The sequence below is a fragment of the Arthrobacter sp. TmtSoilC79 genome (assembly GCF_059739405.1).
Genome location: NZ_AP046051.1, coordinates 1,470,803 through 1,527,361 on the forward strand (window position 1 = coordinate 1,470,803; position 56,559 = coordinate 1,527,361).

At 63.3% G+C, this 56,559-nt stretch carries 55 protein-coding genes and 1 tRNA gene (2 of these 56 only partly in view); 40 read left to right on the forward strand and 16 right to left on the reverse strand.

The window, feature by feature from the left end; translation table 11 throughout:
* The 6 genes in view from AC6JA3_RS06845 to tsaD are tightly spaced (at most 57 nt apart) and all read left to right on the forward strand, a layout consistent with a single transcriptional unit that may run on beyond the window.
* Window positions 1–152 carry the 3' end of a carbohydrate kinase family protein gene (locus tag AC6JA3_RS06845; protein ID WP_238324844.1) on the forward strand. The gene continues 943 nt to the left of window position 1, outside the view, so only the last 152 of its 1,095 coding nucleotides appear in the window; the start codon falls outside the window, past its left edge; its stop codon occupies window positions 150–152.
* A gap of 57 nt (window positions 153–209) precedes the next feature.
* Complete coding sequence (gene alr / locus AC6JA3_RS06850; protein WP_497920015.1) at window positions 210–1,481, forward strand: alanine racemase; 1,272 nt, start codon at window positions 210–212, stop codon at window positions 1,479–1,481.
* A complete protein-coding gene (tsaE, locus tag AC6JA3_RS06855; protein WP_497920016.1) occupies window positions 1,478–2,062 on the forward strand; it encodes a tRNA (adenosine(37)-N6)-threonylcarbamoyltransferase complex ATPase subunit type 1 TsaE in 585 nt (194 codons plus the stop codon). Before alr ends, tsaE begins: the two co-directional genes overlap by 4 nt.
* A complete protein-coding gene (tsaB, locus tag AC6JA3_RS06860; RefSeq protein WP_497920017.1) occupies window positions 2,062–2,733 on the forward strand; it encodes a tRNA (adenosine(37)-N6)-threonylcarbamoyltransferase complex dimerization subunit type 1 TsaB in 672 nt (223 codons plus the stop codon). Before tsaE ends, tsaB begins: the two co-directional genes overlap by 1 nt.
* Window positions 2,733–3,236, forward strand: a complete 504-nt coding sequence (rimI, locus tag AC6JA3_RS06865; protein ID WP_026539858.1) for a ribosomal protein S18-alanine N-acetyltransferase — start codon at window positions 2,733–2,735, stop codon at window positions 3,234–3,236. The genes tsaB and rimI overlap by 1 nt, the downstream gene beginning before the upstream one ends.
* Window positions 3,233–4,378 carry a tRNA (adenosine(37)-N6)-threonylcarbamoyltransferase complex transferase subunit TsaD gene (tsaD, locus tag AC6JA3_RS06870; protein WP_497920018.1) on the forward strand — a complete coding sequence of 382 codons (1,146 nt, stop codon included), beginning with the start codon at window positions 3,233–3,235 and terminating at the stop codon, window positions 4,376–4,378. The genes rimI and tsaD overlap by 4 nt, the downstream gene beginning before the upstream one ends.
* 49 nt (window positions 4,379–4,427) lie before the next feature.
* Here tsaD and AC6JA3_RS06875 read toward each other — a convergent pair whose 3' ends face one another.
* Window positions 4,428–5,579 (reverse strand): glutamate--cysteine ligase, encoded by a 1,152-nt coding sequence (locus AC6JA3_RS06875; protein ID WP_026539860.1) that lies wholly within the window; start codon window positions 5,577–5,579, stop codon window positions 4,428–4,430.
* A gap of 182 nt (window positions 5,580–5,761) precedes the next feature.
* Between AC6JA3_RS06875 and AC6JA3_RS06880 the strand changes: the two genes are divergently transcribed.
* Genes AC6JA3_RS06880 through AC6JA3_RS06890 form a run of 3 tightly spaced genes read left to right on the forward strand, consistent with a single transcriptional unit; the run spans window position 5,762 to window position 7,926 of the window.
* Window positions 5,762–6,910 (forward strand): GTP-binding protein, encoded by a 1,149-nt coding sequence (locus AC6JA3_RS06880; RefSeq protein ID WP_497920019.1) that lies wholly within the window; start codon window positions 5,762–5,764, stop codon window positions 6,908–6,910.
* Between the two features lie 29 nt (window positions 6,911–6,939).
* The gene (gene ykgO, locus AC6JA3_RS06885) at window positions 6,940–7,062 is read left to right on the forward strand and encodes a type B 50S ribosomal protein L36 (protein WP_011775528.1); all 123 of its coding nucleotides are present in this window, start codon (window positions 6,940–6,942) and stop codon (window positions 7,060–7,062) included.
* A gap of 51 nt (window positions 7,063–7,113) precedes the next feature.
* Window positions 7,114–7,926, forward strand: coding sequence for a shikimate 5-dehydrogenase (locus AC6JA3_RS06890; protein ID WP_497920020.1), 813 nt, complete (start codon window positions 7,114–7,116; stop codon window positions 7,924–7,926).
* A gap of 4 nt (window positions 7,927–7,930) precedes the next feature.
* On the opposite strand, the gene AC6JA3_RS06895 is transcribed toward AC6JA3_RS06890, so the two are convergent.
* On the reverse strand, window positions 7,931–9,160 hold the full coding sequence (locus AC6JA3_RS06895) for a THUMP-like domain-containing protein (protein WP_497920021.1): 1,230 nt from the start codon (window positions 9,158–9,160) through the stop codon (window positions 7,931–7,933).
* Window positions 9,161–9,227: 67 nt separating this feature from the next.
* On the opposite strand from AC6JA3_RS06895, the gene AC6JA3_RS06900 reads away from it, so the two are divergent.
* The 5 genes from AC6JA3_RS06900 (at window position 9,228) to AC6JA3_RS06920 (ending at window position 14,922) form a co-directional block, all read left to right on the forward strand.
* Entirely contained in the window at window positions 9,228–9,590 is a 363-nt protein-coding gene (locus tag AC6JA3_RS06900; RefSeq protein ID WP_026539864.1) for a hypothetical protein, read from the forward strand.
* A 191-nt stretch (window positions 9,591–9,781) separates the two neighbouring features.
* Window positions 9,782–10,078 (forward strand): co-chaperone GroES, encoded by a 297-nt coding sequence (gene groES, locus AC6JA3_RS06905; protein ID WP_011775524.1) that lies wholly within the window; start codon window positions 9,782–9,784, stop codon window positions 10,076–10,078.
* A gap of 86 nt (window positions 10,079–10,164) precedes the next feature.
* The gene (gene groL, locus AC6JA3_RS06910) at window positions 10,165–11,778 is read left to right on the forward strand and encodes a chaperonin GroEL (protein ID WP_026539865.1); all 1,614 of its coding nucleotides are present in this window, start codon (window positions 10,165–10,167) and stop codon (window positions 11,776–11,778) included.
* A gap of 175 nt (window positions 11,779–11,953) precedes the next feature.
* Window positions 11,954–13,588, forward strand: coding sequence for a LuxR C-terminal-related transcriptional regulator (locus tag AC6JA3_RS06915; protein ID WP_497920022.1), 1,635 nt, complete (start codon window positions 11,954–11,956; stop codon window positions 13,586–13,588).
* 173 nt (window positions 13,589–13,761) lie between these two features.
* Window positions 13,762–14,922, forward strand: a complete 1,161-nt coding sequence (locus tag AC6JA3_RS06920) for a flavin-containing monooxygenase (RefSeq protein ID WP_497920023.1) — start codon at window positions 13,762–13,764, stop codon at window positions 14,920–14,922.
* Here AC6JA3_RS06920 and AC6JA3_RS06925 read toward each other — a convergent pair.
* Window positions 14,835–15,812: a DUF389 domain-containing protein gene (locus tag AC6JA3_RS06925; RefSeq protein ID WP_347783042.1), complete on the reverse strand. Its 978-nt coding sequence runs from the start codon at window positions 15,810–15,812 to the stop codon at window positions 14,835–14,837. The two genes, AC6JA3_RS06920 and AC6JA3_RS06925, sit on opposite strands and share 88 nt — an antisense overlap.
* Before the next feature lie 238 nt (window positions 15,813–16,050).
* On the opposite strand from AC6JA3_RS06925, the gene AC6JA3_RS06930 reads away from it, so the two are divergent.
* The 4 genes from AC6JA3_RS06930 (at window position 16,051) to AC6JA3_RS06945 (ending at window position 23,882) form a co-directional block, all read left to right on the forward strand.
* A complete protein-coding gene (locus AC6JA3_RS06930; protein ID WP_497920625.1) occupies window positions 16,051–18,108 on the forward strand; it encodes an acyltransferase family protein in 2,058 nt (685 codons plus the stop codon).
* Window positions 18,105–20,183, forward strand: coding sequence for an acyltransferase family protein (locus AC6JA3_RS06935; RefSeq protein WP_497920024.1), 2,079 nt, complete (start codon window positions 18,105–18,107; stop codon window positions 20,181–20,183). Before AC6JA3_RS06930 ends, AC6JA3_RS06935 begins: the two co-directional genes overlap by 4 nt.
* Window positions 20,184–20,383: 200 nt before the next feature.
* Window positions 20,384–21,895 carry an IMP dehydrogenase gene (guaB, locus tag AC6JA3_RS06940; protein ID WP_026539869.1) on the forward strand — a complete coding sequence of 504 codons (1,512 nt, stop codon included), beginning with the start codon at window positions 20,384–20,386 and terminating at the stop codon, window positions 21,893–21,895.
* Between the two features lie 88 nt (window positions 21,896–21,983).
* A complete protein-coding gene (locus tag AC6JA3_RS06945; protein ID WP_497920025.1) occupies window positions 21,984–23,882 on the forward strand; it encodes an ABC transporter ATP-binding protein in 1,899 nt (632 codons plus the stop codon).
* Here the strand turns inward: AC6JA3_RS06945 and AC6JA3_RS06950 are convergent.
* The gene (locus AC6JA3_RS06950) at window positions 23,879–24,529 is read right to left on the reverse strand and encodes a hypothetical protein (RefSeq protein ID WP_497920026.1); all 651 of its coding nucleotides are present in this window, start codon (window positions 24,527–24,529) and stop codon (window positions 23,879–23,881) included. The two genes, AC6JA3_RS06945 and AC6JA3_RS06950, sit on opposite strands and share 4 nt — an antisense overlap.
* Before the next feature lie 182 nt (window positions 24,530–24,711).
* On the opposite strand from AC6JA3_RS06950, the gene AC6JA3_RS06955 reads away from it, so the two are divergent.
* From AC6JA3_RS06955 to AC6JA3_RS06985, 7 genes are all read left to right on the forward strand, one after another.
* Window positions 24,712–25,848, forward strand: a complete 1,137-nt coding sequence (locus tag AC6JA3_RS06955) for a GuaB3 family IMP dehydrogenase-related protein (RefSeq protein ID WP_497920027.1) — start codon at window positions 24,712–24,714, stop codon at window positions 25,846–25,848.
* Window positions 25,849–26,015: 167 nt separating this feature from the next.
* Complete coding sequence (locus AC6JA3_RS06960) at window positions 26,016–27,770, forward strand: glycerol-3-phosphate dehydrogenase/oxidase (RefSeq protein ID WP_091549996.1); 1,755 nt, start codon at window positions 26,016–26,018, stop codon at window positions 27,768–27,770.
* A gap of 48 nt (window positions 27,771–27,818) precedes the next feature.
* Entirely contained in the window at window positions 27,819–28,307 is a 489-nt protein-coding gene (locus AC6JA3_RS06965; RefSeq protein WP_026539873.1) for a PTS sugar transporter subunit IIA, read from the forward strand.
* A gap of 65 nt (window positions 28,308–28,372) precedes the next feature.
* A complete protein-coding gene (locus AC6JA3_RS06970; protein ID WP_497920028.1) occupies window positions 28,373–29,287 on the forward strand; it encodes an SURF1 family protein in 915 nt (304 codons plus the stop codon).
* Window positions 29,284–29,784, forward strand: coding sequence for a DUF3817 domain-containing protein (locus tag AC6JA3_RS06975; protein ID WP_017200326.1), 501 nt, complete (start codon window positions 29,284–29,286; stop codon window positions 29,782–29,784). The genes AC6JA3_RS06970 and AC6JA3_RS06975 overlap by 4 nt, the downstream gene beginning before the upstream one ends.
* A gap of 119 nt (window positions 29,785–29,903) precedes the next feature.
* Entirely contained in the window at window positions 29,904–31,493 is a 1,590-nt protein-coding gene (gene guaA / locus AC6JA3_RS06980; RefSeq protein WP_026539875.1) for a glutamine-hydrolyzing GMP synthase, read from the forward strand.
* Between the two features lie 165 nt (window positions 31,494–31,658).
* The gene (locus tag AC6JA3_RS06985) at window positions 31,659–35,822 is read left to right on the forward strand and encodes an AAA family ATPase (protein ID WP_497920626.1); all 4,164 of its coding nucleotides are present in this window, start codon (window positions 31,659–31,661) and stop codon (window positions 35,820–35,822) included.
* Window positions 35,823–35,848: 26 nt separating this feature from the next.
* Here the strand turns inward: AC6JA3_RS06985 and cpaB are convergent, their stop codons facing one another.
* From cpaB to AC6JA3_RS07000, 3 genes are all read right to left on the reverse strand, one after another.
* On the reverse strand, window positions 35,849–36,655 hold the full coding sequence (gene cpaB / locus AC6JA3_RS06990) for a Flp pilus assembly protein CpaB (protein ID WP_091549999.1): 807 nt from the start codon (window positions 36,653–36,655) through the stop codon (window positions 35,849–35,851).
* Window positions 36,656–36,724: 69 nt separating this feature from the next.
* Window positions 36,725–36,997, reverse strand: a complete 273-nt coding sequence (locus tag AC6JA3_RS06995; protein WP_026546253.1) for an FmdB family zinc ribbon protein — start codon at window positions 36,995–36,997, stop codon at window positions 36,725–36,727.
* A 154-nt stretch (window positions 36,998–37,151) separates the two neighbouring features.
* On the reverse strand, window positions 37,152–37,802 hold the full coding sequence (locus tag AC6JA3_RS07000) for a 5-formyltetrahydrofolate cyclo-ligase (RefSeq protein ID WP_497920029.1): 651 nt from the start codon (window positions 37,800–37,802) through the stop codon (window positions 37,152–37,154).
* 98 nt (window positions 37,803–37,900) lie between these two features.
* Between AC6JA3_RS07000 and galU the strand changes: the two genes are divergently transcribed.
* From galU to AC6JA3_RS07030, 6 genes are all read left to right on the forward strand, one after another.
* On the forward strand, window positions 37,901–38,836 hold the full coding sequence (gene galU / locus AC6JA3_RS07005) for a UTP--glucose-1-phosphate uridylyltransferase GalU (RefSeq protein ID WP_175493325.1): 936 nt from the start codon (window positions 37,901–37,903) through the stop codon (window positions 38,834–38,836).
* 7 nt (window positions 38,837–38,843) lie between these two features.
* Window positions 38,844–39,455, forward strand: a complete 612-nt coding sequence (locus AC6JA3_RS07010; RefSeq protein WP_026539881.1) for a GNAT family N-acetyltransferase — start codon at window positions 38,844–38,846, stop codon at window positions 39,453–39,455.
* A gap of 145 nt (window positions 39,456–39,600) precedes the next feature.
* Window positions 39,601–40,485, forward strand: coding sequence for a hypothetical protein (locus AC6JA3_RS07015; RefSeq protein ID WP_035760470.1), 885 nt, complete (start codon window positions 39,601–39,603; stop codon window positions 40,483–40,485).
* Between the two features lie 6 nt (window positions 40,486–40,491).
* Window positions 40,492–41,292, forward strand: coding sequence for an SDR family oxidoreductase (locus tag AC6JA3_RS07020; protein ID WP_026539883.1), 801 nt, complete (start codon window positions 40,492–40,494; stop codon window positions 41,290–41,292).
* Window positions 41,293–41,329: 37 nt separating this feature from the next.
* Window positions 41,330–41,402: transfer RNA gene (locus AC6JA3_RS07025), tRNA-Ala, on the forward strand.
* A 367-nt stretch (window positions 41,403–41,769) separates the two neighbouring features.
* Complete coding sequence (locus tag AC6JA3_RS07030) at window positions 41,770–42,339, forward strand: helix-turn-helix domain-containing protein (protein ID WP_497920030.1); 570 nt, start codon at window positions 41,770–41,772, stop codon at window positions 42,337–42,339.
* A 295-nt stretch (window positions 42,340–42,634) separates the two neighbouring features.
* On the opposite strand, the gene AC6JA3_RS07035 is transcribed toward AC6JA3_RS07030, so the two are convergent.
* Entirely contained in the window at window positions 42,635–42,799 is a 165-nt protein-coding gene (locus AC6JA3_RS07035) for a hypothetical protein (RefSeq protein ID WP_347783050.1), read from the reverse strand.
* Between the two features lie 90 nt (window positions 42,800–42,889).
* On the opposite strand from AC6JA3_RS07035, the gene AC6JA3_RS07040 reads away from it, so the two are divergent.
* The 6 genes from AC6JA3_RS07040 (at window position 42,890) to AC6JA3_RS07065 (ending at window position 47,160) form a co-directional block, all read left to right on the forward strand.
* A complete protein-coding gene (locus AC6JA3_RS07040) occupies window positions 42,890–43,432 on the forward strand; it encodes a PadR family transcriptional regulator (RefSeq protein WP_026539886.1) in 543 nt (180 codons plus the stop codon).
* Between the two features lie 4 nt (window positions 43,433–43,436).
* On the forward strand, window positions 43,437–45,149 hold the full coding sequence (locus AC6JA3_RS07045) for an ABC1 kinase family protein (RefSeq protein ID WP_497920031.1): 1,713 nt from the start codon (window positions 43,437–43,439) through the stop codon (window positions 45,147–45,149).
* Between the two features lie 103 nt (window positions 45,150–45,252).
* Complete coding sequence (locus AC6JA3_RS07050) at window positions 45,253–45,777, forward strand: universal stress protein (RefSeq protein WP_347783052.1); 525 nt, start codon at window positions 45,253–45,255, stop codon at window positions 45,775–45,777.
* Entirely contained in the window at window positions 45,764–46,207 is a 444-nt protein-coding gene (locus AC6JA3_RS07055; RefSeq protein ID WP_043431852.1) for a fluoride efflux transporter FluC, read from the forward strand. The genes AC6JA3_RS07050 and AC6JA3_RS07055 overlap by 14 nt, the downstream gene beginning before the upstream one ends.
* A complete protein-coding gene (gene crcB / locus AC6JA3_RS07060) occupies window positions 46,204–46,575 on the forward strand; it encodes a fluoride efflux transporter CrcB (protein ID WP_026546243.1) in 372 nt (123 codons plus the stop codon). Before AC6JA3_RS07055 ends, crcB begins: the two co-directional genes overlap by 4 nt.
* Before the next feature lie 54 nt (window positions 46,576–46,629).
* Complete coding sequence (locus AC6JA3_RS07065) at window positions 46,630–47,160, forward strand: ferritin (RefSeq protein WP_026539891.1); 531 nt, start codon at window positions 46,630–46,632, stop codon at window positions 47,158–47,160.
* Window positions 47,161–47,198: 38 nt separating this feature from the next.
* On the opposite strand, the gene zapE is transcribed toward AC6JA3_RS07065, so the two are convergent.
* The 4 genes from zapE to AC6JA3_RS07085 are packed head-to-tail and all read right to left on the reverse strand — an operon-like array spanning window position 47,199 to window position 50,370.
* Window positions 47,199–48,407, reverse strand: a complete 1,209-nt coding sequence (zapE, locus tag AC6JA3_RS07070; RefSeq protein ID WP_497920032.1) for a cell division protein ZapE — start codon at window positions 48,405–48,407, stop codon at window positions 47,199–47,201.
* Window positions 48,404–49,399: a magnesium/cobalt transporter CorA gene (gene corA, locus AC6JA3_RS07075; protein WP_347783055.1), complete on the reverse strand. Its 996-nt coding sequence runs from the start codon at window positions 49,397–49,399 to the stop codon at window positions 48,404–48,406. The genes zapE and corA overlap by 4 nt, the downstream gene beginning before the upstream one ends.
* A 10-nt stretch (window positions 49,400–49,409) precedes the next feature.
* On the reverse strand, window positions 49,410–49,835 hold the full coding sequence (locus AC6JA3_RS07080) for a DUF1761 domain-containing protein (RefSeq protein WP_497920033.1): 426 nt from the start codon (window positions 49,833–49,835) through the stop codon (window positions 49,410–49,412).
* 10 nt (window positions 49,836–49,845) lie between these two features.
* Window positions 49,846–50,370, reverse strand: a complete 525-nt coding sequence (locus tag AC6JA3_RS07085; RefSeq protein ID WP_497920627.1) for an Lrp/AsnC family transcriptional regulator — start codon at window positions 50,368–50,370, stop codon at window positions 49,846–49,848.
* Between the two features lie 172 nt (window positions 50,371–50,542).
* On the opposite strand from AC6JA3_RS07085, the gene AC6JA3_RS07090 reads away from it, so the two are divergent.
* Window positions 50,543–51,778, forward strand: a complete 1,236-nt coding sequence (locus AC6JA3_RS07090) for an MFS transporter (protein WP_497920034.1) — start codon at window positions 50,543–50,545, stop codon at window positions 51,776–51,778.
* A 22-nt stretch (window positions 51,779–51,800) separates the two neighbouring features.
* On the opposite strand, the gene AC6JA3_RS07095 is transcribed toward AC6JA3_RS07090, so the two are convergent.
* The 3 genes from AC6JA3_RS07095 to AC6JA3_RS07105 are packed head-to-tail and all read right to left on the reverse strand — an operon-like array spanning window position 51,801 to window position 54,274.
* Window positions 51,801–52,307, reverse strand: coding sequence for an Lrp/AsnC family transcriptional regulator (locus AC6JA3_RS07095; protein WP_026539896.1), 507 nt, complete (start codon window positions 52,305–52,307; stop codon window positions 51,801–51,803).
* A gap of 46 nt (window positions 52,308–52,353) precedes the next feature.
* A complete protein-coding gene (locus tag AC6JA3_RS07100; RefSeq protein WP_497920035.1) occupies window positions 52,354–53,013 on the reverse strand; it encodes a TMEM175 family protein in 660 nt (219 codons plus the stop codon).
* A gap of 31 nt (window positions 53,014–53,044) precedes the next feature.
* Window positions 53,045–54,274: an MFS transporter gene (locus tag AC6JA3_RS07105; RefSeq protein WP_347783061.1), complete on the reverse strand. Its 1,230-nt coding sequence runs from the start codon at window positions 54,272–54,274 to the stop codon at window positions 53,045–53,047.
* Window positions 54,275–54,398: 124 nt separating this feature from the next.
* Here AC6JA3_RS07105 and AC6JA3_RS07110 point away from each other — a divergent pair, with 124 nt between their 5' ends.
* On the forward strand, window positions 54,399–55,373 hold the full coding sequence (locus AC6JA3_RS07110) for a LysR family transcriptional regulator (protein ID WP_026539899.1): 975 nt from the start codon (window positions 54,399–54,401) through the stop codon (window positions 55,371–55,373).
* Here AC6JA3_RS07110 and AC6JA3_RS07115 read toward each other — a convergent pair.
* The gene (locus tag AC6JA3_RS07115) at window positions 55,348–56,379 is read right to left on the reverse strand and encodes a nitronate monooxygenase (protein WP_497920036.1); all 1,032 of its coding nucleotides are present in this window, start codon (window positions 56,377–56,379) and stop codon (window positions 55,348–55,350) included. The genes AC6JA3_RS07110 and AC6JA3_RS07115 overlap by 26 nt on opposite strands.
* A gap of 41 nt (window positions 56,380–56,420) precedes the next feature.
* On the opposite strand from AC6JA3_RS07115, the gene AC6JA3_RS07120 reads away from it, so the two are divergent.
* Window positions 56,421–56,559, forward strand: partial view of an N-acetylglucosamine kinase gene (locus AC6JA3_RS07120; RefSeq protein ID WP_497920037.1) — the 5' end (the start) only. Its footprint extends 797 nt past the window's final position; 139 of the gene's 936 nt are visible here — the first part of the coding sequence; its start codon is at window positions 56,421–56,423; its stop codon lies beyond the right edge, outside the window.

Here is a 56,559-nt window from a genome sequence, read left to right on the forward strand (position 1 = left end):
ACTGGTGGCAGCGGGCCAACGCGCGGAAGGAACGCCAGTCCAGCCAGTGGCTGCGGCGGTTCGCGTTCCTTGAACCGATCGTGAAGGACATCCCGGCCGAAGCCCAGCGCCGGGCCAGGGCAACGATCGCACATTTGTCGGACGCACAGTAGCGGGCCGGGAAGGCACGCAGTTAACCCGAATTCACCGGCCCTACTAGAATCTCTAGGGTGACTTACGAAGCAGCTGCAGATATCGGTATCGGGTCGAAAGCCTCCATAGCAAAGTCGGCGGTGCTGGAACGCTCCGCCGTGATCGACCTCGAAGCCGTGCGGCACAACGTTCGCCAGTTCGTCGCCATCGCATCTCCCGCTTCGGTCATGGCTGTGGTGAAGGCTGACGCGTATGGCCACGGAGCCGTCCAAGTGGCCCGCGCAGCGCTCGACGCCGGGGCCGCCTGGTTGGGCGTCGCGCACATTTCCGAGGCGCTCGCCTTGCGCGCCGCCGGGGTCGATGCTCCTTTGCTGGCCTGGCTGCACACCCGGGAGAGCAACTTCCAAGCGGCAGTCGCCGCCGGCATCGACGTCGGAATTTCCGGCTGGGAGCTGGACGCCGTAGTGGCGGCAGCGCGTGAACAGGAACGGCCTGCGAGGGTCCATTTGAAAGTGGACACTGGGCTGGGCCGTAACGGATGCACCATTGCCGACTGGGACCAGTTGGTGGGCCAGGCCATGGAATACCAGGACCAAGGCCTGCTGCGCGTGGTGGGTATCTTCTCGCACCTCGCAGTGGCTGATGAGCCGCACCGTCCCGAAACCGATGAGCAACTGGCCGTCTTCCGCGAGGCGATAGCCATGGCCGAGGATGCAGGGGTGGACACGGAAGTACGGCATATCGCCAACACTCCGGCCACACTGTCCCGCCCGGACTCACACTTCGATCTGGTCCGTGTTGGCCTCGGCATTTACGGACTTTCGCCTTTTGAGGGCGCTACCTCCGCGGAACTTGGCCTGCACCCGGCCATGACGGTCCGCACGCTGCTCTCCAACTGCAAGAAGGTGCCGGCAGGCCAGGGTGTCTCCTATGGCCTGAACTACCGCACCAGCGGGGAAAGCACGCTGGGCCTGGTCCCGCTGGGGTACGCCGACGGAGTTCCGCGCGTTGGCACCGGCGGTCCTGTCCGCATCAATGGCGTCAACTACCCTGTGGTGGGCAGGATTGCCATGGACCAGATGGTGGTTGACCTCGGAGCGCTGACGCCGGAAGAGGCAGCAGGCTTCAAGGGTGCCGAGGCCGTCATGCTTGGCGACGGTGCAGACGGCGGACCCACGGCTGACGATTGGGCTGCGGCCGCGGGAACCAACAACTATGAAATCGTCACCCGCATCAGCCCCCGGGTCCCGCGCAGCTACGTCAACGAATTGCCGCCCCCGGCCGAGGTCCACAAGGACGCCAACCAAACCAACGCTGCCAACCAAGCCACAGAGACGGCAGCGCTGTGAGCGAACCGCAGTGGGAGCGCACCCTGACGGTCACGACGGCGGAGCAGACGCACGCCCTCGCGGCAGCCTTGGGTGAGGTACTCGAGGCCGGGGACCTCCTGGTCCTGACCGGCGAGCTGGGTGCAGGCAAGACCACGTTCACCCAAGGACTGGGCGAAGGCCTGGGCGTACGTGCGGGCATCATTTCCCCCACGTTTGTGCTGGTACGCATCCACCCCAACCTTGCTGACGGACCGCGGCCCGGTGGTCCGGACCTGGTCCACGTCGATGCGTACCGGCTGGAATCCTCGGCCGAAATCGACGACATCGATCTGGAGAACACCATGGACACGGCCGTCACTGTGGTGGAGTGGGGCCGGGACAGGGTGGAGCACCTCTCGGACAGCCGCCTGGAGATTGACCTGCACCGATCTGTTGGTGGGGAGAGCCAGGCAACAACAAACCCACCAGGCGGCGACGTCCTGGACTTCGATACCGATGACGACGACGAACCCCGCACCCTTGTCTTCCGTGGATACGGACCCCGCTGGGCCGAGGCTCCGCGAGTCCTTGAAACCGCGTCACAGGAGAGGAGCAACTGATGCTGATCCTGGCCATTGATACCTCAGCGGTTGCAAGTGCTGCCCTGATTTCCGACGACGCCATGGAGGGCGTGGTGGATTCCTTCGCTACGGAGGACACCCGCAGCCATGCCGAAGTCCTGGCTCCCGGCATTGAAAAGCTCCTGACCGGAGCGGGCGTCACGGGCGCCGATATCGACGCGATCGTCACCGGCGTAGGTCCTGGCCCCTTTACGGGATTGCGCTCGGGAATCGCCACTGCCAGAACCTTGGCTTTCGTCTGGAACAAGCCGTTGCATGGCGTGATGAGCCTTGACGCGATTGCCTTGGAGGTGGCGGAATCCACCGCTGCAGCTGCTGAGTTCCTGGTGGCCACAGATGCCAGGCGCAAGGAGGTCTACTGGGCGCGATACACGCTGGCCGACGGCCAGCTGCCGGTGCTTGTTGACGGACCGCACGTGGGATTTGCCGCCGACCTTCCGGACCTGCCGGTTTTTGGTGCCGGAGCAGGCTTGTATGCCGATGTCCTGAAGGCCAACGAGGACTTCTCCACAGCCCAGCCTCACGCAGCCTCACTGGGCCAGTTCGCCTTGGCAAAGCTCGCGGCCGGTGAACCGTTGCTGGACTCCACCCCGCTCTACTTGCGGGAATCCGATGCCCAGGTGCCCGGGCCCCGGAAGCGTGCGCTCTGATGGGACGGATAGTCTCACCCAAGCTTGAGCTTGCGGGAGTTTCCCTCCGGGACATGACAGAGGCCGATATCCCGGTAGTGGAGTCCTTGGAACGCCGGCTGTTCCCTGTGGATGCCTGGCCCCTGCAGATGTTCTTCGACGAACTCGCGCAGCCCGAAACCCGCCGTTATGTAGTTGCCGAGGTCGCGGGGGAGATCGTGGCTTACGCCGGATTGATGTGCATCGAACCGATCGCGGACGTCCAGACGATCGCCGTCGTGCCAGAATTCGAAGGAAAGGGCATTGGCTCCGCTGTCCTGACCGAACTCATCACCGAAGCGCGGCGCCGGCGTGCCGCTGATGTGCTGTTGGAGGTTCGGGCGGACAACCCCCGAGCCCAGCAGTTGTACCTGCGCTTCGGTTTCGAGCAGATCCATGTCCGTCCCCGCTACTACCGGGACGGCACCGATGCCCTGATCATGCGGCTTGAACTGAACAAACCCCACGAAGGAGCAACAGCGTGAGCGGCGCTAATCCGGAACTGCCCAAGCAGCCATTGGTGCTCGGCATCGAGTCCTCGTGCGATGAGACCGGCGTCGGGATCGTGCGGGGCACCACGCTGCTGACCAACACCGTGTCCTCATCCATGGAAGAGCATGTTCGCTTTGGCGGGGTCATCCCCGAGATCGCCTCCCGCGCCCACCTGGACGCCTTTGTGCCCACGTTGCAGGAATCGCTGCAGGAAGCCGGCGTCACCCTGGACGAGATTGATGCCATTGCCGTCACCTCGGGTCCGGGCCTTGCCGGTGCGTTGATGGTGGGTGTCTGCGCCGCCAAGGCGCTGGCCGTTGCCACCGGCAAGCCGCTGTATGCCATCAACCACTTGGTGGCGCATGTTGGTGTGGGGCTCCTTGATCGCAAGTCGGCGCAGGATGGCAAGCACGACGCCGGTGCTGCCGCCGGCCTGGGTGCCGGGAGGTTGCCGGAGAACCTCGGGGCACTGCTGGTATCGGGTGGGCACACGGAAATCCTGCGCATTCGGAGCATCACTGACGACGTGGAGCTGTTGGGTTCAACCATCGATGATGCCGCAGGGGAGGCCTATGACAAGGTGGCCCGCATCCTCGGCCTCGGGTACCCGGGTGGACCGGCCATCGACAAGCTGGCACGCCAGGGCAATCCCAAAGCCATCCGTTTCCCGCGGGGCCTCTCGCAGCCGAAGTACATGGGCACTGTAGGGGAGAAGGGCCCGCACCGCTACGACTGGTCCTTCAGTGGCTTGAAGACCGCCGTGGCCCGGTGCGTTGAACAGTTCGAGGCCCGGGGCGAGGAAGTGCCCGTGGCAGACATTGCTGCGGCTTTCCAGGAAGCCGTGGTGGACGTCATCAGTTCCAAGGCCGTCCTGGCGTGCAAGGAACATGGCATCACTGATGTCCTGCTTGGTGGTGGAGTGGCAGCGAACTCCCGGCTAAGGGAACTGACCGGGCAGCGCTGTGCTTCAGCCGGGATCACCCTCCACGTCCCGCCGTTGGACCTGTGCACGGACAACGGCGCTATGGTGGCTGCCCTTGGGGCCCAGCTGATCATGGCCGGTGTTGGCCCGAGTGGAATCGGCTTTGCCCCGGATTCCTCCCTGCCGGTAACTACGGTGTCAGTGCCCGCCTAGGTACCGCTCCCTCGCAGGGACGGCACCGGCGGCCGCGTGATCCGGATAATTACGCGTCCGGGCCCTTGCGCATCTGCTGTACCAGGTCCATGACCACGGCCTGCAGGTCTCCGTTGTGTTCAGCAGCGACGCGGCGCTGGCGCTGGTAGCTGGCTCCGCGTTCGATGATCTTCAGGACGTCGGCGAGCTCTTCGGAACACCCGAGCTTTGCTGCCACCGGTTCCAGCCGGGCCACCGTTTCCGCGAGATGTTCGGTGACCAACTGCTCGTTGCCCTGGGCGTCAAGGATGATGATGGCCTCCATGCCGTACCGTGCGGCACGCCATTTGTTCTCCTGGACATGCCATGGCGGCATGGTGGGAATGCTGCCGCCTGCGTCCAGGGTTGAGGAGAATTCGTCCACCAGGCACTGGGTCAGCGCGGCAATGGCGCCCACTTCTTCCAGCGTTGCCAAGCCGTCGCAGATGCGCATTTCGATGGTGCCCAGGTTGGAGACGGGCCGGATATCCCAGCGGATCTCGGACGTGGAGTCGATCACTCCCGTGGTGAACATGTCCTGGACGTAGGATTCGTACGCCTCCCAGGTTTCGAACTGGAAGGGCAGCCCGGCGGTAGGGAGCTGCTGGAACATGAGGGCGCGCTGTGAGGCATACCCGGTTTCTTCCCCGGCCCAGTACGGGCTGGAGGCGGACAACGCCTGGAAATGCGGGAAGTAGTTGACCAGTCCGTCAAGGATGGGGAGGACTTTGTCCCTGTGGTCGATGCCAACATGGACGTGGACGCCGTAAATGACCATTTGCCGGCCCCACCATTGGGTCCGTTCGATCAGTTTGGCGTAACGCTCCTTGTCCGTGACGGGTTGGAGCAGCGGCGGGCTGAAGGGGTGGCTTCCGGCGCAAAAGACTTCGACGCCCATGGGATCCGTGACTTCGCGGACCGCGGCGAGGGACCTGCCAAGGTCTTCCTTTGCGTCCTTGACGGTCTCGCAGATGCCGGTGACCAGTTCCACGGTATTGAGGAGAAGCTCGCGCTTGATATGGGGGTGTTCGTCGTCCTCATTGAGGTCCGGGTGGTTGGCGGCGACGCCCTTCAGGACATCGTTGGCTACCGATACAAGTTCTCCGGTGCGTGCATTGACGAGCGCCAACTCCCATTCCACACCCAGTGTCGATTGCCTGGATGGCGCAAAATCAATCTGCACGTAGTCCCCTCAGTCCTTCAGTCCCCGCATTGGTTTGTCACAGCCGGGCACGATTCCCCGCTGTGGGGCCGCCAGCGGTCGGATCAAGTCTAATGCAGCGTGAACCCCCGGGATATCGGCGTGAACCAGCCCAAAATTCTCTACTATTTGCTAATGAGAAAAATTAGCAATACACTCGACCCATGCACCTCACAGTCGTCAGTTCCCTGGACAGCCAATGCCGTGAGGCCGCCACCACCCGGCTTGGCCGGACCCACCAGAACTCCGTGGTGGTCCTCCACGATCTCCTGGACGGTTCCCTTGTCCTCCGACGCGTCTATCGGGACGGACGCCTCTTCGAACGCGAAACCACGGTGCTGGAGCACGGTTGCCTCAGCTGCACCGTCCGGCTTGATGTTGTTCCGACGGCGGAACGGCTCGCCGCGTGCGGCTTCGACCACGTGGTCCTTGGCCTGCCCCCGGGAGTTGCCGCGGGGATGGCCGTCGCAGAGCTGCACCGTGGCCTCAGCCGGCCGGCCGTGATCGACAACGCGGTGCTCGCCATTGATGCGGCGGACCTGGATGACCACATCTGGGATCGCCACACGCTCTACGAATCCGGCTTCACGTCCATGCCCCAGGACGAGCGCACCAGCGGCGAATTCCTGATCGGTGAGTTCGGCCAAGTCGATACCGTAATGGTCTTCCCGGGACTCGGAGCGGTGCTGACGGGAGATCAGCGTGAAGGATCAGGCCCTTGGCGTATTGGTCTTGAACTGCTGGGCCAGTTGGCACCCCACGCCAACGTCGTAGGGCCGGCCGGGGAATTCCGGCCGGGATGCTTTGACCATGCCGAAGCAGCGGCACGCAACCGGCCCGGCGTCGTGCGTGTGCCGTTGGACGAAACGCCGGGGCCCTTCCGGACCGTGCTTCACAAAACCGTCCGCCCCCTGCACCCGGGGCGCTTCCGGGAGGCACTGCCGCAACTGGCGATCGGAACCCACTGGCTGCGTGGCCGCCTGTGGATCGCGTCCGCACCCACGCGGCGCATCGCCGTCCAAGGCATAGGACCCAGGGTCTGGCTGGAAAGTACCGGAAACTGGCTGGCCGATTCTGTTGATGCGGCCCGTGGCACGGAATCCGCCAAGGAAACCGGCGACGTCGACGCCTTCCTGGACTGGCACCCCCACCACGGTGACCGCGGCACCGTGCTGGCCATCACCGGACGCTCCGACGACATCGACCCGGCGGAAATCCGCGGGCTTCTGGACGGATGCCAACTGACGGAAGCCGAAATGGAGCTGGACTCCGGGGTCTGGGAGGACCCCCTGGAACTCAGCGACGCCCTCTGAACCAAACACCCAACAGAAGGAGAAACACCATGAAGGTCAGGAACTCACTGCGTGCCCTCAAGAAGATCCCGGGCGCACAGATTGTGCGCAGGCGGGGACGTACATTCGTCATCAACAAAAACAACCCGCGGATGAAGGCGCGTCAGGGCTAACCCGGCCGCTGGATCAACGCGGGAGCGTGAAGGCCGTTGTTTAATGGGGGAATGCCAATCCTGAACAAAGACATGTCCCTGTGCATTTCGCTGGCGGCCCGGCCCAGCAACATCGGGACCAGGTTCCATAACTATCTCTACGATCTGCTCGGCCTGAACTTTGTCTACAAGGCATTCGCCCCGGCGGACATCACGCTCGCAGTGGCTGGCATCCGCGGCCTCCCCATCCGGGGTGCCGCGGTGTCCATGCCCTACAAGGAAGCCGTCATCCCCCTGGTTGACGTGATGGACCCATCAGCCAAAGCGATTGATTCGGTGAACACCATCGTCAACAACGACGGCGTCCTCACCGCCTACAACACCGACTACATCGCTATAGCCCGGCTCCTGAAGGACCATCAGGTCCCCAACAGCCACACCGTGCTGCTCCGCGGTGCCGGGGGCATGGCCAAGGCCGTCGCCGCCGCCCTCAGGGACGCCGGGTTTACTGCAGTGACCATCGTGGCGCGCAACGAAACCAGTGGTCGCGCGCTCGCGGACCTTTACGGATTCGGCTGGCAGGACGACGTCAACGGCTCAACAGCGGATCTCATCATCAACGTCACCCCGCTGGGCATGGCTGGTGCGGACGAAATGGCCCAGGCCTTCGACGACGCCACCATTGCCGCAGCGCAGGTGGTGTTCGACGTCGTGGCACTGCCCTCGGAAACGCCGCTCATCACCGCAGCACGGAACTCCGGCAAGAAGGTCATCACCGGAGCCGAGGTCATTGCCATCCAGGCTGAAGAACAGTTTGTGCTTTACACGGGTGTACGTCCCAGCGCCGGGCAGGTCCGCGAGGCCTCGGAGTTCTCGCGACGCTGACGGCTCAGGCTTTTACCGGGTCCACCACGACAACCACTTTGTCCTCGCCGATCCTGGTGAGGACGAGCGTGGCTGTTTTCGCAGCCATGCCTTTAGTGGGCTTGGCGGGGAGCAGTTGCTTTCGCAGCTCTTCGGGAGTCACGGCCGTGCCGCGCTTCTTGATGTCCAGCACGGTGATGCCATTGGTCTTCACCCAGGCTTTGAGGGCCTTGACGTTGTAGGGCATCACTTCAAGGACCTTATAGGCGCGGGCAAAAGGAGTGTCGTGCAGTTCCGGCGCGCAGATGTAGGCAATGTGTTCATCCAGCAGGTGCCCGCCCAGGCGTTCGGCGACGTCGGCCACCAACCCTGCGCGGATCACCGCACCATCAGGTTCGTAGAGGAAGCCCTCAACGGGCCCGACGCCGGCTGCCGGGCCGCCGTCGAACTCCTCGCCGCTGGTGATTTCAGCGGCGCCCTGGCTGCCGATGACCAGTGCCGCCCGACGCACGCCGGGGCGGGCCACGGCATTGAACCACAAAGTCACTTCGGTGACGTCGCCGCCTACTGAAACCCACTGGGCCTCACAGCCGGAGGGAACGGACTCATGGGGGATGCCGGGCCCCATTTTGACGCCGATGGCGCGTCCGGTAGTTGCCAGCTTTTCAACGAAGGACAACGGGGGAGAGAAAGCCTCAGGGTCCCAGATGCGTTTTGTTCCCGAGGTTGAGGTGGTCCGGCGGGCAGGGTCCAGCCACACGCCGTCGATCCCGTCCAGCTCTACGGACGTCGCATCCGAGTGCACCACGGTGGCGTGCGGGAAAGGCATGAGGTTGATGGTGGCGCAGGCAGCCGTGGTTTCATCCATTTCAACGGCGGTGACAGCAATGTCCATGGATGCCATGGCCATTGAATCAGCGCCGAGCCCACAACCGAGGTCTGCAACGTGGGAGATCCCGGCTTTCACGAAACGTTCGGCGTGCCGGGCGGCCACGTTCAACCGCGTTGCCTGCTCCAAGCCGGCCTGGGTGAACAGCATCTGCCGGGCAAACTCTCCGAACTTTGCCTCTGCCCGGGTGCGCAGCCGGGATTGCGTGAGGACTGCGGCCACCAATTCGGGGGAGTGGCCGGCCTTGCGGAGGTCGGCGTTGACACTGAAGGCATCAGCCTCGCGGTAGGGCCCCAACGAGGCCAGGAGTTCCCATCCTTCAGTAGTCAGCAAGGGTGCGATCTGTTCCTGCGGTGCGTGGGGCATGCCATCAAGCCTAACGGCGCGGCACTTGGGAACGTGACGGACGAATCAGCCGGATAGGGTTGTTTGCATGGAAGATACCGCAGCCCCGCAGCCCTCCACCGTGATGAAGTTCGCGCGACCCGCCCTGATAGCGGGGGTCGTGATTGCCGTGGTCTGCGTCGGCCTGCTGATCATCATCTTTGCGCTGGATTCCTTCAACGCGGCCACCTATTCGGTGGCGGGGAAGAGCGTCAATGATGCCACGGACGAGGCCCGGGGCATCCGCGAGCTTTACAGTGGCGCCCGTACCGGCGGGATTATCACCCTGGTGATTTCCGGCGTCGTTGCTGTTGCGGCCGGAGTGTTCCTGTACCTGAACCGCGGCAATACGCCGCTGGATGAGGATGACGACGGCCAGAACTACGATTTGGACGACCTCACAGGCCGGTGACCGACGTTCACCCATGACGAAATGCTGGCACTCACCTTGACCGAGTGCTAACGCTTACATAGAGTCTTGTTAGCACTCTCCCCCGGAGGGTGCTAATCACGCCAAGCGTCTTCCGGCACCGCGACGACGGTTGTACGCTCCGGCACCCTAGTTCTTAGTCCATGAATCAGCTCATGAAAAGGAGAGTCCGAGTGTCGGTCTCGATTAAGCCTCTTGAGGATCGTATTGTTGTTCGCCCGCTCGAAGCAGAGCAGACCACGGCTTCCGGCCTGGTCATTCCGGACTCCGCACAGGAGAAGCCGCAGGAAGGCGAAGTTGTTGCAATCGGCCCCGGCCGCTTCGATGACAACGGCAACCGCGTACCGGTTGACGTAGCTGTTGGCGACGTCGTCATCTACTCCAAGTACGGTGGAACCGAAGTCAAGACCGGCGGCAACGAGTACCTCGTTCTGTCCGCCCGCGACGTCCTTGCGATCGTCGTAAAGTAACTTCCCGGAGCCCCGCGCCGCCGTCACGTTGGAAATCACTTCCGACCGCCGGCGGTGCGGGTTTTCTGTCTTGAAAGGACACAACCATGGCAAAGCAGCTTGCTTTTAACGATGCTGCCCGCCGGTCTCTTGAGGCCGGTATCGACAAGCTCGCCAACACTGTCAAGGTGACGCTTGGCCCGCGCGGCCGCAACGTCGTGCTGGACAAGAAGTGGGGCGCTCCCACGATCACCAATGACGGCGTGACCATCGCCCGCGAAGTCGAACTTGATGACCCCTACGAGAACCTTGGCGCACAGCTGGCCAAGGAAGTAGCCACCAAGACCAACGACGTCGCAGGCGACGGCACCACCACGGCCACCGTGCTGGCACAGGCCCTGGTCAAGGAAGGCCTGCGCAACGTTGCTGCCGGCGCCGCTCCGGGCGAGATCAAGCGCGGCATCGAGGTTTCCGTTGAAGCCGTCGCAGCCCGCCTCCTGGAGAACGCCCGCGAAGTCGAAGGCACCCAGGTTGCCAGCGTCGCAGCCATCTCCGCGCAGAGCGACGAAGTCGGCGAGCTCCTCGCCGAAGCGTTCGGCAAGGTTGGCAAGGACGGTGTCATCACCATTGAAGAGTCCTCCACCACGCAGACCGAACTGGTACTGACCGAGGGCATGCAGTTCGACAAGGGCTACCTGTCCCCGTACTTCGTCACCGACGCAGAGCGCCAGGAAGCCGTCCTCGAGGACGCCCTCATCCTGATCAACCAGGGCAAGATCTCCTCGCTGCAGGACTTCCTGCCACTGCTGGAGAAGGCCCTGCAGGCCAACAAGCCGCTCTTCATCATTGCCGAAGACATCGAAGGCGAAGCCCTCTCCACACTGATCGTCAACCGCATCCGCGGCACGCTCAACGTTGTTGCCGTCAAGGCTCCGGGCTTCGGCGACCGCCGCAAGGCCATGCTCCAGGACATCGCCACGCTCACGGGCGCACAGGTTGTTTCCCCGGACCTCGGCCTGACCTTGGACTCCGTTGGCCTGGAGGTACTCGGTACCGCACGCCGCATCACGGTCACCAAGGACAACACCACAATCGTTGACGGCGCCGGCTCGGCCCAGGACGTGGCTGACCGTGTTGCCCAGCTTCGTGCCGAACTCACCCGGACGGACTCCGACTGGGACAAGGAAAAGCTGCAGGAACGCCTGGCCAAGCTTGCCGGCGGCATCGGTGTCATCAAGGTCGGCGCAGCCACTGAGGTTGAGCTGAAGGAAAAGAAGCACCGCATCGAGGACGCCGTTTCCTCAACGCGTGCAGCCCTTGAAGAAGGCATCGTTTCCGGTGGCGGTTCCGCTCTCATCCACGCCCTCAAGGCATTGGACGAGTCCCCGGCCGTCAAGGCACTGGAGGGTGACGCAGCAGCAGCTGTGGGCATCGTCCGCCGCGCCCTGGTCCAGCCCCTGCGCTGGATCGCCCAGAACGCCGGCTTCGACGGCTTCGTTGTTGTTGCCAAGGTCTCCGAGCTGGAAGCCAACCACGGTTTCAACGCCAAGTCCGGCGAGTACGAGGACCTGATCGCCGCCGGCGTGATCGACCCCGTCAAGGTCACCCGCTCCGCACTCCGCAACGCCGCCTCCATCGCTGCCCTGGTTCTCACCACCGAGACCCTGGTTGCCGAGAAGCCGGCTGAGGAAGAAGACGCACACGCAGGCCACAGCCACTAACAGCCTGTTTTACTGAAGCCCCGGTCACGTTTGTGGCCGGGGCTTCGTGCGTTTCCGCCGGCAGCACCCCTCCCGCCTGGTGAGACTATTGTGGGCGTTCGACGGCGGCGGTAACCTGACGCTACCAAGGCGGCTCGGGCATCTACCGGGCAGCCACCACCCGCAGGGGCGGGCCATGACAGCTCCGGACACAAACTTGGACCTGGGGCGCTCCGCATTCCGTGAGCGCCGCTGGAGCGATGCACTCGATTGCCTGGCCCGCGCCGATTCCGAGGCCGGCCTCCCGCCCCAGGACATCGAGCTGGCGGCTTCGGTGGCCATGCTGCTTGGCTTGAACGCCCAGAGCATCGAATACCTGGCAAGAGCCCACGACGAATTCCTGACAACGGGCGACACCGACAGCGCTGCCCGCTGTGCTGCCTGGCTGGTCATGTTCCTCATGGACATGGGTGAACAAGCACGTGGCAACGGCTGGTTGTCCCGTGCCCGGCACCTGCTGGACGGCATGGCCGGACCATGCGCGGCGGAAGGGTACCTCCTCATCCCTGCCGCGCTGGCGTCGCTTCGTGCCGGCAACCCCCAGACCGGCCATGAGCTGTTCAGCAGGGCCCTGAATCTGGGCCAATCCTTCCATGACAACGACCTCCAGGCGCTCGGGCGGCTCGGAGTGGGTACCTCATGCGTTTCCCTTGGACAGGTGGAGGAAGGACTGCTGCTCCTGGACGAAGTGATGGTTTCGGTCACCTCAGGGGAGGTCTCTCCCATCCCTTCGGGCATTATCTACTGCGCGGTCCTGGGCAGCTGCCGACTCTCGCATGATGTCCGGCGTGCCCACGAATGGACTTCGGCGTTGGAACGTTGGTGCGGGGAACGCCCGGACATGGTGATGTTCAGCGGACAATGCCAGGCCTACCGGGCTGAGCTGCTCATCTTGCATGGCGCATGGGACGAGGCGCTTTCTGTGGCGCGTTCGGCCGAAGGCAGGGTCAGGAAGGGCGACCCCGATGCGACGTTCGGGGCCTGGTACCAGCAAGCCGAAGTCCTGCGCCTCAGAGGATTCTGGGATGAAGCGGCCAAAGCATATGCCACGGCGGCGGGGACTGGCTTTGAGCCGGTACCGGGAATCGCGTACCTGCAGTTGGCGCAGCACAAGGAATCCCAAGCCCAAACCACTATGCGGCGGGCCTTGGCCGGCGCGGACACGGTCAATCGCCGCCGTTTGCTCCCCGCCGCGGTGGACATTGAACTGGCACTGGGGGACGTGGGTGCGGCCAGGGCCCTGGCGGACGAATTATCCGAGCCACTGCATGACGAAAGCCGGCCGTTGGAATTGGCGCTGGCTTCCCACGCGGGCGCGCAAGTATCCCTGGCCGAGGGCGACCCCACAGCTGCCCTCCGTCAGTCAAGGAGTGCTTGGCGGATCTGGTACAGCCTTGAGGCCCCCTACCAATCAGCCCGATGCCGGGTGCTTGCCGGCCGTGCCTGCGCCATGCTGGGCGACCCCGACTCGGCGGCCATGGAGTTCGAAGCGGCAAAAACCGAGTTCGCGGATCTGGGAGCAACACCGGCGTTGGCGGAAGTCCTGGAACTGGCCGGCGAAAAACCCAGAGGACAGTCCTCACTGACGGGCAGGGAGATGGAAGTCCTGCGCCTGGTGGCCGCTGGACACTCGAACCGCGCCATCGCCCGGGAGCTGTACCTCAGCGAAAAGACCGTAGCCCGGCACATGGGCAACATTCTTTCCAAGCTTTCCGTGCCATCCAGGGCAGCTGCCACCAGCTATGCCTTTGAACACGGCTTGATCCACTGATCCCTCTCTCATTTCCCCTGCCGATGTGCCGGACGCTCTATCACCTAATGCGCAGAATTACCCATGTCGTTGGGAAGCCAATGGGCCATTCTGCCGACGCGGAGGGAGGCGCTGGGATCGTAGCTTGGCTGTATCAGGACCCCCAAGATCCAAGAACGGAAGGAAGACCAGCCATGGACTCGCAGCAGCAACCAGACCAGACGAACACAGTCCAGCAGCACACCGACTTGGACACCGTGATCGTGGGCGGTGGCCAGGCCGGACTCGCACTCGCGTACTGGTTGGCCAGGGAAGGCCGGAACTTCCTCATAGTGGATCAGAACCCACGGCCAGGAGATGCCTGGCGTCAGCGCTGGGACTCCCTGAAGCTGTTCACACCCGCCAAATATGACGGGCTTCCGGGCTGGCCCTTCCCCGGAGACCGCCTTGCTTTCCCCACAAAAGACCAACTGGCCGATTACCTGGAGGACTATGTCCGCCGCTTTGACCTTCCTTTCGTGGCCGGCGTTCACGTGGAGGAAATCAGGGCTGAGGGTGGAGGTTTCGTTGTCCGGGCGGCCGAGCATACGTGGCGCTCGCACAATGTGGTGATTGCCACCGGCGGACACCGTCTGCCTCAACGGCCTGCGTTCGCAGGAGAGCTGGATCCCGGGGTTCTCCAATTCCATTCACAGGACTACAAGAACCCCGGGCAACTGCGGGACGGAACTGTGCTGGTGGTGGGTCTTGGGAATTCCGGCGCGGAGATCGCCCTGGACGTTGCCGGTTCGCACCACACGGTGCTGGCCGGAAGGCCCAGCGGCGAGATGCCTGTGAAGCACGGCCGCGCAGCAGCCCGTTTTGCCCTGCCGGTGGTCAGGTTCATTGGCGTCCACGTCCTGACGCTCAACACGCCGATCGGGCGAAAGGCTGCCCCGGGGTTCAAGTCCATGGCTGCACCGCTGATCCGGACCAAGACCAAGGATCTGCTGGCCGCCGGGGTTGTGTTGGGCCCGAGGTTGGCAGGGATTTCTGATGGTGTCCCGGTTCTGGATGACGGGACCCGGTTGGAGGCCGCGAACGTCATCTGGTGCACCGGCTATCACGAGGATTACTCATGGGTGAAGCTGCCGGTCTTCGACGATCGTGGCGAGCCATTGCAGACAAGGGGAGCGGCCCACGAGGTTCCCGGCGTCTATTTCATCGGCCAGGAGTTCCTGTTCGCGGCAGCCTCGGCAACGCTGCCTGGAGTATGCCGGGACGCCCGTTACCTGGCCCGCCGATTGGCTATGGAACGTCGTCCGGAGCGGGACGGCCGCCGGGGCAGTGAAACCCGCTTGCCGATGAGCCGGTAGAAAAGCAACACGGCAGCGGCCGCTGAGACGATGCCCACCAGGTTGAGGACCAGTTGCATGGCAGAGCCGGCCGCCTGGCTGTATTCGCCCAGGACCAAGGCCACGGCAACGTACCCTGCGGCGGGCACAGTGGTGACAGAGATGAAGACGCCCACCAGGGCCGAGGACCTGTGGCTGATCATGGACAACATGCCTGCTGCTCCCGCCAATGCGGCCACGATCAGTGAGTACGGACCTGGATGGTAGATGAATTCCACCGCCGAACCTTGCTCCAGTGTGTTGTCCGGGAACAACCCAAGAGGCACGGAGACCCATGCTGCCAAAGCAGCGACCAGCATGGCCAGGGGAAAACCCACGGCCAGGGCAAGCAGTGAGCCGCGTACCAATCGCCACTTCCGCTCCACCAGCCCCACAGCCAACGCGGCGAGGGGCCCGAACTCAGGACCCACCACCATGGCGCCCACAATTGCGATGGTTGAATCGGTCACAATGCCGATGGCTGCCAGCTGGGTCGCAATCACCAGGAACGCCAGGAAACTCCATGTCAGTTTGGAGTCCTCCCCCGTCTGCGTGGACACTTCGTCCCAGATAACGGAGTCGGCCGATTCACCGGGAGCCTCTTCCTCGGCGTGGTCGGCCCGCTCGGACAGAACGAGGTCCGGTGAGGAGATGGAGATCGACCCGAAGTCGGGCACTTTGAGGGCGTGCAGCCGTTCTATCAGTTCTTCCGCGGATTCCCGGGCAATTTGGACAGTCAGCACATCGCCGGGAGGGATCACCGAGGCGCCCTTGAAGACGGCTACCTCCGCAGTTCCGGTCTGGCCGGAGCAGCATTGAAGGACGGCATCGGCCAACTCCTCCGGCACGCAGATGCGCATCTGTACGATCATGGGGTTCCTTCCGTCGACCCGGCTCCAGCGTAGTTGCGTCCGGTTCCCTTTCCAGCCATTCAGGCACAGGCCACGCACACGCCACGCACAGGATGGAAAGGGAAAATGCAGAGCGGGATCGGTCCTGATTGACCTATGAAGACCGGTCCCGGGAAGGGTCCCGACTGGGTTGGGGCCGCCAACCCGCGTATGATTGATGCTTTGTGCCACAGCTTTTGAGGAACTGCCTAACGTGACTATGCCAACGCTCCCAGCACCTGCCCGCGCCGGCAGGCGGCCTTCCGGACCCGTTGCAAAGTCGAAATTCCGCCCTGAGATCCAAGGTCTGAGGTCGCTCGCCGTCCTGATGGTTGTCAGTTACCACATCTGGATCGGCCGGGTTTCCGGAGGCGTGGATGTCTTCCTCCTGATCTCTGCCTTCCTCATGACGCTGCAGTTCACCGGCCGTTTTAAACAGGGCCGCCCCATGGACCTTGTGCGGCACTGGCTGCACCTGTTCCGGCGGCTGCTTCCCGCCGTCGTGGTGGTACTCCTTGCTACGCTGGCGGCGACGTTCGCCTTCCTTCCGCCCACACGCTGGGTGGAGGTGGTCCACCAGGCGTGGGCATCGCTCTTCTATTTCGAGAACTGGCTCCTTCAGGGCCTGGCCGTCAACTACTACGCAACCGACCACAGCCTGGCCAGCCCGCTGCAGCACTTCTGGTCCCTTTCCATCCAGGGCCAGGTGTTCATTCTGTGGCCTGTCATTTTTGCCACCGTCGCAGTTCTTTGCCGCCGGTTCAGCCTCAGGTACAGGGCCACGCTCGCCTACGTTTTTGCGGTCATCTTTGCTCTTTCCTTGACGTACTCCGTCATCTTCACGGCCACCAACCAGGCAGTGGCGTACTTCGATACCTTTGCGCGCCTCTGGGAGTTCGCCCTGGGCACGTTGCTGGCGCTGGTTCTCCCGGGTTTGAACTTCGCCAAGCCAGTGCGCGTGGTCATGGGATGGGTTGGCGTCGCGGCCATGCTCAGCTGCGGTGTCCTGCTTCAGGTGCAGACGGCATTTCCCGGATTCGTTGCGTTGTGGCCTACGCTGGCCGCGGTTGCCGTGATTGCTGCGGGCCAGAGCGGGAGCCGTTTGGGCGTGGACAGGATCCTCAGTTCAAAGTTCCTGGTCCGGCTCGGTGACAATTCCTACGCCCTGTACCTGTGGCACTGGCCCATCCTGGTGATCGCCCTGGCCTGGAGTGGCAAGGACCATGCCGGCTGGCTCTCGGGAACAGTGATCATTGCTTTGTCCCTGGTCCTGGCGTTCCTGACCACCAAGTACGTGGAGAAGCCGTTCCGGGAATGGAAATGGCCTGAGGTCAAGCGCCGCCGTTCGGTCATCGCGATTGCAGCGTGCCTGGCCGTGGCGTGCGCACCACTGCTGGGATTCCAATACAAGCAGGACCTGGACCTCAAAGCCGCCCAGGCGCAGGCATTCAATGACAACCCCGGCGCCCACGCGCTGGTTCCCGGTTACGTGGACCTGGTCAGCGATGGCGCCAAGACACTGCCTACCGCTGAGCAGCTTCCGGAAGACTGGGCAACGTTGTCCGGCCCGTGCGAGGGCGATGCCAAGCCCGGGGACAAGCAATTGCAGGACAAGTGCCAGCAGAACGATGTGGGGGAGGACGCTGACCGGGAGATCCTGGTGTTGGGCGACTCCCATTCCCAGCAGTGGCTTGCTGCACTTGCTCCGCTGGCGGAGGCGGAGCACTGGAAGGTGACTGCGCTGTTGCTGGGCGGATGCCACTTCATGCCGGAGAACCCGGACGCCGACGCCGGTTGCAATGACTTCAATGTTGCCGCTTTCCGGTACGCGGCGGAAAAGTCTCCGGACACAGTTTTCATGGTGGGAACCATGGCGTCCCCGTCCTCGCCGGATGAGCAGTTGATCTACGGCTTTGACCAGACCGTGACCAACTTCAACGATTTGGGCATTGAGGTGGTGGCCATCCGCGACAACCCCCGTTACGACTACAACGTCACCGAGTGTGCCTTGTCCAAGGGCGTGGACAGTGCCGACTGCAAGTCCGACCAGCCAGAGGTCCTTGCCGCTGAAAGCCCCTTCGCGGCAGTGCAGGGAACATTCGGCAACGCGGCCTTCCTGGACATGTCCGACCTCCTCTGCGACGGCATCACTTGCCCCAGCGTGGTGGGAAACGTGTTCGTGTATCTGGACGACAACCACCTGTCCAGGACATACGTCACCAGCATGGCTGAAATGTTTGAGGAAAGGTGGTTTGCCGCTACGGGGTGGCAGCGATGATGGACACGCCAACAGCGGCGGCACCCGCCGGGAAGAAACGCACGACGCCGAAACCCGGCTTCCGTCCGGAAGTCCAGGGCCTGCGCGCCCTGGCTGTGGTGATGGTGGCGGCCTACCATATCTGGCTTGGCAGGGTTTCCGGCGGAGTGGATGTTTTCCTGCTCATCTCGGCTTTCCTGCTGACACTGTCCTTCACCCGCAAACTCGAGAACGGGAAGCCATTGAGGCTCCTGCAGCATTGGCTGCACGTCTTCAAGCGGCTGCTGCCCGCCGTCGTCGTGGTTTTGTTGGGAGTCCTGACCGCCACGTGGGCCTTCATTCCGCAAAGCCGCTGGTCGGATGTCCTTGCCGAGGCGTGGGCTTCGCTGCTGTACCGGCAGAACTGGCAGCTGGCTGACACAGCCGTTGACTACTACGCACAGGACCATTCAGGGGCGAGTCCGCTCCAGCACTTCTGGTCCCTGTCCGTCCAAGGACAGGTCTTTATCCTGTGGCCGCTGGTCTTCGCCGGTGTTGCGTTGCTGCAGCCGCAGCTGGCCAAGCTATTCCCCGCCCGGAAGGCCGTTGCCCATAGAACCCTCCTCTTTTGGGTGTTCGGGGTCATCTTCGCTGCGTCCCTGGTGTTCTCGATCGAGGAAACCACCAACAACCAGGCGGTAGCGTACTTTGATACCCGTGCCCGCCTGTGGGAATTCGCCCTTGGTTCGATGCTTGCCCTTGCTCTTCCCTACCTCAAGCCCGGACGACGACTCCGCGTTTTCCTTGGCTGGGCAGGAATCACAGCGATGCTGGCCTGCGGACTGGTCCTTACCGTTGACCGTTCATTCCCTGGTTTCATTGCGCTTTGGCCTACCCTGGCAGCAGCAGCGGTGATCATTGCCGGACAGAGCGGGAGCCGTTTCGGCGTGGACCGGATCCTCAGCTCACGTCCGCTGGTTGTGGTGGGGGACAACTCCTATGCCCTTTACCTGTGGCACTGGCCGGTCCTGGTGTTCTTCCTCCTTGTTTCCGGCACCACGTCGCCGAACCTCCTTCAGGGGTTGGGGATCATGGCCGCGTCCATGGTGCTCGCCCTCGCGACCACCAAGTACGTCGAAGTTCCCCTGCGCCGCTGGGAGTGGCCTGACGTCCGGTCCTGGCGTGCCGCCGTCGTCATTGCCGCCTGCGGTGCGTTGCTGGCGCTGCCCGTCACCGCCTGGCAGGGGGCCATCGCCTCCGAAAGTGCCGCGATCGCCGGCCAGCCCAAGGAACTGACCCCAGGCGCGGCCGCGCTGTCTCCGGAGTTCGTCGGCGAACCCACCCAGGAGGCGATGATCATCCCGGCGCCGGCTGCGATGAAGGACGAATGGGCTGACATTGACGGGCTGTGCACGGGGGACAACGTCCCCTCGGATCCCTTGCTGGAGGGATGCCTGCAAAACGACGAACCCGAGGAAGTTACCAAGGAGATCGTGGTGCTTGGCGACTCGCACGCCCAGCAGTACATGGCTGCGCTGGGGCCGATCGCCAAACAGCACGGATGGGAAGTAGTGACGCTGTTGAAGGGCAGTTGCCGCTTTGGCGCGGAATCTCCCGAACGGACCGCCGAATGCAACGAGTTCAACAAGGCGAGTGCTGCCTACGTCATGGAACACCGGCCCGATGCTGTGTTCACTGTGGCCTCGCTGACCCATGCCACGGCACCTTTCGAGACTGAAGTCCCTGGCTACCTCGAAGGGATCCAACCCTTCACCGATGCCGGAATTGACGTTGTGGGCGTCCGCGACAACCCCCGGTTCAGCATCAACATGCCCGAGTGCGTGCAGAAGAAGGGCCCGGATTCCCCTGACTGCAATGCCCCGCTTGAGGAGTCCCTGGCCGCGTCCTCGCCCCTGGACGACTACGTGGGCAAAGTGGACCGGCTCTTCCTGATGGATATGAGCGACTTCATCTGCGAGCAAGGCACCTGCCCGGCAGTGGTGGGCAATGTCTACGTCTACAAAGATGACAACCATCTGACCAAAACCTACGTGCAAAGCATGATCCCCATGTTCGAGCAGCGGCTCCTGGCTGCCACGGGGTGGTCCGGCGGCTAAGTCCAGTGCCGTTGCTCACACTGGGCCTTCGCGGAATATGGCGATCGGCGCGAAGGTTCTAGTATTTATCCAATACCTTCTGCACACGCAATTTCCGCACAGGTACCTTATGCACAGGCCAGTCCCGTAATGACGGGCTGGTCATCAGTTGCAACCCCTACCAGTTAAGCCCCCGGAACCCAGGTAAGAGGCGCACACTCATGACCCAGCCCGAACACGATCCCTTTGGCTTTGTTGGCCTGACGTACGACGACGTCCTGTTGCTCCCGGGCCACACCGACGTCATCCCGTCCGACGCCGACACCTCCTCCCGGATCTCCAAGCGAATTTCCGTCCAGACGCCGCTGTTGTCCGCAGCGATGGACACGGTGACCGAGTCCCGCATGGCCATCGCCATGGCCCGCCAGGGCGGTTTGGGCGTGGTTCACCGCAACCTGTCCATCGATGACCAGGCCGAGCACGTGGACCGCGTCAAGCGCAGCGAATCGGGGATGATCACCAACCCGCTGACCATCGGACCGCAGGCCACGTTGCAGGAATTGGATGAACTCTGCTCCCGCTACCGTGTTTCGGGCCTCCCCGTGGTGGACACCGACGGGCGCCTGCTGGGCATCGTGACCAACCGCGACACCCGCTTCATTCCGGAATCGGAATTCCCGCTCCGCAGCGTCAGCGACGCCATGACCAAGATGCCCCTCATCACCGGGCACGTGGGCATCAGCCGTGAGGAAGCCTCGCACAAGCTCGCCACCAACAAGATCGAAAAGCTCCCCCTGGTTGACGAGCAGGGCCGCCTGAAGGGCCTCATCACCACCAAGGACTTCACCAAGGCAGAGCAGTATCCGCTGGCCACCAAGGACGACGAAGGCCGCCTCCGCGTGGGCGCAGCAATCGGCTTCTTCGGCGACGGCTGGGAGCGCGCCATGAAGCTGATCGACGCCGGCGTGGATGCGCTGTTCGTTGACACGGCCAACGGCCACTCACAAGGCGTGCTGGACATGATCCGCCGGCTGAAGTCCGATCCGATTGCTGCCCACGTGGACATCATCGGCGGACAGGCCGCCACCCGTGAGGGTGCCCAGGCACTTATCGACGCCGGTGCCGACGGCATCAAGGTGGGCGTGGGCCCGGGCTCCATCTGCACCACCCGCGTGGTGGCCGGAGTCGGTGTCCCGCAGATCACCGCGATCTACGAGTCCGCCAAGGCTGCGATCCCTGCCGGCGTTCCGCTGATCGCCGACGGCGGCCTCCAGTACTCGGGCGACATCGGCAAGGCGCTGGTTGCCGGCGCCGATACCGTCATGCTCGGATCCCTCCTGGCCGGCTGTGAAGAGTCCCCGGGCGAGCTCATCTTCGTCAACGGCAAGCAGTTCAAGAGCTACCGCGGCATGGGCTCCCTGGGCGCCATGCAGTCCCGCGGCAAGAACACGTCCTACTCCAAGGACCGCTACTTCCAGGCCGACGTCTCCGGTGACGACAAGCTCATCCCGGAGGGCATCGAAGGCCGTGTGGCTTTCCGGGGCCCGTTGGCTTCGGTGGCTTACCAGCTGGTGGGCGGACTCCGCCAGACCATGTTCTACACCGGTGCCCCCACCATTCCCGAGCTCAAGGCCCGCGGCAAGTTCGTCCGCATCACCCCGGCCGGCCTGAAGGAATCGCACCCGCACGACATCCAAATGACGGTGGAAGCCCCCAACTACGGCTCCCGCTAAACAGATACTGTTCCCCGCGGAATTTCCGCGGGGAACAGTTGTTTAACCCAGAAGCATCAATGTCGGCGCACGGGAATAGGCTGGGCACATGTCAGAGAAGCCCGCGCAACCGCGGCACCCGGAGTCACTTCGGGTGACCCCTGTCCAACCCGGCAAGCCGCCGCCGCGCAAGCTGGCGTTGCGGCCGTACGCACGCGCTGTTGGGCAGGTCCTGAAGGTGAGCTTCAAAGCCTCACCGGTGGCGGTCATCATGAAAGTCCTCGGTTCGGTCATTTCGGCCACCCTGCCGCTGGTGACCACCTACTTCGCCGCATTGACCACTACCGCCTTGGCGGCCGGTTACGCGGGGGATCCCGACGCCGGTCCGCAGGCAATCCTGTACGTCATCATCACCGCTGCGCTGGGGTTGTTCTGGGGTGCCTTCAGCAGCGTGGACCGCTACATCCAGCAGCTCATGAGCTTCAAAGTCGGCGCGATCGTGGGCGACATGATGTACCAGCGATTCCTGGCCCTTGAATTCTGGCGCTATGACGACAAAGAGACGGTGGACCTCTACGACCGTGCCAAGCGGTTCTCCGACTCCTATGCCCGCGTCCTGGACCGGATAGCGGCCATCTTCACCCAGCTCGTCTCGGTGATCCTCGCCATCGGTGCGTTGTTGTTGGTGAGCTGGTGGATCGCCGTGATCGTCCTGGTCGCGATCGTTCCCAGCGTCTACCTCCAGTTCAAGCTCTCCCGTGAACAGATCGCCCACTGGAACACCCAGGTTGATTCCCGGCGCCAACGGCGGATGATCGAGCAGAACCTCCTGCGACCCCAGCACATCGCCGAGATGCGGCTGTACGGCATCGTTGGATATCTGATGGACCTTCGCTCCCGGTTGAGGGACGCCGATGAGCGCAGGCGCCTGGACTTCCAAAAACGGTACATTCCCAAACAGCTCGCGGCCGATGCCCTCCAGTATGGTGCCGAGGTGGTGTCGCTGATCTGGGTGGTCGGGCAGATTATCGCCAGGGCCCAGCCCGTTGGCCAGTTCCTTTATGTCCAACAGATCGTCAGCCGCGCACTGTCCACGGCCAACAACCTGGTGTCCTCGCTCAGCTCCATTGACGAAGATCTGGCCAACCTCAAGGACTACGAGTTGTTCATGGCCTTGCCGGTACCCAGCGGGCACGAACCACCGCTTGCATCCTCGCCCTCCATCGTGGAAATGCGGGACATCCGGTTCAGTTACACGGGCAGTGAGATCGAGGTCATCAAGGGCATTTCGATGACCATCAGGGCGGGCCAGCACATCGCAATCGTGGGGGAGAACGGCGCCGGCAAGTCCACGCTGATCCGGATCCTGGCCGGTTTGTACAAGCCTGATTCCGGACAGGTCCTGTTGGACGGCAAGGACCTGGCCGGGATTGATGTGACCAGTTGGCACCGGCACCTGGCGGTCCTGAGCCAGGAATTCCTGAAGTACGAATTCGCCACCGCGGCCGAAAACATCTACCTGGGGGACGTGGACCTGCCCCGCGACGACCTTCGTATCCGCAGGGCCGCTTCAGACGCCGAGGCCATGGAGTTCATCAACAAACTGCCCAATGGACTGGAGAACCACGTCAGCAACTGGATGGAGGATCCGCGCGGGCGCAAGGGAAGTGGGCTCTCAGGCGGGCAATGGCAGCGGCTGGCGATGGCCCGTAACTTCTATCGTGACGCCTCGTTCATGGTGATGGATGAGCCCACCTCTGCCATTGATGCCCTGGCCGAACACCGGATCTTCACAAGGCTTTTTGCTGACCGCAGCAGCACCATCATCGCCATCAGCCACCGCCTCGCCACCATTGAAAAGGCGGACATCGTCTACATGCTCGAAGACGGGCGCATCGCCGAGCAGGGCACCCATAAGGAACTGGTTGCGCTTCGTGGCCGGTACTTCCGGATGTTCGAATCCCAGCTATCAGTGGATGAGACCAGCCGGACGGCTCCTGAGACCTAAAGAGGTCCGTATCCTGCATCGCCGTAAGGATCACGCCACGTAGCGAGGTCCTGTTCCAGCAGCGCCCGGAAATGGGGATCGGCTGCAGCTTTGCGGCGAAGCGACTCCCTCGAACGGCCCGCGATGGTGGCCGGGACGATGATTGCCGCCACAAGGAGGCACACCATGAACGTAATAACCGCAGCCAGCGTCAGCAACGCGGCAGGATCCTGCCAAGTGGACGGTTTGGCCGTGAAGGCGAACAGGCCGATGAAAACGACCAGGACGAACCCTGCGAATGACAACGCGCCACGCAAGTTCCCGGGCCCACGATTGACGATCAACCGGCCAGTTCGCGGCAACCGGTCGCGCACCCGTGCGTAGAAGACGGAGCAGAGTACGCTGATTGCCGCTCCGGGGAGGCCGAAGGAAGGAACCGGCACCAGCGTGCCCAGCCGGATGGCGAGGATGACGCCCAGGAGGATGAGGACTGCCCCCATGCCAATGCCGGCGGCCCAGGCGCCCATGTAGGAACCTCTCGCATCAGCGATCTCCCGAAGCCGGGAGCGCGCACCGGCAGGCGTTATCGCGGCGAGTTCGGTCGATAGCCAATAGTCCAGGGGCAGGGCGGCGTGGGGGAGAGGCGCTGGGCCTGTCTGGTAGCTCACGCGGGATACTGCTCCCGGGCTGCGCGGAGTTTTCCGGTCAGCAATCCCGGTGGCTCAATGCCGGCTCGGTAGAATCCAGGCGTCATGGGTCCCCCTTCAATGATGTGCTTGGCACACTTTATGAAGTTTTTACTTTATTTGCCGAATCGGGGTTCCGGGAGGGGTCCAGTAAAGTAAGAGCCGTGACTTATGAGATAGAGATTGGCCGAGGCAAGCGTGGGCGTCGTGCCTACTCCCTGGATGACATCGCAATCGTCCCGAACCGCCGTACGCGTGACCCGAAGGACGTCTCTGTCTCCTGGCAGATCGACGCCTACAAGTTTGACACCCCAGTGATCGCTGCTCCCATGGACTCCGTGATGTCCCCGGACACGGCAATCGCTTTCGGCCGCCTCGGCGGCCTTGGCGTCCTGGACCTGGAAGGCCTTTGGACCCGATACGAGGACCCGCAGAAGGTGCTCGACGAGATCGCCGGCCTTGCCGACGAAACCAGCAGCCCCGCCGTTACCCGCCGCATGCAGGACCTTTACAAGGCACCCGTCCAGCCGGAACTCATCAGTTCCCGCCTGGCCGAAATCCGTGCCGCCGGCGTCACTGTAGCCGGCTCCCTGACCCCGCAGCGCACCCAGGAACACTACAAGACCGTGGTGGCTGCCGGCGTCGACATCTTCGTTATCCGTGGAACCACGGTTTCAGCTGAGCATGTCTCGAAGAATCACGAACCCCTGAACCTCAAGCAGTTCATCTACGAACTCGACGTCCCCGTGATCGTTGGCGGTGCGGCCGGCTACACCCCGGCGCTGCACCTCATGCGCACCGGCGCGGCCGGAGTCCTGGTGGGCTTCGGCGGCGGCGCTACCACCACCACCCGCCGGGCCCTGGGCATCCATTCGCCCATGGCATCCGCCATCTCCGACGTCGCTGCGGCCCGCCGCGACTACATGGACGAGTCCGGCGGCCGTTACGTCCACGTCATTGCCGACGGCGGCATGGGAAGCTCCGGTGACATCGTCAAGGCCATCGCCATGGGGGCCGACGCCGTCATGCTCGGCAGTGCCCTTGCACGTGCGGAAGAAGCACCCGGCCGCGGCTGGCACTGGGGTCCGGAAGCCCACCACCTCGAATCCCCCCGCGGTGACCGCGTCAACGTCGGAACCGTCGGTCCGTTGGAAGAGGTCCTGTTCGGCCCCGGCCACCACACCGATGGCACGTCCAACCTGATCGGTGCGCTGCGGCGTTCCATGGCAACCACCGGCTACTCGGACCTCAAGGAGTTCCAGAGGGTCGACGTCGTTGTCTCGCCTTACGAGGGCAACTGATAACCAAGCGCTGAAAGCCCCTGTTGACTGCCGATTCCGGTCGGAGCCAACAGGGGCTTTCTTGGTTGTCCGGGATTCTGCCTTCCTGGCCGGCATTGCCCTGCCCAAGGCGGCGGGCAGCAAGTAGGGTAGGGGATTACCAGCTGTTGCGTTTGAGGAGGGGTCCGATGAGCAATGCCGCAGGCGGTCCACAGGCGGGTTCTCCGGGAGCGCTGAGCCCGGAATCCCGTGCCGCATCGATCGAAGTCCTGAAATCCACTGCCGAGGCCGGCAAGGAGCTGGACATCCTCATCGTTGGTGGGGGCGTGGTGGGAGCCGGGGCTGCCCTGGATGCCGTGACGCGTGGGCTTACCGTGGGTATCGTGGAGGCCAGGGACTGGGCGTCGGGTACTTCCTCCCGGTCTTCCAAGCTCATCCACGGAGGCCTCCGATACCTTGAAATGCTTGATTTCGGCCTGGTCCAGGAAGCCCTCCAGGAAAGGGGACTGCTGATTCAGCAGATCGCACCCCACCTGGTGCGCCCAGTGCCCTTCCTATACCCGCTGACGAGAAGGTTCTGGGAGCGTCCCTACGTCGGTGCGGGCATCATGCTTTACGACACCCTGGGGCTGACCTCCGGGCACAGCCGCGGCGTTCCCATGCACAAGCACCTCTTCAAGCGCGGAACCCTGCGCGCTGCCCCCAGTTTGAAGGACGACGCGTTCGTGGGTTCCATCCGCTATTACGACGCACAGGTGGACGATGCCCGCCTGGTAGTGAACGTGGTCCGGACCGCGGCCCACTACGGAGCCCATGCCGCCAACCGGCTGCGCGTGGTGGACTTCCTTCGCGAGGGCGAACGCGTAGTGGGAGCCAGGCTCGAGAACCAGGAAGACGGCAGCGTTTTTGACGTCAGGGCAAAGCAAGTGGTCAACGCCACCGGAGTCTGGACCGATGAAACACAGGCCATGGTCACCGACCGGGGCCAACTCAAAGTCCGTGCCTCCAAGGGCATCCACCTGGTGGTGCCCCGCGACCGTTTCCAATCCACGGTTGGCTTGATCCTGCGCACGGAGAAATCCGTTCTCTTCGTCATCCCATGGGGCCGCCACTGGATCATTGGCACCACGGATACGGACTGGAAACTGGACAAGGCCCATCCGGCGGCCTCCAGCAAGGACATCGACTACGTCCTGGAGCATGTCAACAAAGTCCTCAAGCGCCCGTTGACCCGTGAAGACGTTGAAGGCGTCTACGCCGGCCTGCGGCCATTGCTTGCCGGGGAGAACGACTCCACTGCCAAACTCTCGCGTGAGCACGTGGTTGCCCATCCCGTGCCCGGGCTCGTAGTGGTGGCCGGCGGCAAGTACACCACCTACCGCATCATGGCCAAAGACGCCGTGGACGAGGCAACAAGGGCCATGGACGAGCGGGTTCCCCCGAGCTGCACGGACACCATCCCCTTGCTGGGAGCGGAAGGCTTCAAAGCCGCCTGGAACCGGCGGGGGCGTTCGGCCGAGGAAGCCGGTGTCCACGTTGCCCGGGTTGAACACCTGCTGAACCGGTACGGATCCATGACGCCGGAGGTACTTGAACTGATCTCCGCACGCCCTGAACTGGGGGAGCCCCTGCCCGGTGCCGATGACTACCTCGCCGCCGAGGTCGTCTACGCAACAACGCACGAGGGCGCCCGTCATGTCCACGACGTTTTGACGCGACGAACACGGATCTCGATCGAATCGTGGGACCGGGGTGTGGCAGCGGTCCCTGTAGTAGCTAAGCTGATGGGAGAAATCCTTGGCTGGAGCGAGAATCAGCGCGAAAGCGAGATCAAGCACTACCTGGCACGCGTGGACGCTGAACGGCTCAGCCAGCAGCAACCCGACGACGAATCGGCCGATGCCGCGCGCATGGGAGTGGATGACATCGTGCCCCTTCGCTGACCAGCTCAGGAAAATGGGGCCGGAAGGCCACACTGGAGGGAACACGACTTGGCAGAACCACTTGACCGGTATGACGCGGAACTGACCACCCCGGACACCGTCATCCTTGAACTCGTCGCAGAGGACAAGATCGACGCCGCTGCCCAGCTGGCCCATAAGCTCCACGCTGCCGGCAGGATCACCAACCTCGAAGGCTTCCTGGAACAGGTGCACTCACGCGAGCACCAACTGGCCACAGGACTTCCCGGCGGAATCGGGCTTCCGCATGCCCGAAGCGAATTCGTGGACAGGATCTCCATCGCAGTGGGTGTGACCAAGTTCGGCCACGCCCTGGACTTCGGGGCAACTGACGGTCCGGCGACGTTGATCCTCCTTATCGCCACCCCTGCCAGCTCGTTCTCCGACCACCTGGAAGTTCTGGCCACGCTGGCGCGATCCTTGTCCAAGGAATCCTTTCGCGAGTCACTCCGGCGCGCCCACGATCCTGAGGTCATCTCCGAGCTCATCAACTCCAGCCTGGTGTTCTTCGACCACTAGAGATTGGGGCAGGCCTAAAACACCTCGTTTCGTTGTTCTACAGCCGGACGAAGTACGGTTAAGGGGTGTTGAAAACCGCGTTGAAACCCCGCTGGATCGCAGGACTGGTCTTTGCGCTTCTGCTGTCCGGGGTGTTTGTGCTGCTCAGCCAGTGGCAGCTCAGCCGGTCCGCCCAGCACGAGCCCCCGGCGCCGTCCAGTGTTGAAGAAGTCAAACCGCTGGTGGACGTCCTTAAACCCGGGCAGTTCTTTCCCGGTTCCGTTTCGGACCAGATGGTCACGGCTACGGGAACCTACGATCCCGCCAAACAGGTTCTTGTGGAGGGTCGCCTTTACAACAACCAAAAGGGCTTCTGGATCGTCTCGGCCTTCGCCGTCAACAACGCTCCGGCCCTGAGCGGTGTTGCGGCCTCACCCCAAACGTGGATTCCTGTGGCCCGCGGCTGGGTAGCCGACGCCGCCCAAGCCGGCCCGCCGCCGTCTGGCATCATCACGGTGACCGGCCGCCTCATTCCCTCTGAAGCTCCCGTTCCAAACGTCGACGCCGGTCCAGGCCGTGCGTCAGCAGTCTCTTCCGCCGAGCTCATCAACATCTGGGAAGTGTCCAGCTACCCGGGGTTCGTCGCAGCGACGTCGGAAGTGTCGGGCGGAGTCACCCTGCCGCTCGGCGACGACGTAAAGGCCCTCAACATCCCGCCTCAGCCGCCTGCGGAGAAGGTCAACTGGTTGAACCTTTTCTACGCCGTGGAATGGGTTGTCTTCGCTGGGTTCTCCCTCTTCATCTGGTGGCGCCTGGTCAAGGACGACTACCGTCGCGACCTCGAAGAGGACGAGGACTACGAGGACTACGAGGATGAAGAAGGCGGAGACGGCGACGGCCACGAAGAATTCGACGACGAACGCGTCTCCTATCCCTCGGAGCGTCCCGGGGCCACCACAGAACCTACAAGCCCAGAGCCAGAACAAAAGGTGCAGCAATGATTGAGCCAAAACCGGCCATCCAGCCCGAACAATCCGGACCCAAGCCCAAGAAGCGGCGGTTTGGCGGAACGGAAGCCCAGATCCGTTCGGCGCTGAAGTTCTACAAAGTCATGGCCTACCTCACCGGTGCCATGCTGCTCCTGCTGTGCGCCGAACTCATCGCCCGTTACGGGTTTGGAGTTTCGCTGTTCGCAGGCGGCACCAACGCCGTGACGGGTCAGCCCTTTGGCTTTGGCTTCGCCGAATCCGAGCCCAAGGGAGTGATTGGCGGATTCAACATCTCCACCTCGGTGTTGATCGTGCACGGTTGGATGTACGTGGTCTACCTGGTCTCCAACTTCCGCTTGTGGTCGCTCATGCGCTGGCCGTTCTCCAAGATGGTCCTGCTGGCCCTGGGCGGTGTGATTCCGTTGCTGTCCTTCATTGTGGAGAAGAAGTTCCACGCCCAGGTGGAAGCTGAACTGGCCGCCAACCCCCAGGCATCCAAGCGGTACTAGGACACCGCCGGCCCCACGCGCAGCAATGCATGTGAGATGCCTTACGGCAAGGGGCGTTTTGGCCCCTTGCAGGCTTCGCGGACGTGCACCGGGACGGCCCGGCAAAGTAGTCTTGTCTGGTGACTACTCCCACCGCACCCCAAACTTCCCAGAAGCCGGTGCTGGTTGTTGACTACGGTGCCCAGTACGCGCAGCTGATTGCCCGCCGCGTCCGCGAAGCGAATGTGTATTCGGAAATTGTTCCGCATACCTTCACCACCGAGCAGCTTCTGGCCAAGAACCCGGCAGCCATCATCCTTTCCGGAGGGCCCTCAAGCGTCTACGCAGAGGGTGCCCCGTTCGTGGGTGCTGACCTCTTCGAGGCCGGCGTTCCCGTGTTTGGCATCTGCTACGGATTCCAGGCCATGGCCAATGCCCTGGGTGGCAAGGTAGCCCAGACCGGTTTGCGGGAGTACGGTGCCACCGAAGCCCTGCTGGTAGGTGACGCACGCTCCATCCTCGATGGCGTCCCGGCGTCCCAGAACACCTGGATGAGCCACGGCGACTCTGTTCACGAGGCCCCCGAGGGCTTCGAGGTTCTGGCTACTACGGCCGGAGCTCCGGTAGCTGCCTTCGCCAATGACGAGAAGCGCCTTTACGGTGTGCAGTGGCACCCGGAAGTGAAGCACTCTGTCCTTGGCCAGCATGTTCTGGAGAACTTCCTGTTCAAGGGGGCCGGCCTGAGCCCCAACTGGACCACCGGCAACATCCTCGAAGAGCAGGTGGACCGGATCCGCGAGCAGATCGGGGACTCCAAAGTTATCTGTGGCCTCTCCGGTGGCGTCGACTCCGCTGTAGCTGCGGCTTTGGTCCAGCGCGCCGTTGGCGACCAGCTGACCTGTGTCTTCGTTGACCACGGCCTCCTGCGTGAAGGCGAAGCCGAGCAAGTCGAGCGCGACTTCGTGGCTGCCACGGGCGTCAACCTCTACGTCGCCAATGAGCAGGAGCGCTTCCAGTCGGCTTTGGCCGGCGTCAGCGACCCCGAAACCAAGCGCAAGATCATTGGCCGGGAGTTCATTCGTGCTTTTGAAGAAGCCGAGCGGGCCATCATCGCCCAGGCTGCTGCCGAAGGCGAGAAGATCAAGTTCCTGGTTCAGGGAACACTGTACCCGGACGTCGTCGAATCAGGCGGCGGCGAAGGTGCTGCGAACATCAAGAGCCACCACAACGTGGGTGGGCTTCCTGAGGATTTGCAGTTCGAGCTCGTCGAGCCGCTGCGGGCCTTGTTCAAGGATGAAGTGCGCGCTGTTGGTGCCCAGCTTGGTCTGCCGCAGGAAATCGTCGGACGCCAGCCGTTCCCGGGCCCGGGCCTCGGAATCCGTATCGTAGGCGAAGTAACCAAGGAACGCCTGGACCTGCTGCGCAAGGCCGATGCCATTGCCCGCGCCGAACTCACGGCCGCAGGGTTGGATAACGACGTCTGGCAGATGCCGGTTGTCCTCCTGGCCGATGTCCGCAGTGTTGGTGTCCAGGGTGATGGCCGTACGTATGGCCACCCGATCGTGCTGCGCCCGGTGTCCTCCGAGGACGCCATGACGGCGGACTGGTCGCGGTTGCCTTATGACCTCCTCGCCCGGATCTCCAACCGCATCACCAACGAAGTTGATGGAGTGAACCGCGTGGTGCTGGATGTCACCAGCAAGCCACCGGGAACCATCGAGTGGGAATAGCATTCTAAAGTGGCCGGCTTCCTTTGGAGGCCGGCCATTTTGCTTGGACCCCCGTAGTGCCGTGGTCCCCGCAATTTGGCAGGCACCTGTGAAATGACGGCGAATTTCGCGTCGGAACAGCGTTGCGGTCCGGACTGCCAAGGTATTCCCGCTACCCTCGAAGGTATGCCGGTATGGTCCAAGGCGTCTAAAGCTAGTACAGAAAAGAAGGCAGAAGTTGTGTCATTAGGTCAAGGCCAGGAAGAGGGCTCCGAAGAGCTCCGTAAATGGCTGTCTGGTCTTAAGCCCGTCACCGGGGCGGACACGATGCTGCGTTTCGTCAAGACGCCGGAGGGCGCCATCGATCTCAGCAACGCGCACCCCTCGGGGTTGGCGCAGTTGCTGGCAGGTCGAAGGACGCGCCTGTCCACCTTGATCCGGGACAGGCAGCAGTACTTGGTGGCAGCCCGCGCCGCCCGCAATATCAGGTCCAAGATCTTCGAGCTGAGCAACGATCGCGGTATTGAGGCCGGTTATTTGTCGGCAGGGACCGTAGTGTGGACCTCTGCTGTTGGTGGAAAGCCCCAACGCGTTTCCGCACCCGTCATGCTCGCTTCGATCATCCTGACCATCAGGCCGGGCGAAGACGACTTCGAGCTTCAGCTCACCGAGCAGGCACGGATGAATCCTGCCTTGGTCCGCCACCTGAAATCGGTCCATGGCATCGTCTTCGACGTCAACGCAGTGGCCCGCATGGCCTATAACACCGCGCGTTTCGATCCCCAGCCGGTGCTGGACCGGCTGGCAACACTCGTCCAGCCGATTCACGGTGCCGAGGTGGAGTTCAACCTGCTGGTCACCACCCTGGCTGACCTGTCGGGCAACCTCGATGATCCATGGATCAACATGAACAATCCCACCGTTGCGGCGCTTGCTGTTGCAGCCAACGGTGGTGACATTGAGCCTGAGCCGATCAAAGCCGGCCGGTTCCCCAGCCTCGATCTTCGTGATCCGGCGGATGAACTCCTGCTGTTGGACGCCGACACGGACCAGCAGTACGTTGTGGATGCCGTCCGCGCCGGGGATTCCCTGGTTGTCAGCACCCCGCCGGGCAGCGGGCAGACCCAAACCGCCATCAATGCGATCGGTGCGCTGGTCAGCGAAGGCAAATCCGTGCTGGTGGTAGGTGACAGGCAGTCCAGCCTGGCAGGACTCTCCGCGCATCTGGAATCGCTCGGCCTTGACTCCATGCTGTTCCGCCCCGGCAACGGGACCACTCCGCAGCAGCTCAAGGGCCAATTGGTCCGGGCCATCATGCGCAACGAAAAAGCGCTTGAACCCCAGCTGGGCAATCTGCACCAGACGTTGACCGGGCACCGCCACGCCTTGATGGACCATGTGGCCTCGCTGCACAACGTCCGTGAACGGTGGGGGTGCTCTCCCTACCAGGCCATGCAGTCACTGGCAGAGCTGACATCCATCCACCCCGCGCCTTCCACCACTGTCCGCCTCAAGCGCAGCGTCCTGGACAACATCAAGGACCGGGAGGAACTGGCAGGCCGCCTGCGCCGGGCAGCGGAGCTCGGCAGCTTCAGCCGGACGTCCACTTCCAGCCCTTGGTACGGCGCACGCCTCGTCACGCGCAAGGAGACCGAAGAAGCCCAACAACTCGCGCGCCTGGCAGAGGAGAAGCTTCCTGTCCTGCGGGACAGGATGAAGCAGGTTTCCGACCACGCTGAAATCCGGCTGGGCGATACTTTCACCGAATGGGGTGCACAGCTCGAACTGCTCATCGCCGTCCGGGAAAGCCTGGATAAGTTCACCCCTGATATCTTCGACCGGCCGGTACATGACCTTATTTCCGCGACCGCCAGCTCCGCCTGGCGCCGGGAGCGGAACCTGGAGATGCCCTCCATGCAGCGGTCCCGCCTGCGCCGGGTAGCGAAGGAATACGTGCGGCCCGGCGTGCACATCGCCGATCTGCACAGTTCCCTTGTCCTGGTTCAGGAGCAGAGGGCCCTGTGGGCAGGCTATGCCACCACTCAGCGCCACCCCGCAGTGCCTTCCGGACTCGCTGATCTTGGTGTCCTTTACAGGGAACTTGACGATGTCCTGCACCGCCTCGGTGCCTCGCTCAAGCACACCAGCGCCGGTGGCTCCCTGCACGGCACCCCGTATCTGGAACTGATGGAGCGGTTGGAACGGCTTGTTGCAGACACGGCAACACTGGAGACCCTTCCCGAGCGGACCCTCCTCATCGAGGAAATGCGCGAGCACGGACTCGGTGAATTGTTGTCCGACCTGGCTGCCCGCGAAGTTCCTGCCGCTTCCGTGGCTGCCGAATTGGACCTGGCCTGGTGGCAGTCCGCTTTGGAAGCCATGATCAGCGGGGACGACTACCTGGCGATGTCCGACGGCGATTCCCTGCGTCGCCTTGAAGCCGAATACCGGCTTGCAGACCAGGCGCACATCGCCAGCGGTGCCGCCCGCCTCCGGTGGCAGTTGGCGCAGAAATGGCGCCAGGGGCTCCAAGAGCACCCAAGGCAGGCGGAGTTGCTGCGCGCACTGCTGAAGGACGGCCGGGTCACGTTGCCTGCGCTCAGTGCCCAGGCGCCGGACCTGGTGCCGCTGCTTGTGCCTGTGTGGTCGGTCAGCCCCTACCTCCTGACCGGTGTTCTTCCCGCCGAGCAAAAGTTTGACGCCGTGGTGGTGATTGACGCCGAATCCACCTCGCTGCAGGCTGTCCTCCCGGCCATTGCCAGGGCCAAGCAAGTGGTGGCCTTCGGTGATGCGAAGATTGCCCATGCACGGACCTTCAGCGTTGCCGTGGAGCCGCCGGTTGCCGGCGTTGCAAGCCACGAGAATGTCGACAGCGCCTTCAAAGCACTGGCAAGGGTCCTGCCAACCTGGCAGCTGAACTGGGTGTACCGGGCGGTGGACGAGGACCTGATCCTTCAGCTGAGCAAAAACTATTACGACGGGGGCCTGCGCCGCCTGCCCGACGGGAACTCCGTCACAGGGTTGGACCGCTCCATCCTGGTGGAGTACATTCCCGATGGCACTGGCCTTCCCGGGGCTGACCACGAGGGCGTCGAATCCGTGACAGCAGAGGTCAACCGCGTGGTGGACCTTGTGTTCGAACACGCCAGGCTGCGGCCCCGCACGTCGTTGGCGGTTGTGACGGCCAGCCTGCGCCATGCTGCCCGCATCGGCGAGGCGATCAGGCTGCAACTGCCCAACCATCCGTTGCTGTCCACCTTCTTTGGCGCCGGCCCTGAGTCTTTCCGTGTGGTGGACCTGGAGCGTGCCCAAGGCCTGGTGAGGGACCACGTGATCTTCTCCCTCGGATACGGGCGCACCCCGCACGGCCGGGCACTGCACTCTTTCGGGCCGCTGTCCGCTGAGGGTGGCCGTAACCGGTTCGCCTTGGCCATGACCCGTGCACGGCGTTCGATGCATGTCCTGAGCTGCTTCCGTCCCGAGGACCTTGACCTTGACCGGCTGGCTCACGGCGCCGTGGACTTCTACGAGCTGCTGGACAGGGAGCTTTCGGGAAACAGCAATCTTGGTACCCCCGCTTCCCGTGCGGTTGCCAGTGAGCAGGCTCTTGGCGAGGATCCTTTGGTGGCTGACCTTGGAGAACGACTGAGGGCCCGCGGTGCCCGTGTATGGCATCTCTATGATGGCGTGCTGGACATTGCTGCTGCCGCTGATCCCGTTCATACGATTGGCCGGGAGGGAGCGGAAATCCCCACACCCGTTGCCATCGAATCCGATGGAACCGAGCGCTATCGCCGGATGAGTGTCCGCGAACGCAGCCGGCTGCGTCCGCAACTGCTGGAGCGCATGGGGTGGCGGTACATGTCCCTGTGGACCATTGAGGTCTTCACGGATCCTTCATCCTGCGCGGATCGCATCGGTTCGTACCTTGGGCTGGAGAACCACATTCCGCGGTCGACGTCGCCGGAGCATGGCTTCCTGGACATGGACGTTGAACAATTGAGTGCGGACAAAGGGCAGCCCACATTTGCTCCGAGTCCGGCACGGGAGGACCAGGTTCAGCCTGGCGAAGCTGCCGGAAACGAAGACAGCTACGCAGACAACGGGAAAGAAGCAGTACTGATGGAACAAGCAACCGGTCCCGAAGACGAGGTTGGGGTCGAATCTGCCGAACCGGCCGCCGATGCCGATGATGAGGCTTCGGAGGCCAGGAGTGCGGCAGCCAAGCCCGGCGTGAGTGGCATTCTTCCCACCAAAGCCGCGGAAGATGATCCCCGCCGATGGGGAGACGAGTCCGGCTACGACCATGAGCAGTGGTTGAAGGAACAAAAGCCTCCGCACTGGGGCTGATCTTCCGCCACCATGTGGATCGCCCGTCACGGGGTGACCAGAACAAAGAAAAGCTTGCCTTGCGTAGATGCGCCGGCAAGCTTTTCTGCTTGTTGGGGATCCGCGGCTACCACCACAAGTCCTTCGGTGTCGTTGGTGCCCAACCATTCGCCGGCTTTGCCGCCGTGTGCTGAGGTCCAGAGCACAGGTACCGGACCTGCCAGTACCTGGGTTTGCCGTGATTCGTCGTAGGAACCGGACGATGTCAGGACCACGGTGACCAACTGGCCGGGGGAGAGCAGCTGGATGGAGGACGGGTCGGCCATCCGCAGGGGAACGGCCGCCGTGCCCACCGGTGATCCGGTGAGGAGCCCGGGGCCCAGAAGGCTGGATTCCGTGGGAATCTGACCCCGGTTCAAAGGTGCAGCCAACTGGCGGCCAACAAGGGCCCCGCCATCCGAGATCGCCCCGGTGAGGGCGAAGTCACGGGGTATGCCCATGGTGGTGAAGTCAGACTCAGCGAGAGTAGCTCCCGTTGGGAGGTCGCGGGCGGCCACCAAAACGCTGACCTGCAGCTCCGGGGCCGGGGTCAGTTGTTGGACTGCGATGCCGGCGGCCAAGCACAGCAGGAGGGCAACGGTGAGGCGCCTGTTCCGGGCAATCCACGAGCCAATCCTTCGCCGCCTGCCCCGAGGGGTGGAATGATCCGGCGGGCGATGGAACCTCGTGGGCATGTTACGGCCCGGAGATTGGTGCCCAGGATTCGCGGAGGGAACCGGGCGCGAAGGACCGGTGGTTGCTGACGCTGATCGACGGGCGCGGGCAAGGAGGGCGCTTCGAGACTGTTGTGGCATGACGCCACGCTAGCCACGCGCCGGCACACCTGACAGGGACCCAGCGGCGTATGTGGAAAAGGTGGGGACTCAGCTCGCAGCAGCTGCGGGGGCAGGGGTGGCTGCAGGCGCAGAAGATGCCGCAGCGGGTGCTGCCGGTGCCGCTGAGACGGTGCTTCCCTTGGCGTCACGGGAATCAGTCCGGTAGAAACCTGAGCCCTTGAAGACGACGCCGACGCTGTTGAACTTCTTGCGAAGGGCGCCTTTGCACTCAGGGCACTCCGTCAGGGAGCTGTCAGAGAATGACTGGACGATGTCAAAGGCATGGTCACAGTCTTTGCAGGCGTATGCGTATGTGGGCACTGAGTTCCTCCTTCAGGACAAAGTTCAGGTCCTGTGCAGCGTGGCGAAGATTTTACTTCGCATTAGCAGTCGCAGGGCCTGAGTGCCAATTCTATCATCCGGCTCCGTCCGATGCGCCAGCAGATGTGCCGGACCTCACCAGCAGGCAGTGTCCTCAGGCTGTTCTTCCAGCGGTGCCCGGGTCCGCCGTTCTGCTGTCCTCTGCCCGGCTGTGGAGTTTGACCACGCCGGCTGGCGTCAACACCTCCCGCACGGGGCGGTCGAAGGCTTCGGCGGGAATCGAACCTTCCGGCAAGAGGTCGTCGTCGTACACCACCGCAATGGTGGGCGGCCGCGAGCCCGAAGTGTCCAGGCCCTGGAGGAGCCGATCGTAGTAGCCCCCGCCCTGGCCAATCCGGTTGCCATCCCTGTCCACAGCCGTGGCGGGCATGAAGATTCCGGCGGCTCCTGCCACAACCTGGCTTTCCAGGCGTTCACCCTCGGGTTCGTCAATAGGGGCATAGGACGAACGGACAAAGACGGTGGACGGCGTCCAGTAGACCCAGCTCAACTGCCTGCCGGGCTCGCAAACGGGAAGGAGGATCCGGTGCCCTGCCTCGTACAGGGAGTGGATGAGGGGCATGGTGGGCGGCTCAAATGCGACGCCCACGTAGACGGCAAAAGTGGCCGGTGCGCCGGAAGTGGCTGCTGCGGCCCATGCCGTTCCATGCTGTGCAAGGGACGTGCCTGCGGCGGCAATCTGCTCGGGGGTGAGGCCCCGCCGGTGGAGGCGCCGGGTGCTGCGGATGTCTTCCTTCGATGCCATGGGTGTCCGATCGTGAGGTTCGCCTGGTGCTGGTCCGGCAACAGAAGCTGCCGTCGGGTCCACAGAAAAGTCTTCCCGGCGCGGCGAGGGTTTAGCCGATGATGTGTTCCTTCCGTTACATTAGTCCGGTGACTCTCGATAACAATGCTGTCCGTAAGGCCGTCATCCCCGCAGCGGGTCTTGGCACCCGGTTCCTGCCTGCAACAAAGGCGATGCCGAAGGAAATGCTGCCCGTGGTTGACAAGCCAGCCATCCAGTACGTCGTCGAAGAAGCGGTCAAGGTTGGCCTGCACGACGTCCTGATGATCACCGGGCGCAGCAAGCGCGCCCTGGAGGATCATTTCGACCGCGTGCCGGCGCTGGAAGCGACGCTGGCTGAAAAGGGCGATACCGCCAAGCTTGAGGCCATCCAGTCCGCCACCAACCTCGGTGACATCCACTACGTCCGCCAAGGCGACCCCAACGGCCTCGGCCATGCAGTCCTTCGTGCAAAGCAGCACGTCGGCCACGAGCCCTTTGCGGTTCTCCTGGGTGATGACCTCATTGACGCCCGCGACAACCTCCTGAGCGACATGATCGCCGTCCAGCAGAAGACCGGCGGGTCCGTGGTTGCGCTCATCGAGGTGGAACCCTCCAAGATCAGCGCCTACGGTTGCGCCGACGTCGAAGAGATCGGCGAGGACGGCTACGTCCGCATCAAGCAGCTCGTGGAGAAGCCTTCCCCGGAAGAAGCGCCGTCCAACCTTGCCGTGATCGGGCGCTACGTGCTGCACCCGGCCGTGTTTGACGTCCTGGAGAATACAGCTCCGGGCCGTGGCGGGGAGATCCAGCTGACTGACGCCCTCGAGGTCCTTGCGGCCGGTGAAGGTGAAGGCTACGGCGTGTACGGCGTTGTCTTCCGGGGCCGCCGTTACGACACCGGCGATAAACTCAGCTACCTCAAGGCCTGCATCGAGCTTGCCTGCGAACGCGAGGACCTTGGTCCTGAACTGCGTGAGTGGCTGCCGACCTTCACTGCCTCGCTTCCCAAGTAACCTCAGGATGTACGGCTCTGCGATCTGGCCGGTGACGCTGGAAAGCGGAGACCTGCTTCTTCGCCCCATCCGATACCGCGATAAGCGGGAGTGGTCCGAAGTCCGTTCGCGGAACAGCGAATGGCTTGCTCCCTGGGAGGCGTCCAACCCGGCACCGGGTGGGCGCCTGCCCAGCTATCGGCAGATGGTGGCCTCGCTGAACTACCAGGCGCGCCAGTCCACTGCGTTGCCTTTCCTCATTGTTGAAAGGACCCCGGGATTCCGGGAGCCGCTCATCGTCGGGCAGCTGACCGTTTCTTCCATTATTTGGGGATCGGCCATGATGGCCACGCTGGGTTACTGGGTGGATAAGGGCCGGGCGGGGCAGGGTATTGCTCCGACAGCGGTGGCCATGGCAACCGATCACTGCTTCAAGGTGTTGGGCCTTCACCGGATGGAAATCAACATCAGGCCCGAAAACAAACCCAGCTTGCGGGTAGTTGAGAAGCTCGGTTTCCGCGATGAGGGGTATCGGGAACGGTACCTGCACATCAACGGCGAATGGGCTGACCACCGCTCCTTCGCCTTGACAGCGGACGAGGTTCCTGAAGGCCTGCTACGTCGGTGGCTCAGGGGATAAACGGGCAGGTCATGGGCCGTTTTGTCCGTATATCCAGTCATTTGCGGACTCGACGACGACACACCGGCCGCAATGCCGGTGCACCCGGTGATTTGCTTCTACGGTTTTGAATGTGGACTTCCCTCTCAGCAGCTCAGTGATACTCGTGGTCACTGTTGCGCTGTGGATGGTCTGGGTGGCGCCCTACGTTCTCCGGAACAGGCGCCAACAGGTCCAAACGGCCACTGTTCCAGCAGAGGCGATCGACGACGAACCAGACGAACCGCAGGCAGGGGTGGTACTGACTTTGGCACCTCAGCAGGAGAAACCGATGGAGACCATGCACAGCAAAGCACAGGCGTCGCCCCAGGAATCCCGCGTGGCTGAATCGTCGCTCCGGCCAGCGCCCACCACTCCCTTCACCATCCGCTATGCCCGCCTGACCTTGGCGTTGGCAGGGCTTGCCTTGCTGGTGACTGCGGCGGTTTCGGGCATCCTCCTCATTTTCGGTGCGGGGTCGTTCTGGCTGCCGTTGGTGTCCTTCATTGGTGCGGTCCTCGCTGTCGTGACTTTGCGCAAGCTCGCCCTCAGGGATCTTCGCGAACGCCGGGCCCGCCGCGCCGCACAGGCAGCGCCCATCCCGACGCCCGCACGCTACTTGCCGAAGGAACCGGTTCTCGAGGCGAAGGAAACAACGGTCTTCGACGCCGAAGCGGCCAGCCGTGAAGCTGCGCGTTTGTCTGCTGTCGAACTCCGCCAGGCCGCGCTGGCTGTTGCCGTCGCCGCAGGGGACACCTCGGCGCAAGCCGCCGAAAACACCAAAGGTTCCAGCTGGGAGCCTGTCGCCGTCCCCAAGCCCACCTATGTTGAGGCCGCGAAGGCGCAGAGGCCTGCGCCCGAGCCCCTGGACCTTCCGGAAGCTCCCAAGCCTGTAGGCAAGCCGGTCCTGAAGCAAAGTGCGGAACCAGCGGAGCCCACGGCAGCGCAGTCCGCAAAAAGCCAGAGCGCGCTCAGCAACCTGGACGACGTCCTGCAGCGCCGCCGCGCCTAGTCCCGCATGGCCATCATCTGTGTCGCGGGCGGTACAGGCCAAGTCGGAAAGGAAGTTGTCCGGCTTGCTTCTGCTGCCGGTCACACGGTGATCTCTTTGTCCCGCCACGTGCCGCCTCCCGGCTCAGCGAAGTATCACGATGGCGTCACCTACCTTGCGGGCGACGTCACCACCGGCGAAGGGCTGGCAACCGCATTGGCGGGTGCCGACGTCGTTATCGACTGCCTTGAAGGGCAGCTTGGCAAAGCCCGTAAGAAATTCGCCGACGGCGGTGCCCGGCTTCTTGCCTTGGCACACCGTGCGGGGGTCGGAAGGGCGGTGGTGCTGTCCATCATCAACTGTGACAAGAGCACCTACTCCTACTACGCGTCCAAGGCTGCCAAAGAGCGCAAGTACGCTGAGTCACCGATGGAGACCGTGGTGGTCCGGGCATCTCAGTTCCACGGCTTGGTTGCGGCGATTTTTGCCGCTGGAGCGAAGGTGCGCCTGATTCCTGTGTTCAGGGGTGCCAGCTTCCAGACGATCTCTCCGGTGGACGTTGCCGCAGCCTTGCTCGATGCCGCTTTGGAGAGCGCGTCTCCGGACCGTCACCGTCTGCGGACGGTAGTTGGCCCGGAATTGCTCACCATGCAGCAGATGGCGGAGTCATGGAAAAGGGTCACCGGCACGCGTGGCCGGATCCTGGAGGTGCCGCTGCCCGGTGCGATGGGCGCGTTCCTCCGTGCCGGCAACAACCTGATCCCGGGGCAGAAGGATGGCAGCGAGACGTTCGTGTCGTGGTTGGAAAAGCGTCGGGAAAGTTTGTAGCCTAGGGACACTGGCCGGTCGGATACGGACTGGTCCAGGGGCTATAGCTCAGTTGGTAGAGCGCTTCGTTCGCATCGAAGAGGTCAGGAGTTCGAATCTCCTTAGCTCCACAGATGGCGGTGCTTCTTGACCTGTCACCAGTTACGGAATCCCGGGGGTCTTCGACGCGGCATCCGTGTCGGAACATGCCAGCGCCCTTCTGCTCTGTGTGCCTGCCGTCGAACCTTCCGTGTTGTGCGTCGTCGCCGTAGCGCTCACCCACAACAAGCTTCCGAGACGGTGGATGCCCCGCTGCAAACTCCGAGCGTCTGTTCATCTTCAAATATTGACACTAAGCCCCACGGCTGTAGGGTTTAGTGTATGTACAAGAAGGAGATGACTGTCGCGGAGGCCGGGGGCAGGCTAGGCATTACTCGTGCCTCAGTTCATGACCTGGTCGACTCTGGACAATTGACGGCCAGTGGCAGGGCTGGCCGTATGTTGCTCATCGATCGGTCGTCAGTGGAGCGCTTGGCCATCGCTGGCACCCGTCGTGGCCGTGCTTGGACGGCCAGTACTGCCTGGGCTGCCTTGGCGCTGCTCTCTGGCCAGAACCCCACTTGGATCAGTGCCTCGGAGAAGTCCCGGTTGAAGAGCCGGTTGCGTGAGTTGGACGCCGACGCCGTTTTTGTTCTTGCCCGGAACAAGGACAAAACCCATCGCTATAGGGCGACCTCGGACGGGCTGGCGGCACTTAACGATCACCTGATCCCCAGTGGTGCATCGGCCATGCGCGAGGAGTCCATTGCAGGGACCTTCGGGATGGCAGGTGGGAGCGGGACTGCCGAAGGCTACGTCATGAGCAAAGACGTCTCCGCCCTCGCGGACGCGTTCGGCCTGGTCAAAGATCCCGACGGCAACGCCATCATTCATGAAGTCGATTTGGGCGAACCCTTCGTCGACGGGCGGGCGCCGGTGGCGGCGATCGCCGTAGATCTCATGGGCTCGTTGGCGACCCGCGAACGCAGCGCCGGGCAACGTGTCATCAATGGCCTTCTCCATGTCTGAGGCGGGACTTGACGCCGCCGAACCAGCAGGTGTCCGCGAGTCCTGGGACGTGCCCGTTCCTCCGGGAGGTTGGGGAACTCCGTGGCCACAGTGCGTGGAACTGGCCAGGGCACTGCCGTCCACTCACTGGACTTTGGTCGGTGGGCTCATGGTGCAGCTGCACGCCGCGGCCGCTGGTCTCTCCTTAGCTCCACATTCAGCCCTCAGGCTTTCATGCCCGGCAAGTAGTGGCCCCTTCCCGGGCAAGCAAAAGACGAGTACCAACTACTCGTGTGCCCACCCCTCCCGTTCGCCTTTACTGAACCCAGCGGAGCCCACGCGTCGGCCAATGATCCCCCTCGTTCGCCGGGGCTGCCCCAAGGTTCCGCAGCGGGGGCCGGACGGCATCACCCCAGAAGTGCCGTCCGGCCCTGCCCACAAGGACCTGAGGCTTGAGGACCACGGCCTCCTCGTTTCCCATGGATGGTCCTTTTCCGTTGTTTCGGAACCGCGCGGGGGTATATCGTTAACTATCGTTTAGTATCGTTCGCGATTGATTGAGGTGAGCTTGATGCACAATTCATTCCCTGCAAACGGATTTATGGGCAACAACCTGGACGGCATGTGGCAGGCCGTTGAAGAGTTCCGTTCCCGGTTCGAGAAACGTTCAGGAACCCGCGCCGGCCGCGGCGAACTGCGAACGGCGATCCTTGCCCTCCTCGCTGAGCGGCCCATGCACGGTTACCAGATCATTCATGAAATCGAGGAGCGCAGCGGCGGCAGCTGGAAGCCGAGTGCTGGTTCGGTCTATCCCACACTGCAACTGCTGGCAGACGAGGGCTTCGTCAGCGCCGAGGAATCCAGCGGACGCAAAATCTACTCCCTGACCGAAGCCGGGCGGGAAGACGTGGCAGGGTCTGAGACGTCCGCACCCTGGGATTCCCTGGGTACACCATCAAGCCCGGGCTTCGCCGCATTGCCCAAGGCAGGAGTGGACCTGGCGCAGGCCGCGGCACAGGTTGGCCGTACCGGAACGCCGAAGCAAGTTCAGGAGGCTGTGACGGTGCTTGAGGAGGCCCGCCGCCGCCTGTATTCGATCCTCGCCCAGGACTGAAGGGGTGACGTCGGTTCGGCCCGAACGGATTGATTCCACGAGCGGCACAGGTAATCCCCGTGCCCGCTATCGTCGGATTCTGCGATTCGCCGCGTGGCATTTGGCGGTCACATGGTGGTTTGAGCTGTTCCTGCCCAGGGTGGGCTTGCGCCGCCTGACCGAACGGAACCGTGCTGCCAGGATGCGGCGCTTCGCCCGGCGATTTCATGGCCTTGCGGTGGACCTCGGGGGACTGATGATCAAGGTTGGCCAGTTCATGTCGTCCAGGCTTGATGTGCTGCCACCGGAAATTACCGCAGAGCTGGAGGGGCTTCAGGACGAAGTTCCGCCGGTTCCGTTTCCCGCCATCCGGGCCTTGGCCGAGGCCGAACTTGGCGCGCCCTTGGAATCGGTCTTTGCCTCGGTCGAGGAGACGCCAATCGCGGCTGCATCACTGGGACAGGCGCACCGGGCCAAGCTCCTGGCCGGCAATGCCGAGGACACCGGCCTCAGCAGTGTGGTCTTCAAGGTGCAGCGGCCCGGCATCGCCGGGATTGTCGACGTCGATCTCGCTGCGTTGCGCAAGGTGGGAGGCTGGCTGAGCCGTATCCGCCTCGTCTCCAACCGGGCAGATGTGCCCGCCCTCATCAAGGAATTTGCGCAGACCAGCCTCGAGGAAATCGACTACTTGAATGAGGCAGCCAACTCCGAGCGTTTTGCTGCTGACTTCGCCGATGACGCACGGGTGACGGTCCCTGCCGTGGTCTGGGAGCGGACCACCCGCCGTGTGCTCACCCTCGAAGATGTCACCGCCATCAAGATCACCGACGCCGGTTCGCTTCGCCTGGCCGGCATCGACCCGTCCGAGGTGGCACCGGTATTCGCTTCGGTGATGTTTGAGCAGTTGTTCGCCAACGGTTTCTTCCATGCCGACCCCCATCCCGGCAATATCTTCGTCACGCCGTCCAATGATCCATCCAGCGAACATCCCTGGAAGCTGACGTTTATTGACTTCGGCATGATGGGTGAGGTCCCGGTCAAGACACGCAGCGGCCTCCGGAAGCTCCTCATCGCCGCTGCCTCAAGGGACGGCAAGGGCATGGTGACCGCCATCAGTGATGTGGGAGTGCTGATGAAGTCTGCCGATACCGCGGAGCTTGAACGGGCCATGACGCAACTCTTTGCCCGGTTTGGCGGCATGGGTTTCGCCGAGCTTCGCGATGTTGACCCGCGGGAGTTCCGCGAATTTGGCAATGAGTTCGGCAGCGTGATCCGCTCCCTTCCCTTCCAGCTGCCCGAGAACTTCCTGCTCATCATCAGGGCCATGTCACTGACCTCGGGCGTGTGCAGCTCGCTGGATGCCCGCTTCAACCTGTGGGACTCCGTTGAACCATACGCTGCACAGTTGCTGCGGGACGAGCGCGGCAACCTGATCAACGATGTCGCATCCCAAACACTCGAAGCCGCCGCCATAGCCCTGCGCCTGCCCAAGAGACTGGACGGGCTGGTGACGCGGGCCGAAGAAGGTTCGCTCCAGGTGGGCAACCGACGCCTGGAGCGCCAGATCGCGCGGCTTCTCCTGACGGCCCGGCGGGCAGTCGCGGCGCTGGTTTTCGGCGCGTTGCTGATTGCCGGAGCCATCCTGCGGGCGGACGATCCCGGATTGGGCAACGTGCTGATGATCGGCTCCGTCCTTCCCTTGCTGTACGGGCTATGGTCGGGCCGGAGCCGGCCCTGAGATCCAGGCCCGCCGCTTATCGGGAGGGGCTTGGCACCGACTCCCTCATTGAGCAGCATTTCCCTCACCGGGCAGCGTCAGTACCACGCCGTAGACTTTCCCTGTGACAGAGACTCCCGCTCCGCGTTCCTCGGCCCCCACCAGGGCGGCCGGCCCCATCCTGGTTGGCGTCATGCCGGGGCAACACCCAGTGGTCCTCGAACAAGCGGCAAGTGTTGCAGCCAGCGCCGGGCTTCCGCTGGTGTGCGCCTACGCGGACGTTACGGTGTATCCGGTGGACGGCACCACTGGGGGGCCGGCCGCGCCGATCGATCCCGATGGGGTTGATGAGGATCCTCACGCGATTCCCGAATCCCTCACCAAAGCCCTCCACGATTATTTGGACGGCGCGCCAGTTCAATGGTCGCTGGTCCATCTGGCGGGGGAGCCTGCCCGCGCCTTGGCCCGTGAAGCGGAGGACACGGGAGCGTCCATGATCGTGGTGGGTACCCGTGAGCACAAGCTGGCCGCGGCGTTGAAGGAACTGACAGCTGGCTCGGTGGCCCGCCACTTGTTCCACCGCCAGGAACGGCCCGTGCTGGTTGTCCCCGTCAATCCCCGGATCCCCACCGACGATGCCGAGGACTAAAGAGCACAGCTCCGTCCATCTCCGGGGCAAGTTCATCGCGATCGTGGCAGCAGGCGGGGTGTTCGGAGCATTGGCGCGGTACGGCCTGGGGCTGGTGATTCCCGCGCCCGGTGCGTGGCCGCTTCCCACCCTGCTCATCAACCTTTCGGGGGCCCTGGCCTTGGGCGCGCTGCTTGAGGGACTTTCCCGCAGGGGGCCCGACGTCGGCAACCGCCAGGTCCTGCGGCTCGCCTTGGGTACGGGTTTCCTGGGTGCCTACACCACCTACAGCACGCTGGCCTTGGACGCAGTGCACCTGTTTACTGCCGGGGCGGCTACTGCCGCAGCAGGGTACCTCGCGGCGAGCTTGTTGGGCGGGGCCGCCGCAACCACTGCCGGTATCTGGGTGGGCGCCTGGCACCACAGGCGCGGAACGGGGCCTCGATCGTGACGGTCATCCTTCTTGCCCTGGCAGGTGGGCTGGGCGCGGCGGTACGGTTCGTCGTCGATGGCTTCCTCCGGGCACGCCTGAAGACTGCCTTCCCGTGGGGCACCGTGGCCATCAACGTCTCGGGTTCGCTGCTGTTGGGTTTCCTGGCTGGGCTGGTCATGCGTGGGCAGGCACCGGATTCCCTCCTCCTCATTCTCGGAACAGGTTTCCTGGGCGGCTACACAACCTTCAGCACTGCCAGCCTTGAGACGATCCGGCTGGTTCAAAGCGGGCGCACGGCGTTGGCGGTCATCAATGGGTTGGGGACCATGGCGGTGAGCGTCCTGGCGGCCGCAGCGGGTGTGTGGATCAGCGTGGCGCTGCCCTGAGCAGTGGCGAACCTCACCACCGGAAGAGGCATGGTCCGCCTGTAGGATCGAGCCATGGCTAAGAAGACTTTCAATGAGCTGTTGTCCGCCCAGGTCGCGAACGAGTTTGCCGCCTCCCAGCAATACATCGCAGTAGCTGTGTACTTTGATGGTGAAGACTTGCCGCAGCTCGCCCGGCACTTCTACCGTCAATCCCTTGAGGAGCGCAACCACGCCATGATGATGGTCCAGTACATGCTGGACCGCAACGTGCACGTGGAGATCCCGGGCATCGCCCCCGTCCGCAACAACTTCACCAACGCCAAGGAACCCATCGCGTTGGCCTTGGAGCAGGAAAAGGAAGTCACCCGCAACATCGAGGAGATGTTCCGCGTTGCCCGCGCCGAGGGAGATGCTTTGGGCGAGCAGTTCATGCTCTGGTTCCTGAAGGAGCAGGTTGAAGAAGTAGCTTCCATGACCACGTTGCTCAACATCACGGAGCGGGCCGAGAACCTCTTCGACATCGAGAACTATGTCGCCCGCGAAACCGTCGGCGACGGCGGACAGGACGCCGGCGCCCCGTCCGCAGCCGGCGGCGTCATCTAAGAGCAAGCCCTGCATCGTTCGAAGGGGCCGCCGGAAGCTTAGCTTCCGGCGGCCTTTTCGTGGCCCGGGAGAGTGCCATGGCCACCGCCCGGTAAATTGCCCGGGGGAGTGTCCGCGCCATCGTGGTCCTGGAAGCGTCCCAACAAGGACAGCCGACTCGCTATCCGTGCCAGGTCCACCGGCAAAACAGATGAATCACCACCGGACGCCTCAATATCGAAGTCCAAACGTCCCTTGCCGATCAGGAACAGCGTGATGTCCTGGTCGTGCAGCACGTCCACTACGTTGCTGAAACGCTGCCAGGCAGGTGCCGAGGCCGGGTCATTCCCTGCAGGGGAGGGGACGTTGTCGATCACCCAGGTCTTGTAGGTCCCGGCCAACACCAGGAAGTCCGCTGTTGAAGTCAGCCCGCCGCAGAGTTCCTCAAAATCCACCCAAAGGAGATCGGGGTCCGAATTCCTGACCACCACCGGTTGGGTGGTGGGGGTCAGCACGCGGCTTTTTGACGGTGCCGGCCTGAATAGGCCCAGGCGCCCCAACTGCCCGGCCGTGCCGGGGGAGATGATCCGACCCGAGCGGAACGCATCAAACCCGGTGGCGGGAGCCGTTCCCTTCGCTGGAAACCGGCGGAAGTCCGAGGCACCGCTGATTTCCACGATGTCCATCATCTCTTTGATGGCCTCGATGGTGGGAAGGAAATGCTCATGCCAGAGGGGATTGGGCAGGAGTTCCTCCGGGACGTAGTTCGAGGTCACCACCAGGGGGATGCGACGCTGCGCAGCTGAACGCAACAACCGGGCAATAAACATGCCATCGCCAACGTCATGGACATGGAATTCGTCAAAGAACAGCACGTCGATGCCATCGAGCAGCGCATCCACGGACTGCTGGATGGCTGTCCCGTTGCCGGTCTCCAAACCCTGGGTTCCGGCGTGCAGCCTGCGGAAGAAGTCGTGGAAGTGGACACGCCGTTTCCGTGCGTCCAACCGTCCATGGAAGCTGTCCATCAACCAGGTCTTGCCCCGGCCTACCGGTCCATGAAGGTACAGGCTCCGCGGCGCCTTCCGGGAAAGCGCACGACGACGGCCCGTCAGTTGGGCGCCGAAGGCCGCCAACCGCTCGGCTGCCTGCCGCTGACTGGGCTCAAGCTCAAAACCCGCCCGTCCGGCGTCGTGCTCCATGCCCTCAAGCAAGGCGCGCAAGGTGTCCCGGGCCGAACCCGGAACCGGCCTCAACAGAGGCGTCACAGCCAGCCTTTGCGCTTGAAAATGAGGTACATGAGCAGGGCTGCACCGAACATGAGCCCCACCGCCAAGGGATAGCCATAGTCCCAGTGCAGCTCTGGCATATGGTCGAAGTTCATCCCGTACACACCTGCCACGAAGGAGGGTGCAAAGAGGATGGCTGCCCAGGAGGAGATCTTCTTGACTTGCTCGTTCTGCGCGGCGCTGGCCTCGTTCTGGCGGTTGGCAGTCAGTGTGCCATCCAGGGTGAGCGCGTTCTGCAGCAGGTCCCGGAACGAGTTCACGCGGGAGATAACCCGCTGAACGTGGTCCTCGACGTCGCGGAGGGAGCGCTGCAGCTCAATGTCCACGCCATACTTTTCGAATCCCTTTTCCAGAAGCGCCATCATGTCCGGGAGGGGTTGGATGGCCCGCTGGAACTGGATCACTTCACGGGCAAGTTCGTAGATGCGGCGGGAAACGGCGCTGTCGCCGCTGAAGAGCTGGTCTTCGATTTCGTCGATGTCGTTCTCAAGACCTGCCACAACCGGCGCGTAGTCATCCACTACCTGGTCCAGGAGCGCGTACAGCACAGCTTCAGGCCCATGGCAGAGAAGGTCCGGACGCGTCTCCAGCCGGTGCCGGACCCGGGCGACCCCTCCGGTTTCAGCGTGCCGGATGGTCACCACGAAATTTGGCCCCGTGAAGATGTGCAGCTCGCCGAATTCCACCGTCTCGGTTTCATCGAGGTATCTGGCCGGGCGGAGGACAGTAAACAGATTGTGGTCGTACCGCTCAAGCTTTGGCCGCTGGTGCGCGGACACAGCGTCTTCGACGGCGAGGTCGTGGAGCCCGAATTCCTGGGCGACGGCGGCCATCTCGTCTCTCGTGGGACGGTACAAGCCGATCCAGGCCATGCCGCCGTGTTCCGCCAAGGTCTCGAACGTTTGCTCAAGGCTGTGCGGTGTAGCTGTGCGGACGCCGTCTACATATACGGCGTTGTCAATGATGGTCACTGGTTGAACGCTACTGCATGGCTCCGATGATGGCGCCCGCAATGGTCATGGCAACGAGGTCGTGGCCCGAATCAATCATGGTCACTGCGGTGGGTCGCCCCGCGAAGCCGTTGTGGATCACGTGGCCGCCGGCGCGGAAGACGAGGGCGGCGATGAGCGCGAAGAAACCGCCGGCCCAGAAAGTGTTGAGTTCCAGGGCGCTGATGAGCACAGCCAGGAGGATGCTGGTCAGGGCAGCGGCCACCATCATGGGAACCCAGATTCCTGCGCCGCCTTCAATGTTCTTGAGGTCCTCTTCGGTTTTGCCGATGGCTTGCATCCACCTGCGGCCCAGCACGGCCGGCATGTACCAAACGAAGCCGATGACCATGCTTGAGACGAAGGCCAGAAGTACAGCGAACCAGTTGATCTGGGAGATGTGTGAGAGCCAATCCATTCCTGAAATCCTAGTCTGTTTGAGCCTGGGAACCGGGGCTCTGGCTCTCCTGCCTTGTCCGTGTTGGTGCTGCGGACATCCGTTCGATCAGCGGCTCTGTCCGGTACGGAATGTGGGTATGGAGGGCGAGCACGGTTTCCGTGCGGATGACGCCCTTGGTGCGAAGGACAGACCGCAGCGCCGACTGCAGGTTGTGCGTGTCCGTGGCCACGACGCGGCACCACAGGTCGCCGCGCCCTGAAATTTCGTGGACTTCAAGGACCTGGGGGATCAGGCGCAAGGCGCCTATGACGCCGTCGAGCTCGCGGTGTGTCACCTCAATGGTGACAAAAGCCACGACGTCGTAGCCCACCTTCTCGAGGTCCACCTCCCTGCCCGCGGCATGCAGCACTCCGGACCGAAGGAGGCGCTTCACCCGGCTCTGGGCTGTATTGCGGGCAATGCCCAAAGTATCGCTCAACTCGGCGATTTGGATGCGGGGGTCCTTGATGAGTTCCAGGAGGATTTTCAGGTCCATGGGGTCGAGGGTGTTCAAATGGTCACTCCAGCTCACTTGGGTGGTCCTACTTTGATTCTTTTGCTCAATCTTTGCATCTTTTTATCGCCCGGAGATCAGCACTATTAGATTCTGTTGCCACCAATACTTTGCCGGATTGTGCTTCCCACAAGGAACCCACCATCCGGCCACCGAGCCCGAAGGCATGGAAATGACTGTCTTGAGCGAACTCCGCATGCGTCCGGTTACCGCCGACCGCTGGGGATGGGATGCCTCCACCACCGCCAGGCTGGTCCTGACCGGCGTCGTGATCTTCACCTTGCTGGTTGGCGCCAACTTGGCCACTCCGCTGTATCCGCTGTTGCAGGCCAGGCTCGGCATGACGTCGTTGGATGTGACTGTCGCATTCTCCAGCTACGTCCTGGCGCTGGTCGGTGTCCTCATGGTGGCCGGCCACTGGTCGGACCACATCGGGCGCCGGGCCGCCTTGGTCCTGGCCGTTATTGTGGGACTGGTGGGTGGCGTGATCTTCGCCAACGCCGGCTCGCTGGTTGCCTTGTCCTTGGGCAGGGCGCTTCAGGGAGTTGCTGTGGGACTGGCAACCGGAGCCAGTTCTGCGGCTTTGCGGGAGCTTCTGCCACAGCGACCCGAGTGGGCCTCACGGTTTACGTTGCTTTCCTCTGCAGGCGGCGTGGCCGCTGGTCCCGCCATCGGCGGACTCTTATCACTCCTGCCGGACCCTACCCGGACTCCCTATTACGTTCACTCGGCGGTCCTGCTTGCAGCCTTGATTCCCCTGTGGCTCTTGAAGGCCCGCCCCGCGATAGCTCCCGCGGCAGGTCCGAAGCCCTTGAAGGTCCTCGCCCCGCGGATGCCCTCTATCTCCCACGATGCCCGTGGGGCATTCTGGATGGCCGCCGCCACCGGGTTCCTGAGCTTCGCAGTCTTCGGATTTTGCCTGTCGTTGGCACCCGGGTACTTCGCCGGTGTGGTCCACGTGGACTCGCGGCCACTGATCGGGTTGCTCGCAGGAGTCACACTGGGCGCGTCGGCGCTAAGCCAGTTGCTTGGTACCCGTGGACGCTTTGTGGTTCCAGTGGCGCTGGCCGTCCTTGGTGTCTCGGTTGTCCTGGTGGGTGCTGCCGCCGCCTGGACAAGCCCGTGGTTGCTGGTGGCAGCGAGCATCACGGCAGGCATGGGCCAGGGCATTGCGTTCCGGCAGGTCTTCAACGAGGTCGCCGGGAAGGTTGAAGCCGCCCGCCACGCACAGGTCATCAGCACCGTCTACGTCATCACCTACTTGGGCAGCGCAGTTCCGGTGATTGGGCTGGGACTGGCTGTCTCGGCACTTGGCCTGCAGACCGCCGTCGTGGGCTTCACGCTCCTGTGCGGAGTTGCTGCGTTCACGCTCGCGGTCATCTCGCTGCGGAGCGCTGTTCGTTCCTGACGGTTTGCGCCGCCACGGCGCATTACTCAGGCAGCGGTCCGCGGTTGCCCGGTATGTGCTGGAAGACCATGGTGGTTTCCGTGTGGCCCACTACGGGATCCGTGGCGAGGTTGTCCAGGAGCCAATTGCGGAGGTCGTCAGTATTTGCGACGGCGATGTGCAACAGGTAGTCCACGGATCCAGTGGTGTGGAACGTGGAGATGACCGCCGGAAGCTTGGGAACGCGGGCCGTGAAGCGGTCGATCTGGTCGCGGTCGTGGGCGCGAAGACGGACAGCGATGAGGGCCTGTACGGAGCGTCCGATCGCGGGCAGGCTCAAGACGGCTTCAAAGCCTTCAATGATGCCGCGCTCGGAGAGGGCCCTGGTCCGCATCAAGGCCGTGGAGGGGGCGATTCCCACGAGCTCAGCCAACTGCTTGTTGGAGATACGGGCGTCATCGACCAATGCTGCGAGGATTCGTTCATCGATCGCGTCCAGCGGCTCTGCGCTGCCCGGGCTTGACCGAACATTCTTCGTGGGGTTGGACACGGATCCTCCTGAAATTGCCTTTCATCCATCCTAATCTGTGAAATGTTCAGGGACTATCGTGAGGCGGGCGTGGGGTGGACGTGCGGCGGACCCATCGCCGATCCAGCCGTTGGAGTGGCTCGCTGAACAGCATCAGCAGCAGGGGCCAGTTTCCTGCACCCGGGATGACCAGGGACAGGATCAGCGAGGCCAGGAACAACGCCGAGACGATGCCGCTGGCTCGAATCCCTGATACTGCCTCGGCTTGGTCCATGGCGTGGAGGTCCGGGTGGGACCGCAAATAAGTACGGGCCAAGAGGAGCACGAGGCTGGTGGCAAAGAGCGTCCCGATGTACACCAGCGGCTGGGCCCAATCGGAGGCCATCTGGGTGGACAGCGAGGTTGCCACCGGCATCGCCACGATGGTGAACATCCAAGCGACCGTCAACCACAACAATCCTGAATCCACGTGCTTGACGCTGCGGAAAAGCTTGTGGTGCTGGACCCAGAACACTGCGATGAGGACAAAGCTCAACACGAAGCCGAGCACAGCGTACTGTTCTTCCTCCAGCCATTGGGCAGTGGTGCCCTGATGGTCGGCCAGTTCACCGACGCTCTCCATCAACGGAAGAATCAACAACGTCAAGGCAATCGCCACCACGGCATCCGTAAACGCCTGCAAACGCTCCGGTGACGACAACTCCCGGCTTTTTGGGACCTGTGTCATGCCTCCGATTGTAGGGGCAGGCCGGTCGAAATCACGGGGAGTGGCGCGGCGGGCGGTGCACCACCCAGGTGACCGCCGCCGTCGTAGCTGAAAGAGCGATCACTCCCAACGCCAGGGCCGGCCAGCCGAACGCCTGGAAAGCGAGCCCCCCAGCCCAACCTATGACGCTCGAACCCAGGTAATAGGAAAGGTTGTAGAGGGACGCAGCCTGCGCCCGGCCTGTGCTCGCCAAGGCTCCGGTCCACCCGGAACCAACACTGTGGGCGGCGAAGAAGCCGCCGGTAAAGATCACGAGCCCGGCCAAGGTGGCAGCGAGGTTCTCCACCAAGGTCAGTGCCAGGCCCGCGGACATCACGCCGATTCCGGTCACCAGCACGTTGCGCCTGCCAAACCTGGTAGTCAGTCCAGCGGCCCATCGTGAACTCACGGTCCCTGACAGATACGCGAGGAAGATCAGGCTCACAACGGTGGCCGGAAGTCCGAAGGGTTCGGCGTGCAATCGAAAACCCAGGTAGTTGTAGACCGCCACGAAACCGCCCATGAGAAGGAAGGCCTGCAAGTACAACGAGAACAGCTTGGGATTGCTCGAGTGCCGTTTAAGGGTCCTGAGCGCTCCCCGGAATCCCAGGGCCGGGGCGGGAGTGAAACGTCGTTGCCGGGGGACGAGTACCAGGAACAGCACAGCGGACACGGTGGCCAGCAAGGAGACAGCCAGGGTCGCGGCACGCCAGCCCCAAAGTTCCCCCACCGGGCCGGCCACCAGCCGTCCCGCCAAACCGCCCAGGGTTGTCCCTGCCACGTAGGTTCCTGCTGCCAGAGCCGTGTGTACTTTGGTCACTTCCTCATTGAGGTAGGCGATGGCTATGGCCGGTATGCCGCCCAGAGCCATGCCTTCCAAGGTGCGCAGAGCCAGCAACAGGGGCACGGTGGGCGCCAAGGGCACCAGCAGCCCCAGCAATGTCGCCGCTGCAATGCCGATGGCCATGGCACGCACGCGGCCGATCCTGTCTGCCACAAAGGACCAGGGCAGCACTGTGACGGCAAGGCCTGCAGTAGCCAGGGAAATACTGAGCGCCGCCTCAGCGGCAGTGATGTTCAGATCTCCGGCCATCAGGGGCAGGACAGCCTGGGTGGAGTACAACTGGGCAAACGTCGCGACGCCGGCAAGCGCCAATGCTGCAAGGACACGCCTGTAGCCACGGGAGCCTTTGGCATGGCCGTCCCAGGTTCCTGCATTGCCAGTGGCGATGGTGTTGGTCACCCGGCAAGGTTAGGACCATGGCAACTCCGCATTCCAATGCATGGTTTACCTACAATTGATGCAAGAGAGCATCAATTGAGCTTGTTGAGTCATGAGCCGGGCCGCCGGCAAAGGGGAGAACACCATGGAGCCGGACCATCATCAGCTCATCCAACTCCTTCCCCTGCTGCCGGTACTTGCCGAGCTGGGCCGCACAGAGCACATGACAGAAACCGCCGAGGTCCTCGGCGTTCCACAGTCAACGGTGAGCCGTGCGGTGGCGCGGGCCAGTGCCATTGTGGGGGCCGATCTCCTGGTTCGCGACGGACGGGGCATCCGGCTCACCCCTGAGGCCAGGACCCTGTTGCCCTACATCGAAGCCGCGCTGGAGAATTTCCAGGCCGGGCTGGACAGGGTCAGGCACGAGTCGGACGTCGTCAGGGGACGGATCGGCGTTTCCTTCCAGCACACCTTTGGCGAAGCGACACTTCCGCTGCTGATCAGTGCCTTCCGTGGGCGCCATCCGCATGCGGTCTTTGAGCTTTGGCAGGGTCCGCGTGACGATTGCCTGAAGCAGTTGGCCGGCGGTGGGATGGACTTCGCCCTGACTGCGCCCATAGCCCCCGAAGGCAAGGGCATCCGGTCCCTTCCGCTCTACCGCGAGCCGCTCAGGGTCGTCCTGCATTACCGGCACGCTTTGGCTGGGCGGACCAGTGTGCACCTCAAAGAACTGCGACACGACCCCTATGTGACACTTCCTGCCGGAGTTGGTCTGCGCGCGCTGGGCGAGACGCTCCTGCGCGAGGCCGGTTTCCGCCCGCGGATCGCGTTCGAAGTCCAGGAATCCACCTCCGCACGCGGCCTTGTTTCGGCGGGCCTGGGGTTCGCCATCCTTCCCCCTGCCGGCCCAGGGTCAGGAACAGGTCAGTTCCTGCCCGAAGCCGAACTGGGGTTGGTAGAGGTGCCCATCGAATCGGACCTGGCCTTCCGGCAGATCGGCATTGCCTGGCGGGAGAGAAGTTTCGAGCCCGAGGCCGTGCGGCTTTTCCGTGAACTGGTGGTCGCCGAGGGCGGGGAACTGTTGGCGGAGCTCGTCAGAGCCCGTTCAGGTACTCCCTGACCACGTCAGTGGCTGAGCCTTGCCGCGCCCGCTGCCAGCCGGTGCCTGCCCACAGGTTCAGTCGCTGCGGATCCCCGGCCGCCGACGAAGCCGCCCTGACCGGTGCCGTGAGGTGATGGATGGCAGGGTATCCCTCAGGGGCGTCCTGGTGGTCACGAACAAAGTCATTGACCAGTGATCGGGCCATCCTTCCGGTGAACGCACGGGTCATGGCTGTTTGCGTAAACGCAGGGTCTCCCAACGCGTCCTTGTGCGGTTGCCGGGCGCCACTCTCGGTGGTCCGCACCAGGGCCGTGCCGATCTGCGCGGCCGACGCCCCGGCTGCCAGCACCTCACGCAGCCCTTGGCTGTCCATGACGGCTCCTGCCGCGATCAGGGGAAGGCCGACGGCGCTACGCACCTGGGCGAGCAGTTCCGCCGTCGTGCGGGCTTCTTGTCCCCGCCGGGCAGGCAGGAAGGCCGCAGTATGCCCTCCGGCAGAGTTGTGTTGCACCGCAAGGGCGTCAGGGCCTTCCTCTGCAGCAGCAAGAGCTTCCTCGGCACTGGTAACACTGGAAATGACCCGGCTGCCCGCTTTTTGCAAGGCCCGGACCACCGGCTTTCCCGGGAGGCCGAACGCGAAGCTGACAAACTCCACGGGGTCCGCGATCAGGGCATCGATCTTGTCCTGCCAGGCGTCGTCATCGTCGAGGCGGAGGGGTGGCAGCGCCACCCCGTAGCGGGCAGCCTCAGGTTCCAGCTCTGCACGGTAGGCCTCGATCCGAGCCACAGCCTCCCTGTCGGGTGGGAGCTGCCGCAGGTCAGGGACAAAGACGTTCATGCCAAAACGAATGCCCAGGGCCCTTGCCGCAGCAATCTCGGCAAGCATGGCGTCCGGTCCCTTGTAGCCCGCGGCAAGGAACCCGAGTCCGCCGCCCTCATGAACGGCGCGCACCAAAGCCGGCGTCGACGTTCCGCCCGCCATTGGAGCTGCAATAAAGGGTGTATGGAACAGGGAATATGGCATGTGCAGTTTCTCCTCCGGACGCTCCAAGCTAGTCTTTCACGGTGAACAATCTTGACTCGGCCCAGCATTCCCCTGCCCCCGCGGAAACCTTGAGCGGAACGGTCATTGGGCTCGATATCGGCGGCACCAAGACCCGTGGCGTGCGGTTCCAGAACGGCACGCCCGTCCGGGATGAAAGCG

Excerpts from the sequence above, each read along its gene's own strand:
- AC6JA3_RS06915 (WP_497920022.1), top strand. The coding sequence starts at position 11,954 with ATGACAGCTCCGGACACAAACTTGGACCTGGGGCGCTCCGCATTCCGT.
- AC6JA3_RS06975 (WP_017200326.1), top strand. The coding sequence starts at position 29,284 with ATGATTGAGCCAAAACCGGCCATCCAGCCCGAACAATCCGGACCCAAG.
- AC6JA3_RS06960 (WP_091549996.1), top strand. The coding sequence starts at position 26,016 with ATGAGCAATGCCGCAGGCGGTCCACAGGCGGGTTCTCCGGGAGCGCTG.
- AC6JA3_RS06935 (WP_497920024.1), top strand. The coding sequence starts at position 18,105 with ATGATGGACACGCCAACAGCGGCGGCACCCGCCGGGAAGAAACGCACG.
- AC6JA3_RS07035 (WP_347783050.1), bottom strand. The coding sequence starts at position 42,799 with ATGGGAAACGAGGAGGCCGTGGTCCTCAAGCCTCAGGTCCTTGTGGGC.
- ykgO (WP_011775528.1), top strand. The coding sequence starts at position 6,940 with ATGAAGGTCAGGAACTCACTGCGTGCCCTCAAGAAGATCCCGGGCGCA.
- AC6JA3_RS06880 (WP_497920019.1), top strand. The coding sequence starts at position 5,762 with ATGCACCTCACAGTCGTCAGTTCCCTGGACAGCCAATGCCGTGAGGCC.
- AC6JA3_RS07090 (WP_497920034.1), top strand. The coding sequence starts at position 50,543 with ATGACTGTCTTGAGCGAACTCCGCATGCGTCCGGTTACCGCCGACCGC.
- AC6JA3_RS07100 (WP_497920035.1), bottom strand. The coding sequence starts at position 53,013 with ATGACACAGGTCCCAAAAAGCCGGGAGTTGTCGTCACCGGAGCGTTTG.
- AC6JA3_RS07030 (WP_497920030.1), top strand. The coding sequence starts at position 41,770 with ATGTTGCTCATCGATCGGTCGTCAGTGGAGCGCTTGGCCATCGCTGGC.
- AC6JA3_RS06945 (WP_497920025.1), top strand. The coding sequence starts at position 21,984 with ATGTCAGAGAAGCCCGCGCAACCGCGGCACCCGGAGTCACTTCGGGTG.
- AC6JA3_RS07110 (WP_026539899.1), top strand. The coding sequence starts at position 54,399 with ATGGAGCCGGACCATCATCAGCTCATCCAACTCCTTCCCCTGCTGCCG.
- guaB (WP_026539869.1), top strand. The coding sequence starts at position 20,384 with ATGACCCAGCCCGAACACGATCCCTTTGGCTTTGTTGGCCTGACGTAC.
- groL (WP_026539865.1), top strand. The coding sequence starts at position 10,165 with ATGGCAAAGCAGCTTGCTTTTAACGATGCTGCCCGCCGGTCTCTTGAG.
- tsaB (WP_497920017.1), top strand. The coding sequence starts at position 2,062 with ATGCTGATCCTGGCCATTGATACCTCAGCGGTTGCAAGTGCTGCCCTG.
- AC6JA3_RS07040 (WP_026539886.1), top strand. The coding sequence starts at position 42,890 with ATGCACAATTCATTCCCTGCAAACGGATTTATGGGCAACAACCTGGAC.
- AC6JA3_RS07065 (WP_026539891.1), top strand. The coding sequence starts at position 46,630 with ATGGCTAAGAAGACTTTCAATGAGCTGTTGTCCGCCCAGGTCGCGAAC.
- AC6JA3_RS06890 (WP_497920020.1), top strand. The coding sequence starts at position 7,114 with ATGCCAATCCTGAACAAAGACATGTCCCTGTGCATTTCGCTGGCGGCC.
- AC6JA3_RS06920 (WP_497920023.1), top strand. The coding sequence starts at position 13,762 with ATGGACTCGCAGCAGCAACCAGACCAGACGAACACAGTCCAGCAGCAC.
- AC6JA3_RS07080 (WP_497920033.1), bottom strand. The coding sequence starts at position 49,835 with ATGGATTGGCTCTCACACATCTCCCAGATCAACTGGTTCGCTGTACTT.
- AC6JA3_RS07000 (WP_497920029.1), bottom strand. The coding sequence starts at position 37,802 with ATGGCATCGAAGGAAGACATCCGCAGCACCCGGCGCCTCCACCGGCGG.
- galU (WP_175493325.1), top strand. The coding sequence starts at position 37,901 with ATGATGTGTTCCTTCCGTTACATTAGTCCGGTGACTCTCGATAACAAT.
- AC6JA3_RS06900 (WP_026539864.1), top strand. The coding sequence starts at position 9,228 with ATGGAAGATACCGCAGCCCCGCAGCCCTCCACCGTGATGAAGTTCGCG.
- AC6JA3_RS06985 (WP_497920626.1), top strand. The coding sequence starts at position 31,659 with ATGCCGGTATGGTCCAAGGCGTCTAAAGCTAGTACAGAAAAGAAGGCA.
- rimI (WP_026539858.1), top strand. The coding sequence starts at position 2,733 with ATGGGACGGATAGTCTCACCCAAGCTTGAGCTTGCGGGAGTTTCCCTC.
- AC6JA3_RS07010 (WP_026539881.1), top strand. The coding sequence starts at position 38,844 with ATGTACGGCTCTGCGATCTGGCCGGTGACGCTGGAAAGCGGAGACCTG.
- AC6JA3_RS06930 (WP_497920625.1), top strand. The coding sequence starts at position 16,051 with ATGCCAACGCTCCCAGCACCTGCCCGCGCCGGCAGGCGGCCTTCCGGA.
- AC6JA3_RS06925 (WP_347783042.1), bottom strand. The coding sequence starts at position 15,812 with ATGATCGTACAGATGCGCATCTGCGTGCCGGAGGAGTTGGCCGATGCC.
- AC6JA3_RS07020 (WP_026539883.1), top strand. The coding sequence starts at position 40,492 with ATGGCCATCATCTGTGTCGCGGGCGGTACAGGCCAAGTCGGAAAGGAA.
- AC6JA3_RS07055 (WP_043431852.1), top strand. The coding sequence starts at position 45,764 with ATGCCGAGGACTAAAGAGCACAGCTCCGTCCATCTCCGGGGCAAGTTC.
- cpaB (WP_091549999.1), bottom strand. The coding sequence starts at position 36,655 with ATGCCACAACAGTCTCGAAGCGCCCTCCTTGCCCGCGCCCGTCGATCA.
- AC6JA3_RS07115 (WP_497920036.1), bottom strand. The coding sequence starts at position 56,379 with ATGCCATATTCCCTGTTCCATACACCCTTTATTGCAGCTCCAATGGCG.
- AC6JA3_RS06895 (WP_497920021.1), bottom strand. The coding sequence starts at position 9,160 with ATGCCCCACGCACCGCAGGAACAGATCGCACCCTTGCTGACTACTGAA.